This is a genomic window from Salmonella sp. SA14318 (assembly GCF_029866905.1).
GTDB classification, from domain to species: Bacteria; Pseudomonadota; Gammaproteobacteria; order Enterobacterales; family Enterobacteriaceae; genus Salmonella; species Salmonella enterica.
This window is the reverse complement of the sequence record NZ_CP123282.1, coordinates 346,028-403,698: the sequence shown is the minus strand read 5'-3', so window position 1 is coordinate 403,698 and position 57,671 is coordinate 346,028. Positions and strand designations below refer to the sequence as shown.

The window sequence follows — 57,671 nt, the reverse complement described above, 5'->3', positions numbered from 1 at the left end:
TCCACTTTACGCCCAGTTCCCGTAGACTCTTTTCGTTAATGGTGACGATATGCGCCGCCAGCTCCACCTGCGCCACCGGCAGATCCATTTGCGATACCCATTTTTCCAGCTCCGCCAGGGCCGCGCGGTTATCACGCAACAGCAGGCGGTTGGTGCGCTTATCTACCATGATGGTTCCCTTCGCGCTCAGGAGTTTCTCGCCCGCTTTCGCCAGTTCGGCGGCATCGGCGTATTGCAGGCTAATGCTGCGGTTTTCCAGCGGTAAATTAGCCTGAAGCCTTAACCGCTCGGCATCCTGCCGCGCACTGTGTTCTTTCTGCCAGGCCTGTGAATGAACATGGAGAATATTCCCCTCCTGACGCAGCACCAGCCCCGCGCTATTGACCACCGTCTGTAGCGCCTGTTTCCACGGCACATCCGTCAGATGTAGCGATAATGTCCCGCTGACGTCCGGCGACACCACCAGATTCTGCCGCTCCTGCTCGGCTAAAGTCTGCAAAACCTGCACCACAGGGACGTCGTCAACCACCAGCGTCACTTTCGCCGCTTTTCCCGCCTGCGCGGCGGGCATCAAGGCTATCAGTATTATGGCTATCCATCGCTTCATTGTCCGCTCCCTGACGTAGCCACCGCCACTGCGGCGGCGCACAATTTTTACCGGTCGTTAACGTTAAGGCTTCCGCCGTCAGGCGGACAATCGTCCAACCGTTTTCCAGCGTCTGCCCTTCTTCCACTCGCCGCCATTTTTGCTGGCTGTCTTTAAGAATGCCTGTCCATCGCTCGCCTTTACGCACCGCGCCCTGATACCGCCACTGCGAGAGTTCGGCTATCCGGCAGCGATCTTCCGGCGGGCGGAAGGGATCGCGCATTCCCGTCAACGTCAGCAAACAAAAACAGAGCAATACACCGCGGCTAACCTTCATTCGCCAGGCGCTCCAGTTGCAACGTCATCAATAATTCCGCCCCCTCTTTACGCAATGAAAACCGACTTACGCTCATCTCGCTTTCGGCCAACCGGACAAACAGCGACGGCACCGCATCCCAGGACGTTTTCAGCGCCATTTCTCCCCCCTGCGCCGATGGCTGCCAGTGCAGCAAACGCAGGGGAGGCGCCTGGAAATCTAACGGCGAAAAAGGACGCGGATTTTCCACGGTGCCCCCGAAAAGCGGTTCAGCCGCGACGCTCAGACGGCGCAGATGACGCCACTGTTGCCGGGCGGCCTCGCGCTGCTGGCTTAACCGCGTCTGTTGCGTATCCAGCGTTTTCCAGCCGGGATAGCCCACAGATAACGCGACCGTCAGCGTCAGGCACAGCACGCCTGCACACCAACAAAAAACCCGACCACGGCGCGACATCCCGTACCAGATATCAAAGAGCGCGTTCACGGGCGGCGCTCCTCGTTAACTGATAATGGAACTGCCAGCGCCCTTGCGCATCCTGCCGCGTGGCGCCCGTGCGGTTTAGCGGAAAACTGACATAGTGACGAAGCGATGTTTCAAGCGTGAGCAGGGCGTCAAACGTTCTCGCCAGCCCTTCCAGCTCTAGCGTCTCTTGCTGATAATTGAGGCTTGTCAGCCATGCCTGCTCTGGCAACAGGCTGGCAAGGTCAGTCAAGATAGATTGCCAGGCTTGCGTCAGTTCACGCTGCGCCTGACGTTGTAATCGCGCCTGTTGCTGTCGCTGACGCTGCTGCAACTGCGGTATGTTCGCCGCAAGTGCCGTCGTGCGTCCGTTTTCCGCCGTCAGTAGCAGTTCATTAATCCTCCCCTCCTGCCAAAAAACCAACCGGGCGATCGTCGCGAGGCTTGCTATCAGCAGCAGGGACGCGCCCCATACCACGCACCACAGCCGCAGACGCGCTACGTAATGTTGGCGCCGCCAGGGGAGCAAATTGACAGAATGCGCCATCAGCGTATCTCCCCTATGGCTAAACCCAGCGCAATCGCAAAGCGATAGCCGTCCGGCGGAACCGGCGGTTGGCGGACGGTTACAGCGCGCCAGGGGTCGAATTCGCCTTCGGCGCATAACGAAATATGTTCCGGCACGACGGATAACGTCGCGGCAAGGTCATGCAGCGTCGTCGCCTCTCGCGCCGATTTACGCCCCCACGCATAGCGCGTCGCCCACAGCCACTGGCTCTCATCGCGCCAGACCAGACATTGCCGCCCCGAAGGTATAAACGGCAGCAAGCGCTGTAACGCGCAGGCATCGGGCGTTACAGCAGCGATGCGCACATTGAGCGTTTGCGCCAGCGTTAACAGCGCTGAAATTTCTTTGCTTTGCACGGCGGTAACGTTGAACGCGGGGCTCAGCGCATCGTCCTGAAAGTCGAAACGCAATAAGTCCGGATCCATATCCAGCTCACGCGCCATCGTTTGTGAAAGCCATGCGACTTGCTCACGTTCCCGCAGACGCATCGGCGGATGTGGAAAAGCGCGTTGCAATGTCCGATTTGCGGGAAAAGAGAGATAAATACGGTGACGTAGCGGCAGCTCGCGGCTCCAGGGTCGCAGTACGTGAGCCAGCGATTGCGGGTCAGGAATCGTACCCTCTGCCGTGGAGGCGTTCATCAGCGGCAGTCGCCACCAACGTTGCAGGGACCAGCCCGATGCGCCGCGAATAACGGCGATGGCCAGCGCTTCATACTGCTGAATATGCAATCCTATTTGCCAGGTTTTAAAAGCCATAACGGTCGATCTCCTTATCACCCGTCGCGTTAACGGGTATATCAATGCGTCTGGCTTGCCTTTATACTACCGCGCGTTTGTTTATAAACTGCCCAAATGACACTAAATGGGAAATCTCCAGTGAAGTTCGTAAAGTATTTATTGATCCTTGCAGTATGTTGCATCCTGCTGGGAGCAGGCTCGATTTATGGCCTTTATCGCTATATTGAGCCGCAGCTACCTGACGTCGCGACATTGAAAGATGTGCGTTTGCAAATTCCGATGCAGGTTTACAGCGCGGATGGCGAACTTATCGCGCAATATGGCGAAAAACGTCGTATTCCCGTTACGCTCGATCAAATTCCGCCGGAAATGATCAACGCCTTTATCGCCACCGAAGATAGCCGCTTTTATGAGCATCACGGCATTGACCCGGTAGGTATTTTCCGTGCGGCCAGCGTCGCGCTCTTCTCCGGTCACGCATCGCAGGGAGCAAGTACCATTACCCAGCAACTGGCGCGAAACTTCTTCCTTAGCCCCGAACGCACGCTGATGCGCAAGATCAAGGAAGCGTTTCTGGCGATTCGTATTGAGCAGTTGCTGAATAAAAATGAGATCCTCGAACTCTATCTGAACAAGATCTATCTCGGCTACCGCGCCTATGGCGTTGGCGCGGCGGCACAGGTCTACTTTGGTAAGACGGTCGACCAGCTTAGCCTAAGCGAAATGGCGGTCATCGCCGGGCTACCTAAAGCACCTTCTACCTTTAACCCGCTCTACTCGATGGATCGGGCGGTGGCGCGCCGTAACGTAGTGCTTTCGCGAATGTTAAGCGAGGGATATATCACTCAGGCGCAGTACGATCAGGCCCGTAGCGAACCTATCGACGCAAATTATCACGCGCCGGAAATCGCCTTCTCCGCGCCTTATCTGTCGGAAATGGTGCGCCAGGAAATGTATAACCGTTATGGCGAAAGCGCTTACGAAGATGGTTATCGTATTTACACGACCATCACCCGCAAAGTGCAGCAGGCCGCGCAACAGGCGGTGCGTAATAACGTGCTGGACTATGACATGCGCCACGGTTATCGCGGCCCGGCGAATGTGCTATGGAAAGTGGGCGAAACGGCGTGGGACAGTAAAAAAATTACCGATACGTTGAAAGCGTTGCCGACCTACGGACCGCTGCTTCCCGCCGTGGTCACCAGCGCTAATCCGCAAGAGGCGACCGCTGCGCTTGCCGACGGTACGTCCGTTTCGCTACATATGGAAGGAATGCGTTGGGCGCGGCCTTACCGCTCGGATACACAGCAGGGGCCGACGCCGCGTAAAGTTACCGATGTCGTCCAGACAGGTCAGCAAATCTGGGTTCGTCAGGTGGATAACGACTGGTGGCTGGCGCAGGTACCGGAAGTGAACTCCGCGCTGGTTTCGCTTAACCCGCAAACAGGCGCGGTACTGGCGCTGGTCGGCGGTTTCGATTTTAATCAGAGTAAATTTAACCGCGCGACGCAAGCTTTGCGTCAGGTGGGGTCGAACATCAAACCGTTCCTCTACACCGCCGCAATGGATAAAGGGCTGACGCTCGCCAGTATGCTCAACGATGTGCCGATTTCCCGCTGGGACGCCGGGGCAGGTTCAGACTGGCGTCCGAAAAACTCCCCGCCGCAGTACGCCGGACCGATTCGTTTACGCCAGGGGCTGGGGCAGTCGAAAAACGTGGTGATGGTACGCGCCATGCGCGCCATGGGCGTCGACTATGCGGCGGAGTATCTGCAACGCTTCGGCTTCCCGGCGCAGAATATCGTGCATACCGAATCGCTGGCGCTGGGCTCCGCCTCCTTCACGCCGATGCAGGTTGCGCGCGGTTATGCGGTGATGGCGAACGGCGGTTTCCTGATCGATCCGTATTTCATCAGCAAGATTGAGAACGATCAGGGCGGCGTGATCTTCGAAGCGAAACCGAAAATCGCCTGCCCGGAGTGCGATATCCCGGTCATTTACGGCAATACGCAGAAATCCGACGTGCTGGAAAACACCAATGTGGAAGAGGTCGCGGTTTCGCAAGAGCAGCAAAACAGCGCCGTACCGATGCCTGAGCTGGAACAGGCAAACCAGGCGCTGGTCGCGCAAAACGGCACGCAGGAATACGCGCCGCATGTGATCAATACGCCGCTGGCGTTTCTGATTAAAAGCGCGCTGAACACCAATATCTTCGGCGAACCCGGCTGGATGGGTACCGGCTGGCGTGCGGCGCGTGACCTTAAACGTCGCGATATCGGCGGCAAAACCGGTACAACCAACAGCTCGAAAGACGCATGGTTCTCCGGCTATGGCCCTGGCGTCGTCACTTCCGTATGGATCGGCTTTGACGATCACCGCCGTGATTTAGGCCGCACTACCGCTTCCGGTGCGATCAAAGATCAAATCTCCGGCTATGAGGGCGGCGCGAAGAGCGCGCAACCTGCATGGGACGCCTATATGAAAGCCGTGCTGGAAGGCGTGCCGGAACAGCCGCTAACGCCGCCGCCGGGCATCGTCACGGTGAATATCGACCGCAGTACCGGACAACTGGCGAGCGGCGGTAACAGCCGTGAAGAGTATTTCATCGAAGGCACGCAGCCGACACAACAGGCGGTACACGAGGTGGGAACTACCATTATTGATAATGGTGAAACACACGAACTGTTCTGATCAAAAAAGGCGCTCCGGCGCCTTTTTTATTGTGTTTAGCGGATGACGGCGAACGGGGAGACAAACTTTCCGTTGGCTTGATCAACGCCGCGCCATCAGGCAATTCGGCCCTGCGCTTTCAACCACTCGCGTACCAGAAACAGCGCGCTGACGTTGCGGGCCTCGTTAAAATCGGGGTCTTCCAGCAGATCCATTAAATGCGCCAGCGGCCAGCGTACCTGCGGCAATGGCTCAGGCTCGTCGCCTTCCAGCGACTCCGGATAGAGATCTTCCGCCACCACGATATTCATTTTGCTGGAAAAATAAGAGGGCGCCATGCTGAGTTTTTTTAAGAAGGTCAGGTTATGCGCGCCAAACCCGACCTCTTCTTTGAGCTCCCGGTTCGCCGCTTCAAAAACGGTCTCGCCCGGATCGATCAATCCTTTCGAGAAGCCCAGCTCATAGGATTCGGTTCCCACCGCATACTCACGAATAAGAATCAGATGCTCATCAACGATCGGCACAATCATTACCGCCTCACGGGTTGATGGTCGCATACGTTCATACACGCGACGCACGCCGTTGCTGAACTCCAGATCCACGCTTTCTACGTTAAACAGTCGGGATTGTGCGACGGTTTCCACTTTCAGAATGGTGGGTTTTTGTAATGATTTGCTCATTGTGAGAATCTTTGCAGTGTAATCTGTGGTCATTGTGCGACATACCGCACGGTTTCGGCAATGCGAATTGCCGTTTATTTACATTTATGTAACGTAATAAAAATTAATTCTTATTTCAAATTAAAAGTCAATAGGTTGAAATAACTCCAGGAATTTGCTGATATTCCGTTTTTGGTGGTATTGCTATGATTTGCCTTCACTGGGATGCGCTTTACAATGCTCAAGTTCAACTCCACGCTTGCCGATAGCCAACCACAGAAAAATGTTTATTGGACAGGGTGCGACTGACCACGCCTGACAGACTTAGTAAGATGGGGAAAGCATGAGCACCATTCTGATTTTTATAGCTGCTTTGCTGGCCTGCTCTCTACTGGCAATATGGCGGTTCCGGGTAAAGTCCAGACGAGGGAGCTTACCGTGGATCAGCGCCTTTCAGGACGCGCAAACGCGTAAACTGTTGCCCGAAGAGCGCAGCGCGGTAGAAAACTATCTCGATAACCTTAGCCAGATCCAGCAAGTTCCGGGGCCGACAGGCGCCAGTGCTGCGCCCATCTCGCTGACGCTGAACGCGGAAAGCAACAGTGTCGTGATACTGACCCACTCCATCACCCGCTACGGCATTACCACTGACGATCCTAATAAATGGCGCTACTACCTCGACTCCGTCGAAGTCCATCTGCCGCCTTTCTGGGAACAGTACATCAATGATGAAAACAACGTTGAGCTGATCCTCACGGATACGCTGCCGCTGGTGATCTCTTTAAACGGCCATACGCTGCAAGAGTATATGCAGGAGTCGCGCGGCTACGCGCTACAGAATACTGCCTCTACGCAGGCGTCGATTCGCGGCGAAGAGAGCGAGCAGATTGAGCTGTTGAATATCCGTCAGGAGACCCACGAAGAATATGCGCTCAGCCGCCCGGCTGGCTTGCGCGAAGCGTTGTTAATCGTCGCCTCCTTTTTGTTATTCTTTTTCTGTCTGATAACGCCAGACGTTTTTGTACCGTGGATGATAGGCGGCGCTATCCTGCTGCTGGCAGCCGGACTTTGGGGGCTTTTTGCGCCGCCGTCGAAAAGCGCGCTGCGGGAAATTCACTGTCTGCGGGGAACGCCCCGCCGCTGGGGACTATTTGGGGAGAATAATCAGGAGCAGATTAACAATATTTCGCTGGGCATCATCGACCTTATTTACCCTGCCCACTGGCAACCCTACATTACGCAGGATCTTGGGCAACAAACGGATATTGATATTTACCTTGATCGCCATGTCGCCCGCCAGGGCCGGTTTTTATCCCTGCATGATGAAGTGAAAAACTTTCCGTTGCAGCACTGGTTACGCAGCACTGTTATTGCTATCGGTTCGCTGCTGGTGTTGTTTATGCTGCTGTTCTGGATCCCGCTGGATATGCCAATCAAGTTCACGCTATCGTGGATGAAAGGCGCGCAAACCATTGAAGCGACAACGGTAAAACAGCTTGAAAAAGCTGGCGTGCGGGTGGGCGATACGCTGCACCTGAGCGGTAAAGGAATGTGTAATATTCATTCCGGCGCGACCTGGAGCGGCCAGTCTAACTCACCGTTTATGCCGTTCGATTGCTCGCAAATCATCTGGAATGACGCGCCTGCGCTACCGCTGCCGGAATCAGACCTGGTGAATAAAGCGATGGCGCTAAGCCAGGCGGTAAATCGTCAGCTCCATCCAAAACCCGAAGACGACTCGCGCGTCAGCGCATCTTTACGCTCCGCGATCCAAAAATCGGGCATGGTATTATTAGATGACTTTGGCGATATTGTTCTGAAAACTGCTGATTTGTGCGCGGCGGAAGACGAGTGCGTGCGTCTGAAAAATGCGCTGGTTAATCTCGGTAACAGTAAGGACTGGAACGCGCTAGTGAAACGCGCGAACGCCGGCAAACTGGACGGCGTCAACGTGCTGCTACGCCCCGTAAGCGCAGAGTCGCTGGAAAATCTGGTCACGACCTCAACGGCGCCGTTTATTTCTCGCGAGACCGCGCGTGCCGCCCAGTCGCTGAATAGCCCCGCTCCCGGCGGATTCCTGATCGCCAGCGATGAAGGCAGCGAACTGGTTGATCAGGCCTGGCCGTCAACGCCGCTGTATGACTATCCCGCGCAGGAACAGTGGAGCGCCTTCCAGCGTCTGGCGCAAACGCTCATGCAGACGCCATTTAGCGCCGAGGGCATTGTCACCAGCGTGTATACCGATGCCAACGGCACGCAGCATATCAGCCTGCATCGTATCCCCGATAAATCCGGCTGGTGGCGTTACCTCGGTACCACGCTGCTGATGTTGGCAATGATAGTGAGCGCGGTCTACAACGGCATTCAGGCGTTCAGACGTTATCAACGCCACCGTACCCGTATGGCGGACATCCAGGAATACTATGAAAGCTGCCTCAATCCCAGGTTAACCGTCTCTCCGGAAAATCTCATCTGATAGCGCCGCCGTGCGACAGGGTATGCTACCCTGTCGCGCAAATTGCGTTACCCTGGAGTTCCCCATGCATATTGATATTGACTGGCAAAACGTGGATACCGTTTTGCTGGATATGGACGGCACGCTGCTCGATCTCGCGTTCGATAACTATTTCTGGCAAAAGCTGGTACCGGAAACCTACGGCGCGCAGCAGGGTATTTCGCCGCAGGACGCGCAGGAATATATTCGCCAGCAGTATCATGCCGTACAGCATACGCTAAACTGGTACTGTCTGGATTACTGGAGCGAGCGTCTGGGTCTGGATATTTGCGCCATGACGACGGCGCAAGGGCCGCGCGCCGTTTTGCGCGACGATACCGTACCGTTTCTGAATGCGTTAAAAGCCAGCGGAAAACGTCGGATTCTGCTCACCAATGCGCATCCACATAACCTGGCGGTGAAGCTGGAGCATACCGGTCTGGCCTCACACCTTGATTTATTACTTTCCACCCACACATTTGGTTATCCCAAAGAGGATCAGCGGTTATGGCGCGCTGTCACTGAGGAAACGGGAATAAGCGCAGAGAAAACGCTGTTTATCGATGACAGCGAACCGATTCTCGACGCCGCCGCCCGGTTTGGTATTCGCTACTGTCTTGGCGTGACGAATCCCGATTCCGGCCTGGCGGAAAAGCACTATACGCGCCATCCGTCCCTGAACGACTACCGCCGTCTGATCCCCTCGCTGATGTGAAGGAGACGCCATGAAAGAAAAGTCCTCCGTTGAGGTCAGACTGGATAAATGGCTGTGGGCCGCGCGTTTTTATAAAACCCGCGCGCTGGCCCGCGAGATGATTGAAGGCGGTAAGGTGCATTACAACGGCCAGCGCAGTAAGCCGAGCAAAATCGTCGAGCTGAACGCAACCCTTACCCTGCGTCAGGGAAATGACGAACGGACGGTGATCGTTAAAGCCATCACCGAACAGCGCCGTCCGGCCAGCGAAGCCGCCGCTCTGTATGAAGAGACGGCGGAAAGCGTGGAAAAACGCGAAAAAATGGCGCAGGCGCGCAAGCTTAACGCCCTGACCATGCCGCATCCGGACAGGCGACCGGACAAGAAAGAGCGCCGCGACCTGTTACGATTTAAACACGGCGACAGCGAATAACTGTCACCCGCAAGAGAGATGATTATGCCGCAACATGACCAATTACATCGTTATCTGTTTGAAAACTTTGCCGTTCGCGGCGAGCTGGTGACCGTTTCGGAAACCTTGCAACAGATCCTCGACAATCATAACTATCCGCAGCCGGTGAAAACCGTACTGGCCGAACTGCTGGTCGCCACTAGCCTGCTGACCGCAACGCTGAAGTTTGCCGGTGACATTACGGTACAGCTCCAGGGCGACGGGCCGTTAAGCCTGGCGGTGATCAATGGCAATAATCAGCAGCAGATGCGCGGCGTGGCTCGCGTTCAGGGCGACATCCCTGACAATGCGGATCTCAAAACGCTGGTTGGCAACGGCTATCTGGTGATCACCATTACGCCGGAAGAGGGTGAACGCTATCAGGGCGTGGTGGGTCTGGAAGGCGATACTCTGGCGGCGTGCCTGGAAGATTACTTCCTGCGCTCCGAGCAGTTGCCGACGCGCCTGTTTATCCGTACCGGCGATGTCGACGGTAAACCGGCGGCAGGTGGAATGTTGCTCCAGGTGATGCCGGCACAGAACGCGCAGGCGGAGGATTTCGACCATCTGGCTATGTTGACGGAAACCATTAAAAGCGAAGAGCTGCTGACGTTACCGGCAAATGATGTGCTGTGGCGTTTGTATCACGAAGAAGAAGTCACGCTCTACGATCCGCAAGATGTTGAATTCAAATGCACCTGTTCACGCGAACGTTGCGCGGGCGCGCTGAAAACATTGCCGGATGAAGAAGTGGACAGCATTCTGGCGGAAGAAGGCGAAATCGATATGCACTGCGATTACTGCGGCAATCATTACCTGTTCAATGCGATGGATATCGCGGAGATCCGTAACAACGCCTCTCCTGCCGATCCACAGGTTCATTAATCGCCTTTCAGTCGACAACATCATTGCCTGATGGCGCTGCGCTTATCTGGCCTACAGCATCCCGCTCCGTAGGCCGGATAAGGCATTTATGCCGCCATCCGGCAAAAAGCTTACTCGTTGTAGTAATCCACATCCAACCGCTGACCATCAACAATGATATCGCGCCAGGCTTTGGGGGCTGAGTCTAACCGATGCCCGGCAATCGCGTGCAACAGTTGCGTCTTAGAAAACCCGTCCGGCAATCGGGCGAACGCTTTCTGCGTCCATTTCCCCTCTTTTAAGCCGTAGACCTGGCTCTCGGCAACAATAAAGTTATACAGCACCTGCTCAGGCTGACCGTCGCCGTTAAGATCCTGACTCACCAGCACGCAGGCATCCGGTTCAAGGCAGGAATCGTCCGAATAACTCTGCTCTTTGACAAACGCCCAAAATGCGGCATCCGGCTTCTGGCTACCGGGCGCAATCATCACCACCCGCGCTAAATCGTCCGCCGTCGGAGAGACCTTATTTCTCTGCAAAAACGTCATCAGTTTACGATTGCGCTTTCTGTTCTGCGTAAACGCCTCGTCATCCCGCAACGATTTCAGCGCTTCCTGGCCAGGTTTGCCGCTGTGATCCAGCATATACAGGCTGATCTGATCCGCAGTAATTTTACCGCTATGGTAACGCGCCATATGGCTGTTGACGCTAATACGCCAGACATCAAGTACAGGCGAGGCCAGCAACAGCAATATCACCAGCGTCAACAAAGAGACGCTCAGTATCACCTTGCCTTGCCACTCACCAGGGTCGCGTCCGCGGCGTAACAGACCAATCAGATAACCGAAGGACCATACCAGCAAGACAGACGCCGTCAGCGCGCCATACAGACGATCCGGCGTCCAGCCGTATTGCTGAATGCGTACCCATAACGCCCAGCCCGCCAGCAGCATATATATCGGGGCAACGCACAGCGAGGCGCTAATCATGCCGCGTAGTACGCGCGGATAGGGTAATACGCGCTTTTGCGGTTCATTGACAATCGCCACGAGGAGCAGCAGCATCAGCGTCAGCGTGGATAGCAGCCCCGCAGCGGAAACACGCGCAGAAATCGCCTCCAGTCCGGTAAAGGGTAACGTCACAATAAACAGCAATGCCAGCAGCGACACCACCGGCAGTAAACCTGTCGCGATCAGCGTCAACAGCTTTTGCACCGCCGCCACAAGGCGCGACTGCGTGCGGGCGAGAATGACCGCCAGCGCCGTAATCAGGCCGATGGTCACATAAATAAAGGCTTCAGTTTCAAAGAAAAGGGTGCTGAAAAAGCGGATGCCCACCAGCCTGAATAGCGCGCTCCAGAGCAGAAGCACCAGCCAGAACAGTCCGTTGGCGACCAGGACGATAAACAATGTCAGTACGTTATGCCATAACCGCAGATAAAACTGGGGATAACGCGCCGAACCGGTTTGCGAATGTAACTGATATTGCATCCAGGGTAAGACCAGCATCGCCATCAACACAAGCCGGAGACCATACAGCCAGAGGAGCTCGGCCAGGCGCCATTTCTCCACCGTCTCAACCTGCCATTTCAGCCAGCCGCTCATTGCCAGCACGACCACAAAGGTCAGCCCCAGCCAGCCCCACAGCGCGCGCTGTTTAAAAGAGACCACGGTAAGCAATAGCATTGACGACAACGCTATCGTCGCAGGCATACCATAGAACAGCCAGTCGCTATTTTGTGGTACCAGCCAGGCCATCAGCAGGTAGCACAAGACGCCCTGCAGCAAACCGGTGAGCAACATACCCCAGCGAGTAGTACGTGAAAGCGCTACACTTTCCATGTCGTTATCCAGAATGATGAGAAAGCCGCATTATTGCATCATCTGTTCACCGCCAGGCGTCGTCATGCATAATTCAGAAAAAAACGCAGAGAGGTGAATCGATATTGTTAATGTTGGTGTTACGTAACTTTCTTACATGAATGCGATTACAGTCACATTATGTCGGTCAAAAACACTTCCTTTTAACGTTTTCAGAACATTTTCCACAACAAAAGTAGGTTTCCTGCCATAATAACCGCCGCTGCGTGACAGGAGTCACAGTGTTTTTCGTCAATCGTGATTTTGTCCAGATACGTAAATCTATGAGCCTTGTCGCGGTTAACCAACCTCAAAAAACCTTACTATTTTCGGTAATATATATTGGCTAAGGAGCAGTGATATGCGCGTTAACAATTTAACCCCGCAAGATCTCAAGGCTTATGGTATCAACGACGTCCAGGATATCGTTTACAATCCCAGCTACGACACCCTTTATCAGGAAGAACTTAATCCTGGTCTGGAAGGCTATGAGCGTGGCGTGTTAACTAACCTGGGCGCTGTTGCCGTTGATACCGGTATTTTTACCGGTCGTTCGCCTAAGGATAAGTACATTGTTCGCGACGACACCACGCGTGATACGCTGTGGTGGTCCGATAAGGGTAAAGGTAAAAACGATAATAAGCCGCTTTCCCAGGAAACCTGGCAACACCTGAAAGGTCTGGTGACGCATCAGCTTTCCGGTAAACGCTTATTCATTGTTGATGCGTTCTGCGGCGCAAATGCCGATACGCGTCTTTCCGTGCGCTTTATTACGGAAGTCGCCTGGCAGGCCCACTTCGTTAAAAATATGTTCATTCGCCCAACGGACGAAGAGCTGGTAGGCTTCAAACCTGACTTTATTGTCATGAACGGCGCGAAGTGCACCAACCCGCAGTGGAAAGAGCAAGGGCTGAACTCGGAAAACTTCGTGGCGTTCAACCTGACTGAACGTATTCAGCTTATTGGCGGCACCTGGTACGGCGGCGAAATGAAAAAAGGGATGTTCTCGGTAATGAACTACCTGCTGCCGCTCAAAGGTATCGCCTCAATGCACTGTTCCGCCAACGTGGGTGAAAAAGGCGATGTCGCGGTCTTCTTCGGCCTTTCCGGTACCGGAAAAACCACTCTGTCCACCGACCCGAAACGTCGTCTGATTGGCGATGATGAGCACGGTTGGGATGACGACGGCGTGTTCAACTTTGAAGGCGGCTGCTACGCCAAAACCATCAAACTGTCGAAAGAAGCGGAGCCAGAAATTTATCATGCGATTCGCCGTGATGCGCTGCTGGAAAACGTCACCGTGCGCGAAGACGGCACCGTTGATTTCGACGATGGTTCCAAAACCGAAAACACCCGCGTCTCTTACCCGATCTATCATATCGATAACATCGTTAAGCCCGTATCCAAAGCAGGTCACGCCACCAAGGTTATCTTCCTGACGGCGGATGCTTTCGGCGTGTTGCCGCCGGTTTCCCGTTTAACCGCTAACCAGACGCAGTACCACTTCCTGTCGGGTTTCACCGCTAAACTGGCCGGCACCGAACGCGGCGTCACCGAACCGACCCCCACCTTCTCCGCCTGCTTCGGCGCCGCGTTCCTGACGCTGCACCCGACGCAGTATGCTGAGGTGCTGGTGAAACGTATGCAGGCAGCAGGCGCGCAGGCTTATCTGGTTAACACAGGCTGGAATGGCACCGGTAAACGTATCTCCATCAAAGATACGCGCGCGATTATCGACGCCATTCTGAACGGTTCTCTTGATAACGCGGAAACCTTCCGTCTGCCGCTGTTCGATCTGGCGATCCCGACTGAACTGCCAGGCGTGGATACCCACATTCTCGACCCGCGTAACACCTACGCGTCGCCGGAACAATGGCAGGAAAAAGCCACCGCGCTGGCGAAACTGTTCATTGAGAACTTCGAGAAGTATACGGATACCCCGGCAGGCGAAGCGCTGGTTAGCGCCGGACCGAAGCTGTAAGGAACAGGCCGGATGGCGGCTTTGAACGGCGTCATCCGGCGTTGAGAAGAAAGGGAGGGTAATACCTCCCTTTCTTATGCCTCTTTTGTCGTCCCCTGGACGCGAGCCACAGGAACCGGTAGCCAGGCGCGAATTGACAATCCGCCACGCTCGCTGATGCCAATCTCCAGCATCCCGTTATGGTTATCGATAATGCGCTGCACAATCGCCAGCCCCAGCCCTGTGCCGCTGGTGCTACGGGCGCTGTCGCCACGCACAAAAGGCTGGAACAGATGTTTACGCTGCTCCGGCTTAATGCCCGGCCCGTCATCTTCTACCTGGAACCAGGCGCGATGCGACTCGGTGCCGCTGCTGACCTTAATCCAGCCGTTGCCATAGCGGGCAGCATTGACCACCATATTCGCCACCGCGCGCTTAATCGAGAGCGGGTGCATTTTCACCTGGATACTGCCTGCCTGAAGCGCAGTGTTAATCTCACGCTCATAGCCGCTTTCCGCCGCAATCACCTCGCCCAGCACGGAATTGAGATCCGCCATCTCCATTGGCATTTCCTGACCGGTACGCAGATAGTCAATAAACTGTTCGATAATGGCGTTACACTCTTCGATGTCTTTATTGATCGACTCCGCGAGATAACCGTCTTCCTCGCCCATCATCTCCGTCGCCAGACGAATACGGGTCAGCGGCGTGCGCAAGTCGTGGCTGACGCCCGCCATCAATAGCGTACGGTCATCGGCCAATTGTTTCACGCCGGCTGCCATATGGTTAAACGCCCGGGTCACAGAGCGCACCTCAGAGGCGCCATATTCACGCAGCGGCGGCGGAATAATTCCCTTCCCTACCTGCAGGGCGGCATGTTCAAGATCCACTAACGGTCGATTCTGTATACGAATAAACAGCCACGCGCCGCCTATCGCCAGGAGCATGATCGCCAGCGTGTAACGGAAAAGCGGAGAAAAATCGCCCTGATGAATCTCGGTCAGCGGCACGCGCACCCAGATATTGGGCGACAGCCAGGTTTTGAGCCACACGACGGGCGAGCTTTTGTTGACCTCAACGCGCACTTCCGTCGGGCCGCCTAATTGCTGCGCCATCTGGTGGCTTAAGAATTCGTAGTGTTGCGCCCAACGCAGCCCGGCCTCTTCGGCGGCTTCGTTGGTGTAGAGAGAGATCCCCAGCTCACGATAGATTTCCCGGCGAAACGCAGGCGGCACGACTAACTGCGTGCCGTCCTCCAGTTGCAGCTTATCGGTCATCAGCATACGGACTTCGTAAGCCAGAACCTTATTAAACTGCTGGAGGCTCGGCAAAATCGCGAAGTTCAGCACCACCAGGTAGGTCGTCACCAGGCTGACGAACAGCAAGGTGACGATGAGCAACAGCGTGCGGGCAAATGAACTTCGCGGCGAGAAGCGCATTCGCCTCATGCTTTAGAACCGTCCGGTACGAAGACGTAGCCCAGGCCCCATACGGTCTGAATATAACGCGGATGTGCCGGATCTTCTTCCACCATACGGCGCAGGCGGGAGATCTGGACGTCGATGGAGCGTTCCATCGCGGAATACTCGCGGCCACGGGCCAGATTCATCAGCTTGTCGCGAGAGAGCGGCTCGCGCGGATGGCTGACTAACGCTTTCAGTACCGCAAACTCCCCGCTGGTCAGCGGCATCGGTTCATCTTCACGGAACATCTCGCGCGTACCGAGGTTCAGTTTAAACTTACCGAACGCGATAACGGCCTCTTCCTGCGACGGCGCGCCGGGCAGTTCGTTTGCCTGACGACGTAGCACGGCGCGAATACGCGCCAACAGCTCGCGCGGGTTAAACGGTTTAGGAATGTAGTCATCGGCGCCGATTTCCAGCCCGACGATACGGTCAACCTCTTCACCCTTCGCCGTGACCATAATGATCGGCATTGGATTACTTTGACTACGCAGGCGACGACAAATCGACAGACCATCTTCACCTGGCAGCATTAAATCCAGTACCATGAGATGGAAAGATTCACGGGTCAGCAGACGATCCATCTGCTCGGCGTTAGCGACGCTTCGAACCTGGAAGCCCTGCTCGGTCAGATAACGTTCCAGTAGCGCCCGCAGACGCATATCGTCATCAACCACCAGAATCTTATAATTCTCTTGCATTGTCTGTACTCCCAAAGGTTCGCAACAAATGTAAGTGTGTATTCTTAAAAAAGCTCACGTGAGTCACCAGCAAATTCTGGTATGAATTTCAGGCTAAATTGTTACAAAGCATATTTAACAGCAGCTTAAATATACAATTAATCGGCAACCCCATTATTTATTCTGTCGGGACGATCACGTTATACCCCGTGTGCGCAATATCGACAGCAAAGGTAAATCAACGAGATGAAAACGCCCCTGATCACCCGCGAAGGGTACGAAACACTCAAACAAGAGCTCAATTATCTCTGGCGTGAAGAGCGCCCGGAGGTCACCAAAAAAGTGACCTGGGCTGCGAGTCTGGGCGACCGCAGCGAGAATGCCGACTATCAGTATAATAAAAAGCGCCTGCGTGAGATCGACAGACGCGTCAGATATCTGACCAAATGCATGGAAAATCTCAAAATCGTGGATTATTCCCCGCAGCAGGAGGGCAAAGTCTTCTTCGGCGCCTGGGTGGAAATCGAAAATGATGACGGCGATACGCTGAAGTTCCGCATTGTCGGCTACGATGAAATTTTCGGACGTAAGGATTACATCTCTATCGACTCGCCGATGGCGCGGGCGCTACTGAAAAAAGAAGTGGGCGATCTGGCGGTGGTCAACACCCCTGTCGGCGAAGCAAACTGGTACGTCAATGCGATCGAATACGTCAAATAAGACAAGAAGAATCCTAAGCCCCCGCTGATGGCTGGCATTTTTGCCAGCCAATCCGTATAACTATCCCCTGATTTTTATCCTGAAGACGAAGCTAACCCATGATGAATGATTCTTTCTGCCGCATTATTGCGGGTGAAATCCAGGCAAATGCCGGGCAGGTTGAAGCTGCCGTTCGCCTGCTTGACGAAGGGAACACCGTGCCGTTTATCGCACGTTATCGTAAAGAAATCACCGGCGGTCTGGATGACACGCAGTTGCGTAACCTGGAAACGCGTCTGGGCTATCTGCGTGAGCTGGAAGACAGGCGTCAGGCCATCCTCAAGTCCATTTCCGAACAAGGCAAACTGACCGATGAGCTGGCTGGCGCCATCAACGCTACGTTAAGTAAGACCGAGCTCGAAGACCTCTACCTGCCCTATAAACCTAAACGCCGCACCCGTGGACAAATCGCCATTGAAGCCGGCCTTGAGCCGCTGGCCGATCTGCTCTGGAACGAGCCGTCCCACGATCCTGACGTGGAAGCGGCAAAGTACATTGATGGCGACAAAGGCGTGGCGGACAGGAAAGCCGCGCTCGACGGCGCACGCTACATTCTGATGGAGCGCTTTGCCGAAGACGCCGCATTGCTGGCGAAAGTGCGTGATTACCTGTGGAAGAACGCCCATCTGGTCGCCACCGTCGTGAGCGGCAAAGAGGAAGAAGGGGCAAAATTCCGCGACTATTTCGACCATCATGAGCCCATTGCTAACGTCCCGTCTCACCGTGCGCTGGCCATGTTCCGTGGTCGTAACGAAGGCATTCTGCAACTTTCGCTCAATGCCGACCCACAGTTTGATGAGCCGCCGAAAGAGAGTTACTGCGAGCAGATCATCATGGACCATCTCGGCCTGCGGCTAAATAACGCCCCGGCGGATAGCTGGCGCAAAGGCGTAGTGAGCTGGACGTGGCGTATCAAAGTCTTAATGCACCTCGAAACCGAACTGATGGGCACCGTGCGCGAACGTGCGGAAGATGAAGCGATTAACGTGTTTGCCCGTAACCTGCACGACCTGCTGATGGCAGCCCCCGCAGGCCTGCGCGCCACGATGGGCCTTGATCCTGGCCTGCGTACCGGCGTAAAAGTCGCTGTCGTTGACGGCACCGGCAAGCTGGTGGCGACGGATACCATTTATCCGCATACCGGTCAGGCGGCCAAAGCGGCTACCGTGATCGCCGCGCTGTGCGAAAAATACCACGTCGAACTGGTCGCGATTGGCAACGGTACGGCCTCGCGTGAAACCGAACGCTTCTATCTCGACGTACAGAAACAGTTCCCGAACGTGACGGCGCAGAAAGTGATCGTCAGCGAAGCGGGGGCGTCCGTGTATTCCGCTTCTGAGCTGGCGGCGCAGGAGTTTCCGGATCTCGACGTCTCCCTGCGTGGCGCGGTCTCTATCGCGCGTCGTCTGCAGGATCCGCTGGCGGAACTGGTGAAAATCGATCCGAAATCGATCGGCGTCGGCCAATATCAACACGATGTCAGCCAGACCCAATTGGCCCGTAAACTGGATGCGGTGGTCGAAGACTGCGTAAACGCCGTCGGCGTCGATTTGAATACCGCCTCCGTACCGCTGCTGACCCGCGTCGCGGGCTTAACGCGCATGATGGCGCAAAACATCGTCGCCTGGCGCGATGAGAACGGTCAGTTTCAGAACCGCCAGCAACTGTTGAAGGTGAGCCGTCTGGGGCCGAAAGCGTTTGAGCAGTGCGCGGGCTTCCTGCGTATTAACCACGGCGATAACCCGCTGGATGCCTCCACCGTCCACCCGGAAGCCTATCCGGTTGTCGAACGCATTCTGGCCGCGACGCAGCAAGCGCTAAAAGATCTGATGGGCAACAGCAACGAATTGCGTCACCTCAAGGCCGCTGATTTTACCGACGATAAATTCGGCGTGCCGACCGTGAGCGATATCATCAAAGAGCTGGAAAAACCGGGCCGCGACCCGCGTCCTGAATTTAAAACCGCGCAATTCGCCGATGGCGTCGAAACCATGAACGACCTGCTACCGGGGATGATTCTGGAAGGGGCGGTCACTAACGTCACTAACTTCGGCGCGTTTGTCGATATCGGCGTTCATCAGGATGGCCTGGTCCACATCTCTTCCCTGTCGACTAAGTTCGTCGACGATCCACACACCGTGGTAAAAGCGGGCGACATCGTGAAGGTGAAAGTGCTGGAAGTGGATCTGCAACGTAAGCGTATTGCGCTGACGATGCGTCTGGACGAACAGCCCGGCGAAACCGCCGCTCGCCGCGGCGGCGGCGCCGATCGCGCTCAGGGCAACCGCCCTGCATCTAAAGCGGCGAAACCGCGCGGTCGTGACGCCCAGCCAGCCGGTAACAGCGCCATGATGGACGCGCTGGCAGCCGCAATGGGAAAAAAACGCTAATCGGGTAATACGCAGGCCGGGTTACTTCTTATCCGACCTGCGATTTTGCAATACGTCCAACCCTTTCTTTTTTAATTAACAATTAAATCTTACCCATTAGAATCTGTTAATTAATTTCCTTCTGCTATCCGCACTATTAATTATCACTTTATTAACAGATGAAACCTTAATTAAACATTAAAAACGGTGAATATTTGCACATTAGGGGTATTTGCAAAAAGACAAATAAATGTTGAGCCATATCAACATCGGCGCAAATTATCGCTTATTTGTACATTCCGTCACATTTTAATCGTTGAAGATAGAAACCATTCTCATTATCATTGTGTTGTTGATTATTTACTCTTTCCTTCGTTGGCTAAACATCGGGTCTCCTGCCGCCCCCCTGAGCGCCGCATGAGGTATACATCCAGTTAGTAAGAAACAAGTAGGTCGTATGCAATTCACTCCTGACACTGCGTGGAAAATCACCGGCTTTGCGCGTGAAATCAGCCCGGCGTATCGTCAAAAACTGCTTTCGCTCGGCATGTTGCCCGGCTCTTCATTTAATGTTGTCCGCGTCGCGCCCTTAGGCGATCCGATCCATATCGAAACACGACGCGTGAGTCTGGTTTTGCGTAAAAAGGATTTGGCGTTAATAGAAGTGGAAGCGGTTTCCTGTTAATACAGTGAGTCTATAAAAATGAAAAAATTAACCATTGGTTTAATTGGTAATCCTAATTCCGGCAAGACCACCTTATTTAACCAACTCACCGGCGCGCGTCAGCGCGTGGGGAACTGGGCGGGCGTCACCGTCGAGCGTAAAGAGGGCCAGTTCGCGACAACTGACCACCAGGTCACGCTGGTAGATTTACCCGGCACCTATTCTCTGACGACCATCTCGTCACAAACCTCTCTCGACGAACAGATCGCCTGCCACTACATCCTGAGCGGCGACGCCGACCTGTTGATAAACGTTGTGGACGCCTCCAATCTGGAGCGCAACCTCTATTTGACGCTGCAACTGCTGGAGCTGGGTATTCCCTGTATTGTCGCGCTCAACATGCTGGATATCGCCGAAAAACAGCAGGTTCGTATTGATGTCGACGCTCTGTCCACGCGTCTGGGTTGCCCTGTCGTACCGCTGGTATCGACTCGCGGCCGCGGTATCGAGGCGCTGAAACTGGCCATTGACCGTCACAACGCTAACGACAACGTCGAACTGGTGCATTATGCCCAGCCGCTGCTGCGCGAAGCGGGTTTCCTGGCCGACGCGATGGCCCAGGAGATGCCTTTACAACAGCGCCGCTGGCTGGGTCTGCAAATGCTGGAGGGCGATATCTACAGCCGGGCTTACGCAGGCGAGGCGGCGCAAAACCTGGACACCTCCCTTGCCCGTCTGAAGGACGAAATGGACGACCCGGCGCTGCATATCGCCGACGCCCGTTATCAGTGTATCGCCGCTATTTGCGACGTGGTCAGCAATACCCTGACAGCCGAACCCAGCCGCTTCACCAGGGCGGTCGATAAAATTATCCTGAACCGCTTCCTCGGCTTACCGATTTTTTTGTTCGTGATGTACCTGATGTTCCTGCTCGCCATTAACATCGGCGGCGCGTTGCAACCCCTGTTTGATGCCGGTTCCGTCGCCATCTTTATTCATGGCATTCAATGGATTGGCTACACGTTGCACTTCCCGGATTGGTTAACCATCTTCCTGGCGCAAGGTCTTGGCGGCGGGATCAATACCGTCCTGCCGCTGGTGCCGCAAATCGGGATGATGTATCTGTTCCTCTCCTTCCTTGAAGACTCCGGTTATATGGCACGCGCGGCCTTCGTCATGGATCGCCTGATGCAGGCGCTGGGACTACCGGGTAAATCCTTCGTGCCGCTGATTGTCGGCTTCGGCTGTAACGTACCTTCCGTGATGGGCGCCCGCACGCTTGACGCTCCGCGCGAACGCCTGATGACCATCATGATGGCGCCGTTTATGTCCTGTGGCGCGCGCCTGGCGATTTTCGCCGTCTTTGCCGCCGCCTTCTTCGGGCAAAACGGCGCGCTGGCGGTCTTCTCGCTGTACGTGCTGGGTATTGTCATGGCGGTATTAACCGGCCTGATGCTGAAGCATACCATTATGCGCGGCGAAGCCTCTCCGTTTGTGATGGAGCTGCCGGTTTACCACGTCCCGCATATCAAGAGCCTGATCATCCAGACCTGGCAACGCCTGAAAGGTTTTGTACTACGCGCCGGTAAAGTCATTATCATCGTGAGTATTTTCCTGAGCGCGTTTAACAGTTTCTCGCTGAGCGGCAAAATCGTCGATAACATTAATGACTCCGCCCTCGCCTCTGTAAGCCGGGTCATCACGCCAGTCTTTAAACCGATCGGCGTCCATGAGGATAACTGGCAAGCTACCGTGGGTCTGTTTACGGGCGCCATGGCGAAAGAGGTTGTCGTCGGTACGCTGAACACGCTCTACACCGCCGAAAATATTCAGGACGAAGCGTTTAATCCTGCCGACTTTCACCTCGGCGATGAACTGCTGGGCGCGGTTGACGATACCTGGCAAAGCCTGAAAGACACCTTTAGCCTGAGCGTACTGGCTAACCCGATCGAAGCGAGTAAAGGCGACGGCGAAATGGCGACCGGCGCGATGGGCGTGATGGATCAAAAATTCGGCAGCGCCGCGGCGGCGTACAGTTACCTGATTTTTGTCCTGCTTTACGTACCGTGTATCTCGGTAATGGGCGCTATCGCCCGCGAGTCCAGCCGCGGCTGGATGGGCTTCTCCATCCTGTGGGGACTGAATATCGCCTATTCGCTCGCCACGCTGTTCTACCAGGTTACCAGCTTCAGTCAACACCCGACATACAGCCTGATCTGTATTCTGGCGGTAATCATCTTTAACGTTGTGGTATTAAGTCTGCTACGCCGCGCCCGCAGCCGTGTAGACATTGAACTGCTGGCAACCCGCAAAAACGTCAGTTCCTGTTGTTCGGGCACTGCGGGCAATTGTCACTAAGGGATGTAAAAAATGGCTTCATTGATACAGGTTCGCGATCTACTGGCGCTGCGGGGGCGTATGGAGGCAACGCAGATCAGCCATACGCTGCACGCTCCGCAGCCCATGATCGACGCCATGCTGAATCAACTGGAGATCATGGGTAAAGCGGTACGTATCCCGGAAGAAGCGGACGGCTGCCTTTCAGGCAGCTGTAAAAGTTGTCCGGAAGGTAAAGCCTGCCTGCGCGAATGGTGGGCCTTGCGTTAACCTTCGCCGGGTAGCGACGTAACGCGTCTTATCCGGCCTTTATCCCGCGTTATGTTGCCCGGTACGCGTCACGCTGCCGGGCAATTTTGCGTCATGCCTTCCACAAAGATGAAAGCGTTACCGCCGTGCGCATTTATCTCCCCACGCACCTCGCAAGCGCACTAATCCTCTACTGCAATCAGCCCGGTCTGCGCGTAGCGTCACGCCATTGAACTTCACCGATGACGGATCGATATGGCGACCTCAACAACATCCACGCCGCATGACGCGGTATTCAAACAGTTTCTATGCCACCCCGATACTGCACGGGATTTTTTGGAAATCCATCTCCCGTCGACATTACGTCAAATCTGTAATCTGAATACGTTACGGCTGGAGTCCGGTAGCTTTATTGAAGAGGATTTACGCCCCCATTATTCCGATATTCTTTGGTCGCTGGAAACAAGTGAAGGTGAAGGTTACATTTACGTGGTTATTGAACATCAGAGTACGCCGGACGCGCATATGGCATTTCGGCTGATGCGTTACGCAATGGCTGCAATGCAACGGCACCTGGAGGCCGGGCATAAGACGTTGCCGTTAGTGGTGCCAATGCTGTTTTATCACGGAAACCGCAGCCCGTATCCGTTCTCATTATGCTGGCTGGATGAATTTGCCGACCCGGTGATGGCGCGTAAGCTATACGCCACCGCCTTTCCTCTAGTCGATATTACGGTCGTGCCGGATGACGAGATTATGCGGCACCGACGGGTCGCGCTGCTGGAACTCATACAAAAACACATCCGCCAGCGTGATCTGATGGGGCTTGTCGAACAGCTGGTCGCCCTGCTGGTTAAGGGATACGCTAATGACACCCAGCTTCAAAGTTTGTTTAATTACATGATGCACACTGGCGACGCCGCGCGCTTCAATACGTTTATCCGCCAGGTGGCTATGCGTATCCCACAGCATAAGGAGAAGATCATGACTATCGCAGAAAGATTACGTCAGGAAGGACATCGTAACGGGTTACAGCAAGGGTTACAGCAAGGCAAACAGGAAGGCCAACGGCTCGCCGCATTGCGCATTGCCCGCTCCATGCTAAACGATGGTTTCGATCGCGATACTGTGCTTAGGGTTACCGGGCTAGCGCCTGCCGATCTGGCGTCTGAAAACCATTAATCTGGCAGAATGGTCCGGACCCGGCAACGCCCTGGTTACAGCGATGATTTTAGCGTCATCAGCGCCTGGCAAAACGCCGCCGGATGCGAGATAAACGGCGCATGGGCCGCCTTCGCCATTATCTGTGATGTACTGTGCGGCCATAACGTATCGAGCAAAGGCACGATTTTACGCGGCACCAGACCGTCCAGATAACCATACAAACGCAAAAACGGCATGTTCACATTTTTAAGCGCTTCTCGTAGATCGACCGTTTTTAAGATTTCCAGTCCGCCATTGAGCACCTCTACATCCGGCATAGGCTGCGCCAGCACTACGCTTTTTAAGGTGCGGGCATCCTGACGCGCCGTCTCCGTCCCTAACGTTTGCAGCGCCAGAAAACGCTCCACCGTGCGCTGAAAATCGTCGCTAAGCTGCTGCTGGAATCCGCCGAGGATTTCCGGTTTTATTCCCGGCCACCCCTCACGCGCGCTAAAGCATGGCGAAGAGGCGACTGTCACCAGCGCCTGAACGCGTTCAGGGTGGGTGAGCGCCATCTGACTCGCCACCAGGCCACCCAGGCTCCAGCCAAGCCAGATAGCCTGGTCCGGCGCGTTTTTCGCTACCTGCGCCGTCATCTCTTCAAGCGTCATGGCGCCAAACCCCGAGCTGCGACCATAGCCCGGCAAGTCGACCAGATGCAGCGTAAAATGCGAGCCGAGTTCCTCGCGAATGCAGTGCCATACCTCCGCGTTCAATCCCCATCCGTGCAGCAGCACAAGATGACAATTTCCCTCGCCGTAGGTCTGCCACCAGATGTCATTCATCAGTTACTGTTCTCTTTTGTCTAACAAGGATGCACCTATGCTAACAGTACCGGGATTATGCTGGCTATGCCGAATGCCGCTGGCGTTAAGCCACTGGGGGATTTGTTCCGTATGCGCGCGCGCCGTCCGCCAGCGCGTCAGTCTGTGTCCGCAATGCGGATTACCTGCCGCGCATCCTTCGCTCCCCTGCGGTCGCTGCCTGCAAAAACCGCCGCCCTGGCAGCGTCTGGTGAGCGTCAGTGACTATACGCCGCCCTTGAGTTTACTGGTGCATCAGCTTAAATTTACCCGCCGCAGCGAAATTGCCGCCGCACTGGCGCGTCTACTGTTGCAGGAAGTCCTCATGGCGCGCCGCAGCACTGGCTTGCAGCTTCCCGACAGAATCGTCAGCGTTCCGCTCTGGTCGCGCCGACACTGGCGGCGGGGATTTAACCAAAGCGATCTGTTATGCCAACCGTTAGCGCGTTGGCTTGGCTGCGCGTGGGACAGCCAGACCATCACGCGGGTACGGGCGACCGCAACACAACACCATCTCAGCGCCAGATTACGTAAACGCAATTTGAAAAACGCGTTTCGCCTTGAATTGCCGGTACAGGGTCTCCATATGGTTATTGTGGATGATGTCGTCACTACCGGAAGTACCGTCGCGGAAATCGCGCAACTGCTTTTGCGCAACGGCGCAGCGACTGTCCAGGTATGGTGCCTGTGTCGAACCTTGTAGAGCCTCGATGATGGGCGTATTATAACCAACTAAAATAGTCAACTATTAGGCCATTACTATGATCCGTATTTCCGATGCTGCACAAGCGCACTTTGCCAAACTGCTGGCAAATCAGGAAGAAGGGACGCAAATCCGCGTATTTGTCATTAATCCCGGCACTCCTAACGCAGAGTGCGGCGTTTCTTATTGTCCGCCCGACGCCGTAGAAGCCACCGATACTGCACTGAAATTTGACCTGTTGACCGCTTATGTCGACGAGCTGAGCGCGCCCTATCTGGAAGACGCGGAAATTGATTTCGTGACCGACCAGCTAGGTTCTCAACTCACATTGAAAGCGCCAAACGCGAAGATGCGCAAAGTGGCCGATGACGCGCCGCTGATGGAGCGCGTGGAATATGCTCTGCAATCGCAGATTAATCCGCAGTTGGCGGGCCACGGCGGTCGCGTCTCACTGATGGAAATTACCGATGAAGGCTATGCAATTCTGCAGTTTGGCGGCGGTTGTAACGGTTGCTCGATGGTTGACGTCACGCTGAAAGAAGGGATCGAGAAACAGTTGCTGAATGAATTCCCGGAACTGAAAGGGGTTCGCGATCTGACCGAACACCAGCGCGGCGAGCACTCCTACTACTAATATTTTCCCCGTATCCATGCCCGATGGCGCTTGCGCCTGTCGGGCCTTGTCTGCCCCACCGTAGGCCGAATAAGGCGTATACGCCGCCATCCGGCGCTATCAGCCACATCTCAGAACAATGGTCCTTCTTCTTTCGCCGATAACATGACCTGTGTCTCATAATTTAAATTTTGCCTGCCAGGGTCATTTTCAACACCCATATGTTACCCGTATCATTCTTATGGGCACCTAACATCCATATAACATCTGACTACGCTCATTCGTTTCAACGGTAATCAGTATTGGTGCTATTGCGACTCTGTTCCCGTCGGGAACAACAGGAATTTGTCGTCGAAACAATGACGTTACCCATAACAAAGTAAAGGCCAGGTAAATCATGCCATTAGTCATCGTTGCTATCGGTGTTATCTTGTTACTTCTTCTGATGATCCGCTTCAAAATGAACGGATTTATCGCCCTTGTCCTGGTAGCGCTCGCTGTCGGGTTGATGCAGGGAATGCCGCTGGATAAAGTCATCGGCTCCATCAAAGCCGGTGTCGGCGGTACGCTTGGCAGTCTGGCCCTGATTATGGGGTTCGGCGCCATGCTGGGCAAAATGCTTGCCGACTGCGGCGGCGCTCAACGTATCGCCACTACCCTGATCGCGAAATTTGGTAAAAAGCATATTCAGTGGGCCGTAGTGTTAACCGGCTTTACCGTCGGCTTCGCTCTGTTCTATGAAGTGGGCTTCGTTCTGATGCTGCCGCTGGTATTCACCATTGCCGCAGCGGCGAATATCCCGTTACTGTACGTCGGCGTGCCGATGGCCGCGGCGCTCTCCGTCACACATGGTTTCCTGCCGCCGCACCCGGGCCCAACCGCGATCGCCACGATTTTCCATGCCGATATGGGTAAGACGCTGCTGTTTGGTACGATTCTGGCGATCCCGACCGTGATCCTTGCCGGACCGGTTTACGCCCGTTTTCTGAAAGGTATCGATAAGCCGATCCCGGAAGGCCTGTACAGCGCGAAAACCTTTACGGAAGAAGAGATGCCGGGCTTTGGCGTCAGCGTCTGGACGTCGCTGGTTCCGGTGATTCTGATGGCGATGCGTGCGGTTGCCGAGATGATTCTGCCAAAAGGCCACGCTTTCCTGCCTGTTGCCGAGTTCCTGGGCGACCCGGTAATGGCTACGTTAATTGCCGTACTGATTGCGATGTTCACCTTTGGCCTGAACCGCGGGCGTTCCATGGATCAGATTAACGATACGCTGGTCTCTTCCATCAAAATTATCGCCATGATGCTGCTGATCATCGGCGGCGGCGGCGCTTTCAAGCAGGTGCTGGTCGATAGCGGCGTGGATAAATACATCGCTTCAATGATGCATGAAACCAATGTCTCTCCGCTGTTGATGGCGTGGTCTATCGCGGCGGTGCTGCGTATCGCGCTGGGCTCCGCGACTGTCGCGGCGATTACCGCAGGCGGCATTGCGGCGCCGCTGATCGCCACTACCGGCGTTAGCCCTGAACTGATGGTTATCGCAGTCGGTTCCGGGAGCGTGATTTTCTCTCACGTCAACGACCCGGGCTTCTGGCTGTTCAAAGAGTATTTCAATTTGACTATCGGCGAGACCATTAAATCCTGGTCGATGCTGGAAACGATCATCTCCGTCTGCGGCCTGATCGGCTGTCTGCTACTGGGTATGGTGGTTTAAGCGAGACGGATTGTAGGCCGGATAAGGCAGCAATGTGCGCCAGGATTGCCTGATGGCGCTGCGCTTATCAGGCCTACGTGCTCTCACCATCATAAAGCCGGGGAAATCCCCGGCTTTATTACTTCTTCTTCGCGGCCGCTTTTCGGCGCTTATCCAAGTCCTTAATCAGCTTGTTTACACCCTCATCGGCAAACATCTGCTCCAGCGTGGCGGTGAGCTTCCGCCGCCAGTTTTTATACTGATCGCTGGTGCCCGGTACGTTAACCGGATCGGCCATATCCAGCCAGTCCTCCGGCTGAAGCCCCAACAGACCGCTGTTACTGTCGGCGATGTAGCGCTGAAGCCCGCGATTTAGCGTTGGCGTCATAGACATTAACGATGCCTTATGCCCGGCGCGTTTTGGTAGACAGCCATATTTATGCAGCGCGTCCAATAGCCCCTGTTTCGCCCGCTCGCGATCCTCATACAGCCCGCGCAGAATCACTTCATCCGGATAAAGCCCCAGAGCTTTACCCAACGTCAGGTCACCGCATTCCCAATAGCCGCGCAGCGTGGGGAGATCGTGCGTCGAGGCGACAGCCATCGATTGTTGCGGATACGCGCCTGGCGCGCGGAAGTTTTTCTCAAGGTCATTTTCAAACCACAGCACTTTATAAGAATAGACCCCGCTATCGCGCAGCTTGCCGACAATCTCAACTGGCACCGTCCCCAGATCTTCGCCTATCACCATACAACGGTGACGTTGGCTCTCCAGCGCCAGAATAGCCAACAGATCGTCAACCGGATACTGAACATATGCCCCGCGATCCGCTGTTTCGCCATACGGTATCCACCACAGACGCAGCAACGACATGACATGGTCAATGCGCAACGCGCCGCAGTTTTGCATATTGGCGCGCAGCAGGTCGATAAAGGGCTCATACGCCCGGGCGACAATGATATGCGGGTCCATTGGCGGCAGCCCCCAGTTCTGACCGAGCGGGCCGAGGATATCCGGCGGCGCGCCGACAGATGCTTTCAGGCAGTACAGCTCCCGATCGCACCAGGTTTCCGCGCCGCCTTCCGCTACGCCAACCGCCAGATCGCGGTACAGACCAATCGGTAGTTTAAAACTCTGGCTGGTATCCCAGCAGGCGGCGAATTGGCGCCAGGCCAGCCACTGAAGCCAGAGGTAAAACTCCACCTCTTCGCGGTGCGCTTCACAGAATTGTTTTACAGCGGAAGACTCTACCGACTGGTACGCCTCCGGCCAGGCTGGCCAGCCCCAGCGCTGCTCATCCTCTTTCACCTGATACGCATGCAGCGCGTCGAATGCCGCCTGCCAGTAAAGGCTCTCGCCTTCGTGGGCGATAAAGTGACGAAACTCCGCCATTTGCGCATCGTCGCGAGCGGCAAACCGCGTCCACGCCATCCGCAGCGCCGTAATTTTCAGCGCGGTAACGGTAGCGTAATCCACCCATTGCGCATCGCGTGCCTGTCGCAGCTTTTGCTGTGTGGCGGGCATTTGCCACCATGCCTGCGCCTCTTCGCTCAGGCGGAAATCTTCGACGGCGTTGACGTCGATATATATCACGTTCAGCCAGCGACGAGACGAGGGGCTGTAGGGACTGGCGCTCTCCGGATTCGCCGGATAAAGCGCGTGGATCGGGTTCAGGCCGATAAACGCGCCGCCGCGTGTCGCCACGTCGACCAGCATCGACTTCAAATCGCCGAAATCGCCAATACCCCAGTTTTTTTCTGAACGCAGAGTATAAAGCTGGACGCAGGCCCCCCACAGTTTTTTCCCTTCCAGCAGCGCCTGCGGCTCATAGCATCGCGGCGGGGCGACGATAATCCGGCAGTGCGTACGCTGTTCATCCTGGGTCAACGTCAGGGTGTGGTAGCCCTCCGGCAATGTAGCCGGAAGGTTAAGTTTTTTACCGCCCGTCACGCGCCCTTTGTAATGCACGCCCTCTTCCGTAGTCAGCAGCCAGGCAAACTCACCGCGCCCCTCTACCGGCAACGCCATTTTTTTACCCGCGGTATAAACCTTCACATTCGGCACGACCGCCTGTGGTCCTGTTGTCGTGCCGTGCATCGCCGCCAGCAAACGTCTCTTGGTTTCAGCGCCAATAGACTGCGGTTTGCCATGAGCATTGATGTAACTGGGGCTGATCCCCGCCGCCAGCGCGGCACTATCGAGACGTTTATTTTCCATCGCGCTCCCTTAGCGTTTTGCCTGCCAGATACGGGCCTGATAATCGCGAATAGAGCGATCGGAACTGAACATACCGCAGCGCGCGGTATTGAGGATCGCGGCGCGCGTCCACGCTTCCTGGTCGCGATACAGCGCATCCACCTGCTTTTGCGCCTCGACATAAGCGGCGAAGTCCGCCATGACCAGGTACGGATCGCCCCCCTGTTTGCCGAGGCTATGCAGCATCTGGTCAAAGGCATGTTTATCGCCATCGCTGTATTGACCGCTTTCCAGCTCTTTTAGCACCGCATCCAGCACTTTGTCTTTTTTACGCCATTTCACCGGATCGTAGCCTTTGGCTTTGAGCGCCTTGACCTCTTCCACAGTATGGCCAAAGATAAAGATATTCTCTTCACCCACCTTCTCAGCGATTTCAACGTTAGCGCCGTCCAGCGTTCCCACAGTCAACGCCCCGTTCAGCGCCAGTTTCATGTTACCGGTGCCGGACGCCTCTTTCCCGGCAGTAGAAATTTGCTCGGAAATATCCGCCGCCGGAATGAGCATTTCCGCCGCCGAGACGCAGTAATCCGGCAGGAAAACCACCTTCAGCTTATCACCCACCGCCGGGTCGTTATTAATGGCTTCCGCAACCTTATTGATAGCAAAAATGATGTTCTTCGCCAGGTAATAGCCCGGCGCCGCCTTCGCGCCAAACAGGAATACGCGCGGTACGCGGTCGGCCTGCGGGTTTTCGCGGATCTCTTTGTACAGCGCCAGAATATGCAACAGATTCAGATGCTGACGCTTGTACTCGTGCAGACGTTTGATTTGAATATCAAAAATCGCATGGCTCGAAATCTCAATCCCAGTACGGGCCTGGATAAATTTCACCAGCCGTTCTTTGTTCGCCCGTTTGATGTCGCGATATTGCTGACGGAATTTGGCGTCGTCAGCGTATTTTTCGAGGTTGATCAACTGGTCGAGATCGTTAGCCCACTCTTTTTTCAGCGTTTTATCCAGCAACGCCGCAAGCTGCGGATTGCACTGTTTAATCCAGCGACGCGGTGTAATGCCGTTGGTGACATTGTGGAATTTGTTCGGCCAAAGCTGGTGATATTCCGGGAACAGATCTTTCACCACCAGATCGGAGTGCAGCGCCGCCACGCCGTTGACCGCAAAGCCGCTGACCACGCACATATTGGCCATGCGTACCTGACGGTCGTGCACCACCGCCAGTTTTGCCCATACCTGCTTATCGCCAGGCCAGGTCTTATCGACCAGCGTCTTAAAGCGATCGTTAATCTGCTTGATAATCTGCATATGACGCGGCAACAGCGCTTTGATTAACCTCTCGTCCCAGCACTCCAGCGCTTCCGGCATCAGGGTGTGGTTGGTGTAGGCGAAGGTTTTGCTGGTGATAGCCCAGGCGTCATCCCAGCTCAGTTGGTGCTCGTCAATCAGCACGCGCAGCAGTTCCGGAATGGCGATGGTCGGGTGAGTATCGTTCAACTGAATGACCTCGTAATCCGCCAGCTCATGCAGTTTGCGTCCGGCCAGATGGTGGCGACGCAGAATATCCGCTACCGAGCAGGCGCACTGGAAGTATTGCTGCATCAGGCGCAGTTTTTTGCCCGCCGTGTGGTTATCGTTGGGATAAAGCACCTTCGTCAGTTTTTCCGCATCGATACCCTGCTGTTCCGCCCGCAGGAAAGCGCCGTCGTTGAATTTGGTCAGATCAAACGGATGCGCGTGGGTCGCCTGCCACAAACGCAGCGGTTGCGCGACGCCGTTACGATAGCCTAACACCGGCAGATCCCAGGCTTGGCCTGTAATCACAAAACCTGGCTCCCAGCGCCCTTCTTTGGTAACTTTACCGCCGATCCCAACCTGGACGTCCAGCGCCTCGTTGTGGCGGAACCACGGATAGCTGCCGCGATGCCAGTCATCCGGCGCTTCCATCTGCTTGCCTTCAACAAATGACTGACGGAACAGCCCATACTGGTAGTTCAGACCATAGCCCGTAGCGGACTGCCCGACGGTGGCCATCGAATCGAGGAAGCAGGCGGCCAGACGTCCCAGACCACCGTTGCCGAGCGCCGGATCGACTTCCTCTTCCAGCAGATCGGTCAGATTAATATCGTGCGCTTTCAGCACATCGCTAACGTCCTGGTACCATCCCAGATTTAACAGGTTATTTCCCGTCAGGCGGCCAATCAAAAATTCCATCGAAATGTAGTTCACATGACGCTGGCCTTTCGTCGGCTGCGCTACCGGTTGCGCGCTCAGTAATTCCGCCAGCGCGCCGCTAACGGCCTGCCACCACTGACGAGGCGTCATGTCGGACGCCGACAGTAAACCGAAACGCTGCCACTGACGCGTCAGGGCGGCCTGGAATTGATCTTTATTGAAGGTTGGCTGTGACATAGGAAATCCGTCCTCGGGTAATAAAACAACGTTATCGCTAGTTTGCCAGGCTCGATGTTGACCTTCCTCCTCCCGGCACTGATTAGGGAGGGAGGAGGAGCGGGGATGAGCATAAAAGTGTGATCGCCGCCACTTACCCCTGTATAAACGCGCCGATTCCTGTCAACGCCCCCCAGTGTTACGCATAATCAAATGAATAAACAGAAATAACAGTAAATCGCGAAGGGGTATTTTCGAAAGATTATATGAACGCCGAAATAGTTTCTTACCTGAAATATTCAGCGGCGGGAGATTCACTAACTAAACATAATTAATTAAACGCCTGGTATCGCCATTGTGTTAAATCCGGATGATGTCCAGGACATTATTTACAATAACGGAAATATGACCTCAGCCCAGCTCTGACGCTCGTTTCAACCGCACCGAATACTTTTTTAATACCGTTATTTAGAATTGTGACAGAGTGCAAATTCAGACACATAAAAAGTCTGCTTAGCTTGCATTAAAATGCTTTCTGGCCGACCTTATATCTATTAATTACGAAGCGCAAAAAAAATCGCAGTTCCCCCCATTTCCCACAGTGAAGTGATTGTTATGTTGATTCCGTCTAAATTAAGTCGTCCGGTTCGTCTCGACCATACCGTGGTTCGTGAGCGGCTGTTGGCTAAACTTTCCGGCGCGAACAATTTCAGGCTCGCCCTGGTAACCAGTCCTGCTGGCTATGGGAAAACCACGCTTGTCTCACAGTGGGCGGCGGGCAAAAATGAATTAGGCTGGTACTCTCTCGACGAAGGCGATAACCAGCAAGAGCGATTCGCCAGTTACTTAATTGCCGCTATCCAACAGGCCACCGGCGGACACTGCTCTACCAGCGAAGCGATGGCGCAAAAACGTCAGTACGCCAGCCTGACGTCCCTCTTCGCACAGCTCTTTATTGAACTGGCGCAGTGGCATCGCCCGCTTTATCTGGTGATTGACGACTACCATTTGATTACCAATCCGGTGATTCACGACGCGATGCGCTTTTTCTTACGGCATCAGCCGGAAAATTTCACCCTGGTGGTGTTATCGCGTAATTTGCCGCAACTGGGCATCGCTAACCTGCGCGTGCGCGATCAGCTGTTGGAAATCGGCAGCCAGCAGTTGGCTTTTAACCATCAGGAAGCAAAGCAATTTTTTGACCGTCGTCTTTCGTCGCCCATTGAAGCCGCTGAGAGCAGCCGCATGTGCGATGATGTGGCCGGTTGGGCCACTGCGCTACAGTTGATCGCCCTCTCCGCGCGCCAGAACCATACCTCTGCGCATCACTCCGCCCGCCGTCTTGCCGGGATTAATGCCAGCCACCTTTCTGATTATCTGGTGGACGAAGTACTGGATAACGTGGATGTCAGCACCCGACATTTTTTACTTAAAAGCGCGATCTTACGCTCAATGAATGACGCGTTGATCGTGCGCGTGACCGGCGAAGAAAACGGCCAGATGCGGCTGGAGGAGATTGAGCGCCAGGGGTTATTCCTGCAACGCATGGACGACACGGGCGAGTGGTTTAGCTATCACCCGTTGTTTGGTAGCTTTCTGCGCCAGCGTTGCCAGTGGGAACTGGCGGCGGAACTGCCGGAGATCCACCGTGCGGCCGCGGAAAGCTGGATGGAACAAGGTTTTCCCAGCGAAGCTATTCATCATGCGCTGGCGGCGGGTGACGCGCAAATGCTGCGCGATATCCTGCTTAACCATGCGTGGGGGCTGTTTAATCACAGTGAACTGGCGCTGCTGGAAGAGTCATTAAAAGCGCTGCCGTGGGAAAGCCTGCTGGAAAATCCGCGACTGGTGTTGTTACAGGCCTGGCTGATGCAAAGCCAACACCGCTACAGCGAAGTGAATACGCTGCTGGCGCGCGCTGAGCAAGAGATCAAAGGGGTCATGGACGGCACGCTGCATGCTGAATTTAACGCGCTGCGCGCCCAGGTCGCCATCAACGACGGCAATCCGGAAGAGGCAGAGCGGCTGGCGAAACTGGCGCTGGATGAGCTTCCTCTCGCCTGGTTTTATAGCCGCATTGTCGCGACCTCCGTTCACGGCGAAGTGCTGCACTGTAAAGGCGATCTTAGCCAGTCTTTATCGCTGATGCAGCAAACCGAACAAATGGCACGCCATCATGACGTCTGGCATTACGCGCTGTGGAGCTTAATTCAACAAAGCGAAATTCAGTTCGCCCAGGGATTCCTGCAGGCCGCATGGGAAACGCAGGAGAGAGCCTTCCAGTTGATCAAAGAGCAACATCTGGAACAACTGCCGATGCATGAGTTTCTGGTACGTATCCGCGCGCAATTGCTGTGGGCGTGGGCGCGCCTTGACGAAGCGGAGGCCTCGGCGCGCAGCGGTATCGCTGTGCTGTCCACCTTCCAGCCGCAACAACAGTTGCAGTGCCTGACGTTACTGGTGCAGTGCTCGCTGGCGCGCGGCGATCTGGATAATGCCCGTAGTCAGCTTAACCGACTGGAAAATTTATTAGGCAATGGTCGTTATCACTGCGACTGGATCTCTAACGCCGATAAGGTGCGTGTCATTTACTGGCAGTTAACCGGCGACAAAAAATCCGCCGCCAACTGGTTACGTCATACGCCCAAACCGGCGTTTGCCAATAACCATTTTCTGCAAGGGCAATGGCGGAATATCGCCCGCGCGCAGATCTTGCTGGGCGAATTCGAGCCTGCGGAAATCGTGCTGGAAGAGTTAAATGAGAATGCCCGTAGCCTGCGCTTAATGAGCGATTTAAACCGCAATCTGCTGTTACTCAATCAGCTTTACTGGCAATCCGGGCGGAAAAACGACGCCCAGCGCGTATTGCTTGATGCCTTACAGCTCGCCAACCGGACCGGATTTATCAGCCATTTTGTGATTGAAGGCGAAGCCATGGCGCAACAATTGCGTCAGCTGATTCAACTCAATACGCTGCCGGAGATGGAGCAGCATCGCGCGCAGCGCATCCTGCGAGAGATTAACCAACATCACCGGCATAAATTCGCCCATTTTGACGAAGGCTTCGTCGAGCGCCTGCTTAACCATCCGGATGTCCCGGAGCTTATTCGCACCAGCCCGCTCACCCAGCGTGAATGGCAGGTGTTAGGGCTTATCTATTCAGGCTATAGCAACGAACAAATTGCCGGCGAACTGGCGGTGGCCGCAACCACCATTAAGACGCATATCCGCAACCTCTACCAGAAACTCGGCGTCGCGCACCGTCAGGACGCGGTACAGCACGCGCAGCAGTTGCTGAAGATGATGGGGTACGGGGTTTAACGTGTGCCTGATAACGCTTCGCTTATCAGGCCTGCAGAGTCATTTTAAATCATATTGATATTGCTGGTTTTGTAGGCCGGGAGCATAAACGTAAATCCAGACGTTGAGTTGGCTTCAGGCCCGATGGCCGTCGCTCAGCCGCAGGTTAAATGGCGCCCATCCATCCGGCGGGTCCCATTCGCCACTGCCATAAATAATACCCTCCCGGATATCGTGAATAATGACGCCATCAATACCACACAGTTCCGATCGCCAGATAATGCCGGAACTCACGTTGATAAGAAACGTATACTGAAAGGTTGTGACCAGGAAATTCTCGCTCAGCGAGGCCTTATGATCCCAAACATCGGGTATTGAATAAATATGGCCAGCATAATCATCAAGAAACAGGCTCTTAACCTGATGTGAATCCGTATCAAATAAGTGAACGTGCTGACCGTATAATATCGCAATAGTCTTATCATTATTCATGATGCCGCTGAAGCACTGCTCAACGATCCAGCGCCCCTCTTCCAGCGCGACAAAAAGACACAGCACGATAACCGGCTCGCCGTCCTGACTCACCAGCACTCTTCGCCGCATCGTTGAAGGGCCGGAAAAGGGATTAACATCCCTCTCCGGGATGGCGTCAGCAACGCGTTGTTCAGCATCAAGGAAATCAGCGTGGTATGTCATGATCCGCTATCATTTTTACTTACCATAACCTGCACCATCCCCCTCGCCTCCTCCAGGTTGAACGTTACCGGCAAAAACCGTTCCACCACCGCAATATTGGTAAGCAAGTGAGCGGAAGCCCGCGCCACGGTAAACGCGCCTTCGCCCGCCAGCGCCAGCGGTAAAATCAGCTGGTCGGCCAGATGCTCTCCCACCGCCGCCGGGCTTGCGAGATAGCGCCGCGCTTCATGCGCAACCTGGTTAGCTACCGCTTCCGCGCTGGTGCCTTTTACGCCGAACGCGGCGAACAGTTCGGTTAACTGTTCGCTTTGGATCATCAGCGACAGCGCGTTGCCCGGCCCGCAGCCGCCTTCCAGAGCAACGACGTTTTTCTCCGCCTGCGGGAAGTGGGCTTCCAGCGTTGCGACTTCACGTTCGCCAACGTGGTAAGGCACCGAGGCCAGCAAAGCTTCGGCGGTGATACGCCGCGTCTCGCCGCGCGATATCAGCGTCAGACCGCGTAAAGACGCCGCCGGTTCGACGACCGTTGCCGCCGCGCCGCCGCCTGCCGGATAAAAGCCGTGTTTTATCAGCGTGGTGCGCTGGTTGATACCCATCCTCGCCAACAGAGGCTCCCAGACGCGGCAAATAAAATCGGCGCTGGGCGCGGCCTGATTATGCGTCCCGCCGTGAACCTCCACGCGGGATGAACCGTCGGCAAACCACAGCGCGGGCAGGACGGTTTGCAGCACCAGCATACAACTGCCCGCGCTGCCAATCGCGAAACGGTACTCGCCGCCGCGAATCGGCCCCGGCGTAAAACGCAACTGTTGCGAGCCCAGCTCGTCGCCGTTCACCTGCGCGCCGCAGATTTCCGTTGCCGCCCGCACCGCCGTTAAATGCTGGCGTAGCAGCCCCGGTTTAGCGCGCCCGGCGCGGATGCCGCTCATTTCAAACGGCTGGCCGGTTATCATTGATAAACTCAGCGCCGAGCGCAAAATCTGCCCACCGCCCTCTCCCTGTGCGCCATCCAGCGCGATGATCCTTGCCATTTTCTATCCTTTAACGCACACCACCTGCCGCAGGGTGTACATGATTTCCACCAGGTCAGACTGCGCCGCCATCACCGCATCAATGTCTTTATACGCCATTGGGATCTCGTCGATCACATCCGCATCTTTACGGCATTCGACATGCGCGGTGGCGCGAATCTGATCGTCAACGCTAAACAGTTTCTTCGCTTTCGTTCGGCTCATCACACGCCCGGCGCCGTGGCTGCACGAACAGAACGACTCTTCGTTACCCAGCCCGCGCACGATAAAGCTTTTCGCCCCCATCGAACCGGGAATGATACCGAACTCACCGCGCCGCGCCGAAACCGCCCCTTTACGCGTCACATAGATCTCTTCGCCAAAGTGCTGCTCTTTTTGCACATAGTTATGGTGGCAGTTGATTTCGTCCATATCGAGGGCGATCGGTTTTTCCACGCAGCGCTGGAGCGCCGCCAGCGCGTTTTCCATCATCGCCTCGCGGTTCAGGCTGGCGAATTGCTGCGCCCAGTGTACCGCTTTCAGGTAATCATCAAAATATTCGCTTCCTTCATTAAAATACGCCAGATCGCGGGACGGCAGCGTTTCTAACTGCTCCTGCATTTCTTGCTGCGCCAGGCCGATAAAATAGGTGCCGATGGCGTTACCGATCCCGCGCGAACCGGAGTGCAGCATGATCCATACCCGATCGGTTTCATCCAGACAGATCTCAATAAAGTGGTTACCGGTTCCCAATGTTCCCAGGTGCTTATAGCTATTGGTATTCAAAAAGCGCGGATATTTTTGCGTTAACCACTGATATCCCGCTTCCAGCTGCGCCCATTTTACATCAACGTTGGCGGGCGGGTTTCCCCATGCGCCCACATCGCGACGCCCGCGTCCGGTGGTACGCCCGTGAGGCACAGCGGTCTCTATGGCGCTACGCAGTTCCGCCAGATTTTCCGGCAGATCGGCCGCCGTTAAGCTGGTACGCAGCGCGTTCATTCCACAACCGATATCCACGCCCACCGCCGCCGGAATAATCGCCCCTTTCGTCGGGATCACGCTACCGATGGTCGATCCTTTCCCCAAATGCACATCCGGCATAACGGCAATGTGTTTGAAAATAAACGGCATTTTCGCCGTATTGATCAGCTGCTGACGGGCATCGTCTTCTACCGGTACGCCTTTGGTCCACATTTTTACCGGTGCGTTCTGGGTGGTCATCAATTCGTAATTCATCATTTTTTCTCATTTTAATCATTAGGGTGGCGACAAGTGGTGAAGAATCTTAACTCCGGTTAAACCGGAGGCGCAGGGATTGAACCTGCTAGCGGCATTACCTCCGCGTTACCTGTAGATCCTCCGGCATTCGCCAAAATAGGGTGGCACGACAAGTTAAGGTGAATCACCCGCTCTACCGTTGAGCTACAGGGCTAAGCCCCGGCAGGGTTCGAACCTGCGTCTGGCCATACAAGGTGTAGATCCACCAGCATTCGTGCCTTCAGCGTTGCGCGACAAATTCATAGCCGGGATGATACGCATCGGGAAAGATGTAATCCCGGCCAGCATTCGCGCCGCGCTGAATACTCTTTACAGCGTCACGGCTTCAATCTCTTCCAGCCAGTGCGCGCTGCCATAGCGACCGTTAACAAAGTTATCTATCACCGTAAACACCTCGTCGCTGAAGCCGCCGACGTTCAAAATATCGCTTCGTTCCGCCGCCTGGGTGGTGCCGTAAGGCAGCAGATCGATACACACCAGGCGCGCCTGCGGGTTGCGCTTTTTCAGTTCTATCCAGCATTCCATGGTGGCCGTTGAGCCATAACGCGACTCATCAACCCACGATTCGTTATCCGACACCATAATCACCAGATCCACTCGCGCCCGCTCGTTCAACAACCTACGCAGCGGCGCGGAGCAGTTGGTGCCGCCGCCGCCAACCGCCGCCAGCTTTTGCGCGTTGTGCATAACCGACTGGCGCGCATCAAGCCGCACGTCGACCACATCGCATTCAAACGGCAGCACGCGGGCCTGCGGATGATTACGCAGCACAGCGGCGGCGATCAGCCCGGCAACGTCCACGCAGCGGATCTTACTGGTCGCCCCCTTGCGATAGCCGGTTATCGATGACTTCATCGACCCCGACACGTCCGGGCAGACCACCACGTTGCCGCGAAACGGCGGAATGTTCTCCAGCGCGTACTCCATCGCCTGCGCTAAAGCCTCACGAATAACCTGCGGCACGCTGCATTGCAGATTGCTCCACGCCGACAGCAACTGATAAGGATAAACCCAGGACTGGCGCACCTGCGCCCTGTCCGCCAGTCGCTGCGCCACGCTGGCGGCAAGCGTTACATTCTCAAACACGCCATGACGCGCCAGCGTATTCAAATTCATCCGTAACGTTTGCCAACTCATCCGCTGCGCCAGTTGCGCCCACTGTTCGCGACTCAGCGGCGCGTTGGTCAGCAGTAAAAACGGCACATCGGGTAAGGCCGCGCCCATGTCGCCTTCACGAAACGCCAGCAGCGCGCGCGTTTTTTCCGGCAGTTGCGCCTTATCGCACGGCTTACCAATCAGCCAGGCGAAGAAGGCTTCCTGCCACGCCGCCTGCGGCCGTGGGTGCACCATTTTGACGATATCCGCCAGCGACGGCGCATTGCCCACCGAGGCCTGCAATAAACGCTCTTCGCTGGCGTTCTGCAACCAACGCTGCACCAGCTTCTTTGGCCGCGTCCCCAGCGAGCGCCGCCCGGTCACGCCGCTGCGCAAAATTTGCACAAAGTTACGCAGCATCCGGCCATTATTGATCACCCGCGCAAATACTACCGGCAGCAGCGCCGAACCACGCGCCGCCAGAATGGCGGTCAACAGCGCGGGCATATCCTTCATCATCCCGCGTTCGCGGCCATAAATCGCCAGTTGCGCTAAAAACAGATCGTCGAGATCTTTCGCCGTCGCCAGAACATCATTTAGCTGCGCCTGACCGCTGGCATAAAAAGTCTCGTTCATGCAGCCGGTCATCACCATTTGCGCCAGTTTATGGCGCGGGGTGAAGGCAAAGGCCGCTGCGCCTTGCTGATTGCTGGCGTTGGCCAGCGGCGCGTCCCTTAACAGCGAACGGAACAAAAGTGGATTAGCCATTTGTTTTCCCATTTCCGTTATTCTCCATGCCAGAGTTATTGCAACCAGCGTGCCAGAAAATAAATTATTTTATAATTTATTGATTTTTAAAAAATTTATTTCTTTAGCGTTCAGGTGAAAGAAAAATGCCTGCACGGCAGCCATTAAAAAGCGATAAAATTATCTCGTCTTTTAGAAGGAAATCTAAGATGCGAAAAACGGTGGCCTTTGGTTTTGTCGGTACGGTGCTCGACTATGCAGGACGCGGCAGTCAGCGTTGGGAAAAATGGCGCCCTACTTTGTGTCTGTGTCAGCAGGAGACGCTGGTCGTTCACCGCCTGGAACTGCTGTACGATGCCCGCTCTCGCTCGCTGTTTGAAGGATTAAAGAAGGATATCGCCAGCGTCTCGCCGGAAACGGAAATCGTCGGCGTAGAAATCGCGATCCGCAACCCGTGGGACTTCGAAGAGGTTTACGCCTGCCTGCACGATTTCGCCCGCAGCCATACCTTTCATCCCGAAGATGAAGACTATCTGATTCATATCACCACCGGCACCCACGTCGCGCAGATCTGCTGGTTCCTGCTGGCGGAGGCGCGCTATCTACCGGCGCGATTAGCGCAGACCTCGCCGCCGCGCAAAAAAGATAAACCGCATAGCACGGGCGACGTGACGATTATTGACCTCGACCTCAGCCGCTACAATGACATCGCCACCCGCTTCGCCCAGGAGCGGGAGGAGACGCTCAACTTCCTGAAGTCCGGCATTGCAACCCGCAACCCGTGTTTCAACCGGATGATTGAGCAAATTGAGCGCGTCGCGATACGCTCCCGTTCGCCAATCCTGCTCAACGGCCCGACCGGCGCGGGCAAGTCGTTTCTCGCCCGTCGCGTCTATGAACTAAAACTGGCCCGCCACCAGTTCAGCGGCCCGTTTGTCGAAGTGAACTGCGCCACCCTGCGCGGCGACACGGCGATGTCGGCGCTGTTCGGCCACGTTAAGGGGGCGTTTACCGGCGCGAGAGAGGAACGTGCGGGACTGCTGCGCAGCGCCGACGGCGGCATGTTGTTTCTTGACGAAGTGGGAGAACTGGGCGCGGATGAACAGGCCATGTTGCTGAAAGCCATTGAAGAAAAACGCTTTTACCCTTTCGGCAGCGACCAGCAGGTCAGCAGCGATTTCCAGTTGATTGCCGGCACGGTGCGCGACCTGCGCCAGCGGGTGGCGGAGGGGACATTCCGCGAAGACCTGTACGCGCGCATTAATCTCTGGACCTTCGAACTACCGGGCCTGCGTCAGCGCCAGGAAGATATTGAGCCAAACCTTGACTACGAACTGGAACGCCACGCGGCGCTAACCGGCGACAGCGTGCGTTTTAATACCGAAGCGCGCCGCGCCTGGCTGAGCTTCGCCACCTCGCCGCAGGCCGCCTGGCGTGGTAACTTCCGCGAACTCTCCGCCAGCGTCACCCGCATGGCGACGCTGGCGGACAACGGGCGAATCACGGTCGAAACGGTAGACGATGAAATCGCGCGTTTGCGCTATAGCTGGAATGACCATCGCCCCTCCGCGCTCGACGGACTGCCGGGCATTGACGCAACGGCGCTGGATCTGTTTGACCGTATGCAACTGGAAAACGTCGTTGCCGTCTGCCGCCAGGCGAAAACCCTTTCCGACGCCGGGCGGCAGCTATTCAACGTTTCCCGCCAGGGGAAAGCCACGGTGAATGACGCTGACCGGCTGCGTAAATACCTGGCGCGTTTTGGTCTGACGTGGGACGTTTTACAGAATTAACACAGCTCCAGTTGGATATGGTTCTCCGTCAACACCTGCATCACGCCCGGCGGCGGCAGGGTATCGGTGTAGACCGCATCGACCATACTAATGCTGCCCATGTTTACCATCGCGTTACGGCCAAATTTAGAGTGATCCACCACCAGCATCACGTGGCGCGAATTTTCGATAATCGCGCGCTTGGTGCGTACCTCATGGTAGTCAAATTCCAGCAACGAGCCGTCGCTATCAATACCGCTAATACCGAGAATGCCGAAATCGAGACGGAACTGGGCGATAAAGTCCTGCGTCGCTTCGCCAATAATGCCGCCGTCGCGGCTGCGGAGTTCGCCGCCGGCGAGGATAATACGAAAATCCTCTTTCGCCATTAGCGTGTTCGCTACGTTCAAATTGTTGGTCACGATCCGCAAATTACTGTGCCCTAACAGGGCGTGCGCTACGGCTTCCGGCGTCGTGCCGATATCAATAAACAGCGTTGAACCATTGGGGATCTGGGCCGCGACTTTGCGAGCGATGCGCTCTTTTTCTTCCGTTTGCGTCGCCTTACGATCGTGCCACGGCGTGTTCACCGAGCTGGAGGGCAACGCCGCGCCGCCGTGGTGGCGCAAAATCATATTCTGTTCCGCCAGATCGTTAAGATCCCGACGAATGGTTTGCGGGCTGACAGAAAAATGCTCCACCAGCTCTTCCGTACTGACGTACCCCTGTTTTTTCACCAGTTCAATGATCGCGTCATGCCGTTGTGTTTGTTTCATGAATAATCTCTGAAAGTAACCAACTTTGCGCCGGATAGCGGCATTCGCCCTACCCGGCCTGGAAAAATATCTCGACCACAGGCCGGATACGCCTCACGTTCGTTTTCGCGCATTCAGCGTATCAACAAAGGCCATCGCTAAACCGACGATAAGCCCGGCGATGTGCGCGCCGTTCGCCATAGACATGCCAAACCAGTCAAACCAACCAGCGACTATCCACAATAATGCAAAAATAATTAAGCCGCGCTGGAGGTAAATTCCGCTTTGCGGATCGCGCTCTCCGCGCAGCCACACGTACCCCATCAGCGCATAGACGACGCCAGACAGTCCGCCAAACCACGGGCCGCTAAATTTCTGCTGTACATAGCCGCTTAGCAGCGCGCTTATCACCGTAATGACGATTAATTTACCGCTGCCCAGGCGCTTCTCTACCGCCCCGCCGAGATACCACCACCACAGCAGGTTAAAAAGAATATGCATCAGTGAGAAGTGCATAAAGATATGGGTGAAGTAGCGCCAGACTTCAAATTTTAAAACCGGATCGAACGGCCACGCCAGCCATACCATCACCGTCTGATCGCCGATGAGACTCATCGCGATATAGACCAGCACGCAGGCGAGCATCACGATCCAGGTAACAGGGCCGGCTCGTTCACGCAGCGTGGCGAGAAAGGGAAAACGGCGATAGCGTAGCCCGCTGTTAGTCTGCCCGGACTGCCAGCTAGCCGCCAGATAACGCGGATCGCCGGGATTTTCTATAAACCGCGCCAGCTCGACCCGCACACGTTCGGCCTGCGATTCATCCGCCAACCAGATATCGCTTTGATTATGTTGCTGAATAGTAAGAATGACGCCCTGGGTGGCCATGTAATCAACAAATGCCTGCGCCACGCGAGGATTCGCAAAGGAAGTAATCATCAACATTATTGCTGTCGCTTAGTCCATACAAAAGAAGACAGTATATATACCCTTCTCGTCGGAGGCTGCATCTTTATGGGATTACGCGCCATTCGCGACATCGGCAGGGAAACGGCGATGCCAGGCCTCAAACCCGCCGTCAATGCTGTAAACCGCATCATAGCCTTGCTGGAGCAGATACTGCGCGGCGCCTTTACTACTGTTGCCGTGATAGCACATTACCATCACGGCGGTATCGAAACCATGCTCACGCATAAACGCGCCCAGCGTATCGTTAGTCAAGTGAAACGCCTGCGGCGCATGACCCATGGCATAACTTTGCGGATCGCGAATATCGACCAGCACCGCCGCGCCCTGGTGCAGTTTCTGATACGCCTCTTCTACAGTGATACATTCAAATTGTTCCATGAATCGCTCTTTCATTATTGCCGGTGAAGCCAATTAAGGCATTTTATCGCCCAGTGTACGTTGACGGAGTAGCTTAACGCCATAATGTTATACATATCACTCTAAAATGTTTTTTCGATGTTACCAATAGCGCGTTTCTTTGCTATTATGTTCGATAACGAACATTTTTGAACTTTAACGAAAGTGCAAGAGGGCAGCATGGAAACCAAAGATCTGATCGTGATAGGCGGGGGCATTAACGGTGCAGGCATCGCGGCTGATGCCGCCGGACGCGGTTTGTCCGTACTCATGCTGGAAGCGCAGGATTTGGCCTGCGCAACCTCTTCCGCCAGTTCGAAACTTATCCACGGCGGCTTACGCTACCTTGAGCACTACGAGTTCCGCCTGGTCAGCGAAGCGCTGGCAGAACGTGAGGTGTTGTTGAAAATGGCGCCGCACATCGCCTTCCCGATGCGTTTTCGTCTGCCGCACCGCCCGCATTTACGTCCAGCCTGGATGATCCGCATCGGTCTGTTTATGTACGATCACCTCGGCAAACGTACCAGCTTACCCGGTTCCACCGGTGTGCGGTTTGGCGCAGATTCGGTGCTCAAACCTGAAATCGTGCGCGGATTCGAATACTCCGACTGCTGGGTAGACGATGCGCGTCTGGTGCTGGCTAACGCACAGATGGTGGTGCGTAAAGGCGGCGAAGTCCTTACCCGTACTCGCGCAACCGCCGCTCGTCGGGAAAATGGCCTGTGGATTGTCGAAGCGGAAGATATCGACACCGGTAAAAAATATGTCTGGCAGGCGCGCGGACTGGTTAACGCCACCGGACCGTGGGTCAAACAGTTCTTCGACGAAGGGATGCACCTGCCGTCGCCGTATGGCATCCGCCTGATCAAAGGCAGCCATATCGTCGTGCCACGCGTCCATAATCAGAAGCAGGCGTATATTCTGCAAAACGAAGATAAGCGTATCGTCTTTGTCATTCCGTGGATGGAAAAGTTTTCGATCATTGGCACGACCGATGTCGAATATAAAGGCGATCCGAAAGCGGTAAAAATTGAAGAGAGCGAAATTAATTACCTGTTGAAGGTCTATAACGCGCACTTCCAGAAACAACTGGGGCGCGATGACATCGTCTGGACGTACTCCGGCGTCCGTCCGCTGTGCGATGATGAGTCCGACTCACCGCAGGCGATCACTCGCGATTATACCCTTGATATCCATGATGAAAACGGCAAAGCGCCGCTGCTTTCCGTGTTTGGCGGTAAGCTCACGACCTACCGTAAGCTGGCCGAACACGCGATGGAAAAACTGGCGTCTTATTATCCAGGCATCGGGCCGGCATGGACCAAAACGTGCGTACTGCCCGGCGGCGACATCGACGGCAGCCGCGAAGATTACGCGGCGAAGCTGCGTCGTCGTTACCCATTCCTGACGGAATCGCTGGCGCGCCACTATTCGCGCACTTATGGCAGCAACACGGAGTGGATTCTCGGCGAAGCCACGTCACTGCTTGATTTAGGCGAAGATTTCGGTCATGAGTTTTACGAAGCGGAACTCAAGTACCTGGTGGATCACGAATGGGTGCGCCGTACTGAAGATGCTATCTGGCGTCGCACCAAAGAAGGCATGTGGCTGACCGCCGAGCAGCAGTCCCGCATCACCCAGTGGCTGGCGGCGTATGTTGAGAAACACCAACTTTCACTGGCGTCGTAATAAAATCCGGGGCGGTTTATACCGCCCTTTTCGCCACATACCGCATTCACTCGCCGGGTTTTGTACAGCCGGGCATATGATTAGTGATACGGTAGCGATCGACACTTATTTTGGTAATAAAGAAGGGTTTTGCCCGCGCTTCGCTATTCCAGAGAGTTTTCCCCGTTTTACACCAGCTTTTATGAGAAATGTTGGCATAATGAACCACGCTCTCCTCCCCCAGCACGCTTTCAAAATGCGCGCGTTTATCACCGTCGGCCACGCTAAAGTCAGCATAAAAAAGATTGCTGTCCAGGTTAAACGTCATCTCTATTTCACTGGCGGACGATGGAAAGAACACAGGTAGCCAGGTCCAGATACCGGATTGCTCCGGTATGGCGGCATAATCAGGAAAATAGCTTACCTGGCGATCATCGCAGGCGGTCAGCACAGCGACGATGATTAATGCCGCACCACACCGAAGAACCTGATTAATCAGCTCAGCAACAATATCTTTATGCCACGAAGGGGATTCACGCCGTGCAATACGAATATCAGCGCCGCTGGCCGGGTCTACGCCTACCCGTTCCACATATAATTTAACATCTTCCATTTAGTCCCTTTATTTCGCGGCCGGATACAGCGGCACATATCCCACATCCTGCACCAACTGCTGCCCCTGCGGGCTTAGAAACCAGTCCACCAGCTTTTGTGTTTCCGCTGTGGGGTGTTCACGGGTAACCATATAAACATCAACCGTGTACGGGTAACTACCGTTACGAATATTTTCAACCGTCGGCGCAACATCGTTTATCGCCAGTAATTTAATCTCTTTATTGCTGTGCATCTGCGTAGCGTAATAACGAAAGGTATAGCCAATGGCGTTGTGCGTATTGCGATACTCAGCCACGATATCCACCATTTCCCCCATCGCGGTTGCCACTGATGTTGTTTGCGCTGGCATCAGCTTCGTTTCTTTCATTACCTTCGCCAGCATCGCCGTTTGGCTGCCAGAGTTTTCCGGTCGCTGCCAGGGCTTAATGTCGATTGCCTCTCCGCCCACCTCATTCCAGTGGGTGATTCTTCCGCTAAAAATGCCGCGAATTTGTACATCACTCAACGATGACACGGGATTGTTTTGGTTGACGATAAACACAAACGCTTCACGTGCAAAGGGGGTGTAAACCAGTTTTACGCCACTGGCCTCGGCCAATTGCTTTTGAGCAGTGGAAGGCTGGGCGACAAAAATAAGATCGGCATTACCGTTAAGGATATTTTGATAGGCTTCAATGGTTCCCTGGTTTTCAAGGTAGTCTTCAGGGCAGATATCATCCGGAAAGCGCGTAAGCGCATAAAAAGCCGAGGCGTATAACGGCAAGCCAGCCGTTGCGCCATCGAGCCGCGGCCAATTTTGAGTTAGCAGAAGTGTCGGTTCATCGCGCAGCCCGGTTAGCTTGTTGCCCCATGTGTGCGCCTGATAATCGCGGAAATAAAGATATTCACTGCTCTCGGGAGCGGGATACTTCACGGCATAAAGATGTGACTGGTATACGGCACAGCTCCCGAAAAACAGCAGGCAAATCACCAGCAGATTACGACAAGTGTAGCCCGCACCGCCGCGTAGCACTCCCCAACGCGCACCGCCATACCCTAATGCAAAACAGAGCTGCGAGCCAACCGGGATGAGCAACACTGCCCATACCCAGCCGTTGAAAAAGGATATTACGCTGGGTACTAACCAAAGCGTTTGCGCCACCTGGGCGATGGGTTTACGCCCTATCGCGCGAATATTAAGATCGGTGAGAAACATCAGGATGACCCACCCCATCAGCACCACCAGAGCGGGCATAAGCAGGCAGCAATCACGCCATTCTGGATTTACCTCTGATGCATTTCCCTTTCCCCATATCCGGCCACAGAGAAAAATTAACCCTGCGCCCAGAAGCGCTACCGGGATAATGGTCGCCTCCTCAATAGATTGCGCGACGGGGATACTATTTTCAAGAACGCTAATGCACGCCCACGTTCCCCCCACGATAATCGTAATAATGTTCACCAGCAGCGGCACGCCGATAAACGCCATCATGATTGACAAAAAAAGCCACTTAGCATTTTTCATTTTTCTATCCGCTAATCCCTGCGATAGCGGAAGTATAAACCCGGTAGTCCTGAGCACCCCCCATGCATTTTTCTGAAATCGCGACGTTAAAACATTCACGATAGCGGCAGACAGAAGTTGAAAGTTCCGGCTGCCGTTTTTTATTTACAGGCTCACATTAACCTGCAAGATCGATCTTTTTCCGCGCCTGCCCAACAGCATCGGCGGCCCGCAATGCCGCCTGAACGGCCTCCGGCGTAATGGTAAACGGCTCGTTGTGTATCGTTTCCCCAGTTTGACAAGACGCCCTGGCAACGGCCAGCAGTTCATCATCGCTAACGCCAGCCAGACCAATATCCGCCAGCGTGGTGGGCAAGCCTATATCTTCACAAAATTGATAAACCTCCTCGATAAGCTCAGGCGCTCTATCGGTGAGCATAAGCATTGCCAGCGTGCCAAACGCAACCTTTTCCCCATGCCAGTATTTGTGCGTGGCGGGCAGTACCGTCAGACCGTTATGAATGGCGTGCGCCGCCGCCAGCCCACCGCTTTCAAAACCGAGCCCGGATAATAGTGTATTCGCTTCGATAACATGTTCGAGCGCCGGAGTAACCTGATGTTGTTCACAGGCAAGCTTCGCCAGGCGCCCATAGCGCATTAAGGTGGTGTAGCAAAAGCGCGCCAGCTCAAATGCGGTCATCGGTCCTGGCCTGGTGGTCATATTGCCGGCCCCTTTGATGCGGCAATCTTCCGCTTCAAACCAGGTTGCCAGCGCATCGCCTATCCCGGCAACCAAAAAGCGTACCGGCGCGGCAGCAATAATACTGCTGTCCACCAGCACAAGCGTCGGGTTACGTGGAATCATCAGGTAGCGTTTGAATTGCCCTTCTGGCGTATAGATAACAACCAGTGAACTGCACGGCGCATCCGTTGAGGCCAGAGTAGGAACCACGGCAATAGGCAGCCGCAGGCTGGCGCCGGTTGCTTTTGCCGTATCCAGGGTTTTCCCGCCCCCCATACCGACAATCACATCGGCGCCAATTTCCTGCGCGCGTGTGGAGATGCGAGCAATTTCCTCATCACTGCACTCGCTACTGAACACTTCGATATCAAATTCAATCACCCCGTGCAGTGCTGTCGCAACTGTATCCCGGTAGGTGTTGTGAACAACAGGATCCTGCAAAATCAGCGCCTTATGACCGAGTGCGGCCAATTCCTGCGGGAGATGCGTTGTCAACGCTCCTTTACCCTGAACATATCGTGACGGAAAGATCGCGGTAGTAACCATTGTTTCTCCTTAAAAAGCATTAAAGTTCAATATACAGAACACAAATTCCACATAAAGAATTTAATGCTGTTTACTCTGAACGCACAATGACCAGGTGAGAGCATCATCTTATCCTGTGAGGCAGCGCACAATTTTGGCTATGTATTAGACCGATGAGCAGTTTCCAGTGGGTTATCCGCTCTTTCTCACCTTATCTCCGTTCATTTTTGAAGCAAATCACAAAATATAACCTTCCTTAGAGTATGGAATTGACGCTGTATGAATACGTCGGCATAGTGTCAATATACAGAACAGTAGTTCCATATACAGAACACATTTTTGATACTAAAGGGATGCAATGATGAGCATTGAAATAGAGAAACCGACCACACGAGGGCGCTGGCTGCATATTATTCCAGCCACGATCCTCGTTTATATCGTGGCCTATATGGACAGGACCAATATCGCCATTGGGATCGCAGGCGGCATGGATGAAGATTTAGGCATGACGGCTTCTTTTGCCGGTCTGGTCGCCGGGATCTTCTTTATTGGTTATATCTTCCTGCAAATTCCCGGCGGTCAGATAGCCGAGCGGCTAAGCGCCAAAAAGTTAATTGCCTGGACAATCGTCGCCTGGGGTGGCTTTGCCCTGCTGACCGGTTTTGTTCAGACACCGACGCAGTTGTTGATTATCCGCTTTGTGCTCGGCGTGGCGGAAGGTGCTGTGTATCCCGCCATTCTGGCGCTGATTGGCCACTGGTTCCCAAATGAGGAGCGCGCCAGGGCTATCGCCTATTTCCAGATGAACCTGGCCGTCGCTTCTATTATTACCGGGCCGCTTTCCGGCTGGCTTATTGAAACCTACGGCTGGCGAGAGATGTTTATCATCGAAGGCTTGCTCTCTCTGGGACTGCTCTTTGTCTGGCTACCTTTGGTTTCCGATCACCCGCATCAGGCAAAGTGGCTGGATCCGAAAGAGCGCGCCTGGATCGAACAAAAATTGCTGGCCGATCGCGCGTTGAGTATTGGCGGAGAGCAAAGCAGCATTCGCGGCGTATTAAAAAGCATCAACCTGTGGAAGCTTGTCGGTATCTATTTCTTCGTACAGGTCGGCTTCTATGGCTTCGCGCTATGGATGCCAAATCTGATTAAACACCTGACCGGCAGCGGCATGACCATCGTTGGGGTACTCACCGCGGCGCCTTACGTTCTGTGCATTATCGGTCAGTATTACATCGCCAAATGGTGTGATAAGACGATGAATCGCCGCCTTTACACGGCTATTCCTCTGCTGGGTTTCGCGGTCTGCCTCGCCCTCTCCTTATTACTGAAAGATAACGTCTGGCTCGCCTACGGCATGATGGTTATTTGCGGGTTCTTCCTGCAAGCCTATGCCGGTCCATTCTGGACGCTGCCGCCATTACTCTTCGCCCCCAACGTTCTGGGCGGCGTACGCGGCACGATCAACGCCCTGGGCAACATCGGCGGCTTTATCGGTCCGTACCTCGTCGGGCTGTTAACGGTGACGTTCTCGCAAACAGCAGGAATGACCGTACTGGTTGCCGCCCTGCTTATCGCCGTTGGACTGCTTTTCAGCTTACCTTCTGTTACCGCTCGTCCTGCAGGTAGCAGTAACACACCTAACACCTCGACGCCGGGTGCGTCACTTAAACAGGAAGGAATCGCCAAATGAGCCAAAAATGTCAGCATGCTCGCGACCTGTGGTCGCAGCTCGACGCCCTGCGTCTTGGAATGAATTACAGCAAAGAAGATGTCAATAAACTGCAGATCCTGGTGGATGATTGCTATGGCGAAAGTCATCCGGGCAGTTTCCATCTTAACCAACTGGGCGATGAAGCCGTGCTGGGTGTTCATGAAAGCGGCGGGCGCGCGGTCCGTCACCATGTGACGGATATCTGCGACGGCTGGGGTCAGGGCCACGATGGGATGAACTACATCCTGGCATCTCGAGAAGCTATTGCCAACATGGTCGAAATTCATGCCTCAGTGGTGCCTTATGATGCCGGTATTCTGATCTCAAGCTGCGATAAATCTATCCCGGCGCATCTGATTGCCGCCGCACGCCTGAACCTGCCGCTGCTGCATATTCCTGGCGGTTCTATGCGTCCGGCACCGAATATGAGTACTTCTGACCTCGGCGGGATCACTGCTAAGTTGAAGAAAGGCGAAATCGGCATTCAGCAAGTGGAAGCCATGCAGCAATGCGGTTGCCCCACCGCCGGAGCCTGCCAGTTTATGGGAACGGCCAGTACCATGCAGTGCATGTCAGAGGCCTTGGGGCTGGCCCTGCCAGGCAGCGCTTTGCTGCCATCGACCCTGGCGGAAATTCGCCGCGTTGCCAGAACTGCAGGCCACCAGGCGCTATATCTGGCGGAGAAAAATATCACCACCCATAAGATCCTGACTCCTGCGGCGTTTGAAAATGCTATCAAAGTCCATGCTGCTATTGGTGGCAGCACCAATGCGATGATCCACCTTCCGGCCATCGCTCATGAACTTGGATGGGAGCTGAAGCCCGAACTGTTTGATCGGATCAATAACGAAATCCCTTATCTGACCAATATTCAGCCCAGCGGTGAATACGTTACCGAAATGATGTGGTTCGCTGGCGGCGTGCCAATGGTGCAATGGTATCTGCGCGATTATCTGGATCTTGATGTTCTTACCGTGACTGGCCGTACGCTCGGCGACAACCTGGAAATGCTCCATCAATCCGGCTTCTTTACCCGCAACCACGGTTACCTCAACAATTACAAAGTCAGCCCGGAGGAGGTGATCCATAAACCAGAAAATGCCACCAAAAAAGGGTCGATTGCGGTACTGAAAGGCAACATCGCGCCTGAAGGAGCGGTCATTAAATACGCGGCCTGTGCGCCGGATATGCACCACCATACCGGTCCTGCTCGGGTCTTTAACTCCGAAGAAGACGCTCAGCAGGCCATTATCCATAACCATATCGAACCCGGAGACGTCATTTTCATTCGCTACGAAGGCGCAAAAGGCTCTGGCGCACCGGAAATGCTGATGACCACCGATGCCATCGTGTATGACAAACGCCTCGACGGAAAAGTCGCATTGATTACCGACGGTCGTTTCTCTGGAGCGACCAGCGGGCCATGTGTCGGACACGTCTCGCCAGAAGCCGCTGATGGCGGGCCGATTGCCCTGGTGGAAGATGGTGATTTAATCGAAATGGATGTGAAAGGCCGCAAGCTCAATATTGTAGGGATCGACGGGATGCCTAAAACAGAAGAGGAAATACGCCGCTGTCTTGAAGAGCGTCGAGCAAGCTGGAAGAAACCTGATTATTCAAACCGTCGCGGCGTCTTTAAACAGTTCACCGCTAATGCAACATCATTAATGGCCGGAGCCTGGCTTAAATAATATCCCTGGCGGGCTACGGCTCGCCTGTTTTAAGGATCAATACATGACTCAGATTACGAAATTTCACGGCGTATTTCCGCCAGTTCCGACCATTGTTAATGCGCAGGGAGAGTTAGATAAAGTCGGCATGGCAACCTTGCTGGATCATCTTATTGCAAGCAAGGTCAATGGCGTATTACTGCTGGGCAGCGGGGGGGAATTTTGCCATATGACCAATGCGCTGCGTCTGGAAACCGCAGAGTTTTGCGTCCGTCATATTAACCGCCGTATTCCAGTACTATTAGGTATTAGCAGCACCAGCACGCAGGAAGTGATTGAGTATGGTCAGCATGCCGACCGACTCGAAGTCGATGCCGTGCTGGTACTCAATCCCTACTATGCCAGATTGACCGATGAGTATATTTATCATCATTTCAAAACCGTGGCTAATAACATAAAAAGCCCGGTCATTCTCTACAACTTCCCAGCATTGACGGGACAGGACCTTAGCGTTGATTTAATTACCCGGCTGGCGCAGGATCACCCCAATATTATCGGCATTAAGGATACCGTTGATAATATCAGCCATATTCGTGAAATCATCAATAATGTCAGGCCAGTGCGTCCGGACTTCGTTATTTTCTCCGGCTATGATGAATATATGATGGATACGCTTATCTTAGGCGGCAACGGCGGGATCCCAGCGACAGCGAACTTTGCGCCGCAGCTAACCTGCGGGATCTACCGCGCGTGGTGTGAAAAAGAGTATGAGACAATGTTCGGATTACAGCGCAGGCTGTCCGCGCTTTCCACTATTTACAGCCTGGATTCACCTTTCTTCGGGATAATCAAAAAGGCAATTCAGCTTAGCGGAGTCGATATTTCAACTCATGTAATGCCCCCCGTTTTGCCGGCAAATGAAGAACATATTTCGAATTTGAAGCAGATCTTACAGCGTGCGGGACTTTAAGCGATGACGAAAGCGGGCTTCTTGCCCGCTATGTCTTTTTATTTCAGCACATCAGACGCGTCAGGCTACGGCTGGCATCCATCATCAGCGTAGCAAGCGACTCGCGTTTATCATCGGGGATCTGGAACGTAACGCCGGATACGCTCAGGGCGGCGATCACTTTCCCCTGCGTATTGAATACCGGCACCGCAATGCAGCGCACGCCAAGGGAGTCTTCTTCGTTATCATAACCCCAGCCGCGACGGCGAATTCCTGCTAACTCCTGCTTAAGGATATTCACATCCGTGATCGTCGTATCCGTAAAACGCGTTAATATCTGATCTGGAGGCAGCAACTCCTCCAGCTCTTCCCCGCTAAGCCATGCAATCAGCACCTTCCCCAGCCCTGAGCTATGTAATGAGAGGCGCTTGCCCTCCCAGCTTCGAATCACAATAGCCTGTGGGCTTTCGACTTTCAGAAGGTAAATAGGGGCATCGCCCTCCAGAACGCCAAGATGGCAGGTCAGGCCGGTGTTATCGCGAATCTCTTCAAGAATCGGTAACGCGATTTTTTTAATATCGTACTGTTCCGCCGCTTTATTACCTAATTCATACAGGCGTAGCCCCAGATAATACTTGTCTTTTTCCTGGCGTAATAACCCATGCTCCACCATGCCGTTGAGCAAAGATGAGGTACTGCTTTTCGCAATCCCTGAATTTTGATGGATCTGGGTAAACGTTGCGCCATCGCACTCCAGAAGGTAAGCAAATACGCGCATAATTTTATCGAGAGCCGGAATAGATGTCGTAATCTTTTTCATATTATTATCAATTAATTATGGATTTTTCTGCTAATACTATACACCAGTACTCAACCCTTTTTCCATGACAGAGACCAAGTGCCGCTAACAGATTCAGCAGACGAATATCGGCATACCCCCCGAATATACCACGATAAAAAACGGGGCCGTTTGGCCCCGTTCTCAAGCGTTAAACCGCTACAACCGCACCGGATCAATATGCCAGATATTTTCGGCATACTCTTTGATGGTTCTGTCCGATGAGAAGTAGCCCATATTGGCAATGTTGAGCATCGCTTTCGTCGTCCATTCTTCCGGGCGACGATACAACTCATCCACCTTATCCTGGCAGTCCACGTAGCTGCGGTAGTCCGCCAGCACCTGATAGTGATCGCCAAAGTTAATCAGCGAATCTACCAGATCGCGGTAACGGCCTGGCTCTTCCGGATTAAAGACGCCGCTACCAATCTGCGTCAGTACCTGATGTAGCTCTTCATCTTTTTCATAATAGTCGCGAGGCTTATAACCCTGCCTGCGCAACGCTTCCACCTCTTCTGCAGTATTACCGAAGATAAAGATATTCTCCTCGCCGACATGCTCCTGCATCTCTACGTTCGCGCCATCCAGCGTACCAATGGTGAGCGCGCCGTTCAGGGCAAATTTCATATTACTGGTGCCGGAAGCTTCTGTCCCTGCCAGCGAAATCTGCTCAGACAGGTCGGCAGCGGGAATGATCACCTGCGCCAGGCTGACGCTGTAGTTCGGGATAAACACCACTTTCAGCTTGTCGCCAATCTGCGGATCGTTGTTAATCACTTTCGCCACGTCGTTGATCAGATGAATAATGTGTTTTGCCATGTAATAGGCGGAAGCCGCCTTACCGGCAAAAATATTCACCCGCGGCACCCAGTCGGCCTCCGGATTTTCTTTAATGCGGTTATAGCGGGTAATGACATGCAGCACGTTCATCAGCTGACGTTTGTACTCGTGAATACGCTTGATCTGCACGTCAAACAGCGCCTTCGGGTTAACCACCACATTAAGCTGCTGCGCTATCACTACCGCCAGCCGTTTTTTATTTTCCAGCTTCGCCTGACGCACCGCATGATTGACCAGCGGATAATCACAATGCTGCTTCAGCTCGCTGAGCTGACTAAGATCGGTACGCCAGGTACGACCAATATTCTCATCCAGCACGTCAGAAAGCGGCGGGTTTGCCAGCGCCAGCCAGCGGCGCGGCGTAACGCCGTTCGTGACGTTACAAAAACGGGTCGGGAAAATCTTCGCAAAATCCGCGAACAACGACTGCACCATCAGGTTGGAATGGAGTTCAGAAACGCCGTTGACTTTATGGCTGACTACCACCGCCAGCCAGGCCATCCGTACCCGGCGACCGTTCGACTCATCAATAATCGACGCGCGTCCAAGCAGGCTGGTATCGTTGGGATATTGCTCCTGCAACGTTTTAAGGAAATAGTCGTTAATCTCGAAGATAATCTGCAGGTGACGGGGCAGAATTTTCCCCAGCATATCGACGGGCCAGGTTTCCAGCGCCTCGCTCATCAACGTATGGTTGGTGTAAGAGAAGACCTGACAGCACACCTCAAACGCGTCGTCCCAGCTAAATTTATGTTCATCAATCAGCAGGCGCATCAGCTCCGGAATTGACAGCACCGGATGCGTATCATTGAGGTGAATGGCGATTTTATCCGCCAGATTCTCATAGGTTTTATGCAGTTGATAATGACGGTGCAGGATATCCTGCACTGTCGCCGAGACCAGGAAATACTCCTGGCGCAGGCGTAGCTCTCGTCCGGAATAGGTGGAATCGTCCGGATAGAGCACCCGTGAAACGTTCTCAGAGTGGTTTTTATCTTCCACCGCCGCAAAGTAGTCGCCCTGGTTGAATTTACCGAGGTTGATTTCACTACTGGCCTGCGCATTCCACAGCCGCAGTGTGTTAGTGGCGTCGGTGTCGTAACCGGGGATGATCTGATCATACGCGACGGCCAGAATCTCTTCCGTCTCAATCCAGCGCGCTTTTTTACCTTCCTGCTGAATGCGCCCGCCAAAAAGCACCTTATAGCGCGTATTGTGGCGCTTGAACTCCCACGGGTTGCCATATTCCAGCCAGTAATCCGGAGATTCTTTTTGTCGCCCGTCGACAATATTCTGCTTAAACATGCCGTAATCGTAGCGAATGCCATACCCGCGACCCGGTAATCCTAGCGTCGCCAGCGAGTCCAGGAAGCAAGCCGCCAGCCGTCCTAAGCCGCCGTTGCCAAGCCCTGGGTCATTCTCTTCATCGATCAGCTCTTCGAGATCTAAGCCCATGGCCTCCAGCGCGCCTTTAACGTCATCATAAATGCCCAGCGAGAGCAGCGCGTTAGAGAGGGTACGACCAATCAAAAACTCCATCGACAGGTAATAAACCTGCCGGGTTTCCTGCGATAATTGAGCTCGATTAGAACGCAGCCAGCGCTCCACCAGACGATCGCGCACCGCGAACAACGTGGCGTTCAGCCATTCATGTTTATTGGCAATGACCGGGTCTTTACCAATCGTAAACATCAGCTTATAGGCAATAGAATGCTTAAGCGCCTCAACGCTGAGTGTGGGCGATGCATAAGTAAACGGAGCATTCATATAAATGATTCCTGGATGACTATTTCAAGCGATAGTACAGCTCGCGGTATGATTTCGCGGCAACTTGCCAGCTAAAATCCATCGCCATCGCCTGCCGTTGTACAAACCGCCAAAGCGAAGGCCGTGACCACAACACAAAAGCACGCCGAATCGCGCGTAGCAACGACCAGGCGTTACTGTCTTCGAAGACAAAACCGCTGGCGATACCGTCCGCCAGATTTTCCAGCGAACTGTCGGAGACCGTATCGGCCAACCCCCCGGTACGCCGCACCAGAGGCAGCGTGCCATACTTTAAGCCATATAACTGCGTTAAGCCGCACGGTTCGAAACGACTGGGCACCAGAATAACGTCCGCGCCGCCCATAATGCGATGCGAGAAAGC

General features: G+C 54.6%; 46 protein-coding genes (2 of these 46 running past the window's edge). 21 read left to right on the top strand and 25 right to left on the bottom strand.

Annotation, left to right across the window (positions count from 1 at the left end; all coding sequences use genetic code 11):
* The 5 genes in view from hofQ to QEN32_RS01800 are tightly spaced (each overlapping or abutting the next) and all read right to left on the bottom strand, a layout consistent with a single transcriptional unit that may run on beyond the window.
* On the bottom strand, positions 1 to 607 hold the start of the coding sequence (gene hofQ, locus QEN32_RS01820) for a DNA uptake porin HofQ (RefSeq protein ID WP_000832803.1). It extends 632 nt beyond the left edge of the window; the window shows 607 of its 1,239 coding nt (coding positions 1-607); its start codon is at positions 605 to 607; its stop codon lies off the left edge, out of view.
* Positions 522 to 923, bottom strand: coding sequence for a HofP DNA utilization family protein (locus QEN32_RS01815; RefSeq protein WP_000868832.1), 402 nt, complete (start codon positions 921 to 923; stop codon positions 522 to 524). The genes hofQ and QEN32_RS01815 overlap by 86 nt, the downstream gene beginning before the upstream one ends.
* Complete coding sequence (locus QEN32_RS01810) at positions 913 to 1,386, bottom strand: hypothetical protein (protein ID WP_023181711.1); 474 nt, start codon at positions 1,384 to 1,386, stop codon at positions 913 to 915. Before QEN32_RS01810 ends, QEN32_RS01815 begins: the two co-directional genes overlap by 11 nt.
* Positions 1,370 to 1,909, bottom strand: a complete 540-nt coding sequence (locus QEN32_RS01805) for a PilN domain-containing protein (protein WP_023232581.1) — start codon at positions 1,907 to 1,909, stop codon at positions 1,370 to 1,372. The genes QEN32_RS01810 and QEN32_RS01805 overlap by 17 nt, the downstream gene beginning before the upstream one ends.
* Positions 1,909 to 2,688, bottom strand: a complete 780-nt coding sequence (locus tag QEN32_RS01800) for a DNA utilization protein HofM (protein WP_252304322.1) — start codon at positions 2,686 to 2,688, stop codon at positions 1,909 to 1,911. Before QEN32_RS01800 ends, QEN32_RS01805 begins: the two co-directional genes overlap by 1 nt.
* Before the next feature lie 120 nt (positions 2,689 to 2,808).
* Here QEN32_RS01800 and mrcA point away from each other — a divergent pair, with 120 nt between their 5' ends.
* Positions 2,809 to 5,361 (top strand): peptidoglycan glycosyltransferase/peptidoglycan DD-transpeptidase MrcA, encoded by a 2,553-nt coding sequence (gene mrcA / locus QEN32_RS01795; RefSeq protein WP_000673819.1) that lies wholly within the window; start codon positions 2,809 to 2,811, stop codon positions 5,359 to 5,361.
* A gap of 95 nt (positions 5,362 to 5,456) precedes the next feature.
* Here mrcA and nudE read toward each other — a convergent pair whose 3' ends face one another.
* Complete coding sequence (gene nudE / locus QEN32_RS01790) at positions 5,457 to 6,020, bottom strand: ADP compounds hydrolase NudE (RefSeq protein ID WP_000045725.1); 564 nt, start codon at positions 6,018 to 6,020, stop codon at positions 5,457 to 5,459.
* Positions 6,021 to 6,342: 322 nt separating this feature from the next.
* Here nudE and igaA point away from each other — a divergent pair, with 322 nt between their 5' ends.
* The 4 genes from igaA to hslO all read left to right on the top strand — a co-directional run bounded on the left by igaA (position 6,343) and on the right by hslO (position 10,523).
* The gene (gene igaA / locus QEN32_RS01785) at positions 6,343 to 8,475 is read left to right on the top strand and encodes an intracellular growth attenuator protein IgaA (protein ID WP_000104092.1); all 2,133 of its coding nucleotides are present in this window, start codon (positions 6,343 to 6,345) and stop codon (positions 8,473 to 8,475) included.
* A gap of 64 nt (positions 8,476 to 8,539) precedes the next feature.
* Positions 8,540 to 9,208: a GMP/IMP nucleotidase gene (gene yrfG, locus QEN32_RS01780; RefSeq protein ID WP_001520508.1), complete on the top strand. Its 669-nt coding sequence runs from the start codon at positions 8,540 to 8,542 to the stop codon at positions 9,206 to 9,208.
* A 10-nt stretch (positions 9,209 to 9,218) separates the two neighbouring features.
* Positions 9,219 to 9,620, top strand: a complete 402-nt coding sequence (gene hslR, locus QEN32_RS01775; protein WP_000660719.1) for a ribosome-associated heat shock protein Hsp15 — start codon at positions 9,219 to 9,221, stop codon at positions 9,618 to 9,620.
* Positions 9,621 to 9,644: 24 nt separating this feature from the next.
* Positions 9,645 to 10,523 carry an Hsp33 family molecular chaperone HslO gene (gene hslO / locus QEN32_RS01770; RefSeq protein ID WP_001748865.1) on the top strand — a complete coding sequence of 293 codons (879 nt, stop codon included), beginning with the start codon at positions 9,645 to 9,647 and terminating at the stop codon, positions 10,521 to 10,523.
* A gap of 110 nt (positions 10,524 to 10,633) precedes the next feature.
* Here hslO and QEN32_RS01765 read toward each other — a convergent pair whose 3' ends face one another.
* Positions 10,634 to 12,343, bottom strand: a complete 1,710-nt coding sequence (locus QEN32_RS01765) for a DUF4153 domain-containing protein (RefSeq protein ID WP_000446459.1) — start codon at positions 12,341 to 12,343, stop codon at positions 10,634 to 10,636.
* 379 nt (positions 12,344 to 12,722) lie between these two features.
* On the opposite strand from QEN32_RS01765, the gene pckA reads away from it, so the two are divergent.
* Positions 12,723 to 14,342, top strand: a complete 1,620-nt coding sequence (pckA, locus tag QEN32_RS01760) for a phosphoenolpyruvate carboxykinase (ATP) (protein WP_001265689.1) — start codon at positions 12,723 to 12,725, stop codon at positions 14,340 to 14,342.
* A gap of 74 nt (positions 14,343 to 14,416) precedes the next feature.
* On the opposite strand, the gene envZ is transcribed toward pckA, so the two are convergent.
* Together envZ and ompR are read right to left on the bottom strand one after the other, a co-directional pair.
* A complete protein-coding gene (envZ, locus tag QEN32_RS01755; protein ID WP_265322216.1) occupies positions 14,417 to 15,769 on the bottom strand; it encodes a two-component system sensor histidine kinase EnvZ in 1,353 nt (450 codons plus the stop codon).
* On the bottom strand, positions 15,766 to 16,485 hold the full coding sequence (gene ompR / locus QEN32_RS01750; protein WP_001157751.1) for a two-component system response regulator OmpR: 720 nt from the start codon (positions 16,483 to 16,485) through the stop codon (positions 15,766 to 15,768). Before ompR ends, envZ begins: the two co-directional genes overlap by 4 nt.
* Positions 16,486 to 16,710: 225 nt before the next feature.
* Here ompR and greB point away from each other — a divergent pair, with 225 nt between their 5' ends.
* From greB to QEN32_RS01720, 6 genes are all read left to right on the top strand, one after another.
* The gene (gene greB, locus QEN32_RS01745; protein WP_000856695.1) at positions 16,711 to 17,184 is read left to right on the top strand and encodes a transcription elongation factor GreB; all 474 of its coding nucleotides are present in this window, start codon (positions 16,711 to 16,713) and stop codon (positions 17,182 to 17,184) included.
* Positions 17,185 to 17,282: 98 nt separating this feature from the next.
* A complete protein-coding gene (locus QEN32_RS01740; protein WP_265322215.1) occupies positions 17,283 to 19,613 on the top strand; it encodes a Tex family protein in 2,331 nt (776 codons plus the stop codon).
* A 436-nt stretch (positions 19,614 to 20,049) separates the two neighbouring features.
* Positions 20,050 to 20,277 (top strand): ferrous iron transporter A, encoded by a 228-nt coding sequence (gene feoA / locus QEN32_RS01735; RefSeq protein ID WP_001160955.1) that lies wholly within the window; start codon positions 20,050 to 20,052, stop codon positions 20,275 to 20,277.
* Between the two features lie 18 nt (positions 20,278 to 20,295).
* Positions 20,296 to 22,614, top strand: coding sequence for a Fe(2+) transporter permease subunit FeoB (gene feoB / locus QEN32_RS01730; protein WP_023216665.1), 2,319 nt, complete (start codon positions 20,296 to 20,298; stop codon positions 22,612 to 22,614).
* Positions 22,615 to 22,626: 12 nt separating this feature from the next.
* Positions 22,627 to 22,863 (top strand): [Fe-S]-dependent transcriptional repressor FeoC, encoded by a 237-nt coding sequence (gene feoC / locus QEN32_RS01725; RefSeq protein WP_000157587.1) that lies wholly within the window; start codon positions 22,627 to 22,629, stop codon positions 22,861 to 22,863.
* Between the two features lie 234 nt (positions 22,864 to 23,097).
* The gene (locus tag QEN32_RS01720; RefSeq protein ID WP_265322214.1) at positions 23,098 to 24,024 is read left to right on the top strand and encodes an Rpn family recombination-promoting nuclease/putative transposase; all 927 of its coding nucleotides are present in this window, start codon (positions 23,098 to 23,100) and stop codon (positions 24,022 to 24,024) included.
* Positions 24,025 to 24,059: 35 nt separating this feature from the next.
* Here QEN32_RS01720 and bioH read toward each other — a convergent pair whose 3' ends face one another.
* On the bottom strand, positions 24,060 to 24,830 hold the full coding sequence (gene bioH, locus QEN32_RS01715) for a pimeloyl-ACP methyl ester esterase BioH (protein WP_000998146.1): 771 nt from the start codon (positions 24,828 to 24,830) through the stop codon (positions 24,060 to 24,062).
* A 37-nt stretch (positions 24,831 to 24,867) separates the two neighbouring features.
* Between bioH and gntX the strand changes: the two genes are divergently transcribed.
* The 3 genes from gntX (at position 24,868) to gntT (ending at position 27,878) form a co-directional block, all read left to right on the top strand.
* Positions 24,868 to 25,551 (top strand): DNA utilization protein GntX, encoded by a 684-nt coding sequence (gene gntX / locus QEN32_RS01710; protein WP_000958733.1) that lies wholly within the window; start codon positions 24,868 to 24,870, stop codon positions 25,549 to 25,551.
* A gap of 58 nt (positions 25,552 to 25,609) precedes the next feature.
* Positions 25,610 to 26,185, top strand: a complete 576-nt coding sequence (nfuA, locus tag QEN32_RS01705; protein ID WP_000619387.1) for a Fe-S biogenesis protein NfuA — start codon at positions 25,610 to 25,612, stop codon at positions 26,183 to 26,185.
* Positions 26,186 to 26,561: 376 nt separating this feature from the next.
* Positions 26,562 to 27,878, top strand: a complete 1,317-nt coding sequence (gene gntT, locus QEN32_RS01700; protein WP_001131741.1) for a gluconate transporter — start codon at positions 26,562 to 26,564, stop codon at positions 27,876 to 27,878.
* Positions 27,879 to 27,996: 118 nt separating this feature from the next.
* Here gntT and malQ read toward each other — a convergent pair whose 3' ends face one another.
* Entirely contained in the window at positions 27,997 to 30,075 is a 2,079-nt protein-coding gene (malQ, locus tag QEN32_RS01695; RefSeq protein ID WP_265322213.1) for a 4-alpha-glucanotransferase, read from the bottom strand.
* Positions 30,076 to 30,084: 9 nt separating this feature from the next.
* Entirely contained in the window at positions 30,085 to 32,478 is a 2,394-nt protein-coding gene (gene malP, locus QEN32_RS01690) for a maltodextrin phosphorylase (RefSeq protein ID WP_023181718.1), read from the bottom strand.
* A gap of 594 nt (positions 32,479 to 33,072) precedes the next feature.
* On the opposite strand from malP, the gene malT reads away from it, so the two are divergent.
* Positions 33,073 to 35,778, top strand: coding sequence for an HTH-type transcriptional regulator MalT (gene malT / locus QEN32_RS01685; RefSeq protein ID WP_000907030.1), 2,706 nt, complete (start codon positions 33,073 to 33,075; stop codon positions 35,776 to 35,778).
* A 114-nt stretch (positions 35,779 to 35,892) separates the two neighbouring features.
* On the opposite strand, the gene QEN32_RS01680 is transcribed toward malT, so the two are convergent.
* The 4 genes from QEN32_RS01680 to QEN32_RS01665 form a co-directional block, all read right to left on the bottom strand.
* Complete coding sequence (locus tag QEN32_RS01680; protein ID WP_242105635.1) at positions 35,893 to 36,453, bottom strand: hypothetical protein; 561 nt, start codon at positions 36,451 to 36,453, stop codon at positions 35,893 to 35,895.
* Positions 36,450 to 37,484, bottom strand: coding sequence for an RNA 3'-terminal phosphate cyclase (gene rtcA, locus QEN32_RS01675; RefSeq protein WP_242105634.1), 1,035 nt, complete (start codon positions 37,482 to 37,484; stop codon positions 36,450 to 36,452). Before rtcA ends, QEN32_RS01680 begins: the two co-directional genes overlap by 4 nt.
* Before the next feature lie 3 nt (positions 37,485 to 37,487).
* Positions 37,488 to 38,702: an RNA-splicing ligase RtcB gene (rtcB, locus tag QEN32_RS01670; protein WP_265322227.1), complete on the bottom strand. Its 1,215-nt coding sequence runs from the start codon at positions 38,700 to 38,702 to the stop codon at positions 37,488 to 37,490.
* 351 nt (positions 38,703 to 39,053) lie between these two features.
* A complete protein-coding gene (locus tag QEN32_RS01665) occupies positions 39,054 to 40,607 on the bottom strand; it encodes a TROVE domain-containing protein (protein WP_242105633.1) in 1,554 nt (517 codons plus the stop codon).
* A 188-nt stretch (positions 40,608 to 40,795) separates the two neighbouring features.
* Between QEN32_RS01665 and rtcR the strand changes: the two genes are divergently transcribed.
* The gene (gene rtcR / locus QEN32_RS01660; RefSeq protein ID WP_242105631.1) at positions 40,796 to 42,379 is read left to right on the top strand and encodes an RNA repair transcriptional activator RtcR; all 1,584 of its coding nucleotides are present in this window, start codon (positions 40,796 to 40,798) and stop codon (positions 42,377 to 42,379) included.
* Here the strand turns inward: rtcR and QEN32_RS01655 are convergent.
* From QEN32_RS01655 to glpE, 3 genes are all read right to left on the bottom strand, one after another.
* Positions 42,376 to 43,134, bottom strand: a complete 759-nt coding sequence (locus tag QEN32_RS01655) for a DeoR/GlpR family transcriptional regulator (protein ID WP_000815085.1) — start codon at positions 43,132 to 43,134, stop codon at positions 42,376 to 42,378. The genes rtcR and QEN32_RS01655 overlap by 4 nt on opposite strands.
* A gap of 93 nt (positions 43,135 to 43,227) precedes the next feature.
* The gene (gene glpG, locus QEN32_RS01650) at positions 43,228 to 44,058 is read right to left on the bottom strand and encodes a rhomboid family intramembrane serine protease GlpG (RefSeq protein ID WP_000928702.1); all 831 of its coding nucleotides are present in this window, start codon (positions 44,056 to 44,058) and stop codon (positions 43,228 to 43,230) included.
* 75 nt (positions 44,059 to 44,133) lie between these two features.
* Positions 44,134 to 44,460 carry a thiosulfate sulfurtransferase GlpE gene (glpE, locus tag QEN32_RS01645; protein WP_000434523.1) on the bottom strand — a complete coding sequence of 109 codons (327 nt, stop codon included), beginning with the start codon at positions 44,458 to 44,460 and terminating at the stop codon, positions 44,134 to 44,136.
* 198 nt (positions 44,461 to 44,658) lie between these two features.
* Here glpE and glpD point away from each other — a divergent pair, with 198 nt between their 5' ends.
* A complete protein-coding gene (glpD, locus tag QEN32_RS01640; RefSeq protein ID WP_242105629.1) occupies positions 44,659 to 46,167 on the top strand; it encodes a glycerol-3-phosphate dehydrogenase in 1,509 nt (502 codons plus the stop codon).
* 46 nt (positions 46,168 to 46,213) lie between these two features.
* Here glpD and QEN32_RS01635 read toward each other — a convergent pair whose 3' ends face one another.
* From QEN32_RS01635 to QEN32_RS01625, 3 genes are all read right to left on the bottom strand, one after another.
* Complete coding sequence (locus QEN32_RS01635; RefSeq protein ID WP_265322212.1) at positions 46,214 to 46,759, bottom strand: hypothetical protein; 546 nt, start codon at positions 46,757 to 46,759, stop codon at positions 46,214 to 46,216.
* A 9-nt stretch (positions 46,760 to 46,768) separates the two neighbouring features.
* Entirely contained in the window at positions 46,769 to 48,265 is a 1,497-nt protein-coding gene (locus QEN32_RS01630; protein WP_023205371.1) for a PstS family phosphate ABC transporter substrate-binding protein, read from the bottom strand.
* Between the two features lie 157 nt (positions 48,266 to 48,422).
* On the bottom strand, positions 48,423 to 49,532 hold the full coding sequence (locus tag QEN32_RS01625; protein WP_265322211.1) for a glycerol dehydrogenase: 1,110 nt from the start codon (positions 49,530 to 49,532) through the stop codon (positions 48,423 to 48,425).
* Positions 49,533 to 49,869: 337 nt separating this feature from the next.
* On the opposite strand from QEN32_RS01625, the gene QEN32_RS01620 reads away from it, so the two are divergent.
* From QEN32_RS01620 to QEN32_RS01610, 3 genes are read left to right on the top strand one after another with little or no spacing between them, the layout of a single operon-like run.
* Entirely contained in the window at positions 49,870 to 51,204 is a 1,335-nt protein-coding gene (locus QEN32_RS01620; RefSeq protein WP_001518078.1) for an MFS transporter, read from the top strand.
* Entirely contained in the window at positions 51,201 to 52,916 is a 1,716-nt protein-coding gene (locus tag QEN32_RS01615; protein ID WP_265322210.1) for a dihydroxy-acid dehydratase, read from the top strand. Before QEN32_RS01620 ends, QEN32_RS01615 begins: the two co-directional genes overlap by 4 nt.
* 43 nt (positions 52,917 to 52,959) lie before the next feature.
* Positions 52,960 to 53,865, top strand: coding sequence for a dihydrodipicolinate synthase family protein (locus QEN32_RS01610; RefSeq protein ID WP_000192193.1), 906 nt, complete (start codon positions 52,960 to 52,962; stop codon positions 53,863 to 53,865).
* A gap of 43 nt (positions 53,866 to 53,908) precedes the next feature.
* Here QEN32_RS01610 and QEN32_RS01605 read toward each other — a convergent pair whose 3' ends face one another.
* The 3 genes from QEN32_RS01605 to glgA all read right to left on the bottom strand — a co-directional run.
* The gene (locus QEN32_RS01605) at positions 53,909 to 54,664 is read right to left on the bottom strand and encodes an IclR family transcriptional regulator (RefSeq protein WP_000724553.1); all 756 of its coding nucleotides are present in this window, start codon (positions 54,662 to 54,664) and stop codon (positions 53,909 to 53,911) included.
* A 177-nt stretch (positions 54,665 to 54,841) separates the two neighbouring features.
* On the bottom strand, positions 54,842 to 57,289 hold the full coding sequence (gene glgP, locus QEN32_RS01600) for a glycogen phosphorylase (RefSeq protein ID WP_000993424.1): 2,448 nt from the start codon (positions 57,287 to 57,289) through the stop codon (positions 54,842 to 54,844).
* A gap of 19 nt (positions 57,290 to 57,308) precedes the next feature.
* Positions 57,309 to 57,671 carry the 3' portion of a glycogen synthase GlgA gene (gene glgA / locus QEN32_RS01595; RefSeq protein ID WP_001197669.1) on the bottom strand. The gene runs 1,071 nt beyond the window's last position, so the window shows 363 of its 1,434 coding nt (coding positions 1,072-1,434); its start codon lies off the right edge, out of view — the gene reads right to left on this strand; it ends in the stop codon at positions 57,309 to 57,311.

Coding starts and splice junctions, on each gene's coding strand:
- QEN32_RS01630 (WP_023205371.1), bottom strand. CDS start 48,265: ATGAAAAATGCTAAGTGGCTTTTTTTGTCAATCATGATGGCGTTTATC.
- QEN32_RS01800 (WP_252304322.1), bottom strand. CDS start 2,688: ATGGCTTTTAAAACCTGGCAAATAGGATTGCATATTCAGCAGTATGAA.
- igaA (WP_000104092.1), top strand. CDS start 6,343: ATGAGCACCATTCTGATTTTTATAGCTGCTTTGCTGGCCTGCTCTCTA.
- QEN32_RS01720 (WP_265322214.1), top strand. CDS start 23,098: ATGGCGACCTCAACAACATCCACGCCGCATGACGCGGTATTCAAACAG.
- malQ (WP_265322213.1), bottom strand. CDS start 30,075: ATGGAAAATAAACGTCTCGATAGTGCCGCGCTGGCGGCGGGGATCAGC.
- feoA (WP_001160955.1), top strand. CDS start 20,050: ATGCAATTCACTCCTGACACTGCGTGGAAAATCACCGGCTTTGCGCGT.
- QEN32_RS01740 (WP_265322215.1), top strand. CDS start 17,283: ATGATGAATGATTCTTTCTGCCGCATTATTGCGGGTGAAATCCAGGCA.
- envZ (WP_265322216.1), bottom strand. CDS start 15,769: ATGAGGCGAATGCGCTTCTCGCCGCGAAGTTCATTTGCCCGCACGCTG.
- QEN32_RS01610 (WP_000192193.1), top strand. CDS start 52,960: ATGACTCAGATTACGAAATTTCACGGCGTATTTCCGCCAGTTCCGACC.
- QEN32_RS01680 (WP_242105635.1), bottom strand. CDS start 36,453: ATGACATACCACGCTGATTTCCTTGATGCTGAACAACGCGTTGCTGAC.
- glpD (WP_242105629.1), top strand. CDS start 44,659: ATGGAAACCAAAGATCTGATCGTGATAGGCGGGGGCATTAACGGTGCA.
- QEN32_RS01815 (WP_000868832.1), bottom strand. CDS start 923: ATGAAGGTTAGCCGCGGTGTATTGCTCTGTTTTTGTTTGCTGACGTTG.
- pckA (WP_001265689.1), top strand. CDS start 12,723: ATGCGCGTTAACAATTTAACCCCGCAAGATCTCAAGGCTTATGGTATC.
- QEN32_RS01625 (WP_265322211.1), bottom strand. CDS start 49,532: ATGGTTACTACCGCGATCTTTCCGTCACGATATGTTCAGGGTAAAGGA.
- feoC (WP_000157587.1), top strand. CDS start 22,627: ATGGCTTCATTGATACAGGTTCGCGATCTACTGGCGCTGCGGGGGCGT.
- nudE (WP_000045725.1), bottom strand. CDS start 6,020: ATGAGCAAATCATTACAAAAACCCACCATTCTGAAAGTGGAAACCGTC.
- rtcB (WP_265322227.1), bottom strand. CDS start 38,702: ATGAATTACGAATTGATGACCACCCAGAACGCACCGGTAAAAATGTGG.
- rtcA (WP_242105634.1), bottom strand. CDS start 37,484: ATGGCAAGGATCATCGCGCTGGATGGCGCACAGGGAGAGGGCGGTGGG.
- nfuA (WP_000619387.1), top strand. CDS start 25,610: ATGATCCGTATTTCCGATGCTGCACAAGCGCACTTTGCCAAACTGCTG.
- malT (WP_000907030.1), top strand. CDS start 33,073: ATGTTGATTCCGTCTAAATTAAGTCGTCCGGTTCGTCTCGACCATACC.
- glgP (WP_000993424.1), bottom strand. CDS start 57,289: ATGAATGCTCCGTTTACTTATGCATCGCCCACACTCAGCGTTGAGGCG.
- ompR (WP_001157751.1), bottom strand. CDS start 16,485: ATGCAAGAGAATTATAAGATTCTGGTGGTTGATGACGATATGCGTCTG.
- QEN32_RS01615 (WP_265322210.1), top strand. CDS start 51,201: ATGAGCCAAAAATGTCAGCATGCTCGCGACCTGTGGTCGCAGCTCGAC.
- QEN32_RS01635 (WP_265322212.1), bottom strand. CDS start 46,759: ATGGAAGATGTTAAATTATATGTGGAACGGGTAGGCGTAGACCCGGCC.
- QEN32_RS01655 (WP_000815085.1), bottom strand. CDS start 43,134: ATGAAACAAACACAACGGCATGACGCGATCATTGAACTGGTGAAAAAA.
- glpG (WP_000928702.1), bottom strand. CDS start 44,058: ATGTTGATGATTACTTCCTTTGCGAATCCTCGCGTGGCGCAGGCATTT.
- gntT (WP_001131741.1), top strand. CDS start 26,562: ATGCCATTAGTCATCGTTGCTATCGGTGTTATCTTGTTACTTCTTCTG.
- QEN32_RS01605 (WP_000724553.1), bottom strand. CDS start 54,664: ATGAAAAAGATTACGACATCTATTCCGGCTCTCGATAAAATTATGCGC.
- malP (WP_023181718.1), bottom strand. CDS start 32,478: ATGTCACAGCCAACCTTCAATAAAGATCAATTCCAGGCCGCCCTGACG.
- QEN32_RS01805 (WP_023232581.1), bottom strand. CDS start 1,909: ATGGCGCATTCTGTCAATTTGCTCCCCTGGCGGCGCCAACATTACGTA.
- greB (WP_000856695.1), top strand. CDS start 16,711: ATGAAAACGCCCCTGATCACCCGCGAAGGGTACGAAACACTCAAACAA.
- yrfG (WP_001520508.1), top strand. CDS start 8,540: ATGCATATTGATATTGACTGGCAAAACGTGGATACCGTTTTGCTGGAT.
- feoB (WP_023216665.1), top strand. CDS start 20,296: ATGAAAAAATTAACCATTGGTTTAATTGGTAATCCTAATTCCGGCAAG.
- QEN32_RS01665 (WP_242105633.1), bottom strand. CDS start 40,607: ATGGCTAATCCACTTTTGTTCCGTTCGCTGTTAAGGGACGCGCCGCTG.
- bioH (WP_000998146.1), bottom strand. CDS start 24,830: ATGAATGACATCTGGTGGCAGACCTACGGCGAGGGAAATTGTCATCTT.
- gntX (WP_000958733.1), top strand. CDS start 24,868: ATGCTAACAGTACCGGGATTATGCTGGCTATGCCGAATGCCGCTGGCG.
- glpE (WP_000434523.1), bottom strand. CDS start 44,460: ATGGAACAATTTGAATGTATCACTGTAGAAGAGGCGTATCAGAAACTG.
- QEN32_RS01765 (WP_000446459.1), bottom strand. CDS start 12,343: ATGGAAAGTGTAGCGCTTTCACGTACTACTCGCTGGGGTATGTTGCTC.
- hslO (WP_001748865.1), top strand. CDS start 9,645: ATGCCGCAACATGACCAATTACATCGTTATCTGTTTGAAAACTTTGCC.
- rtcR (WP_242105631.1), top strand. CDS start 40,796: ATGCGAAAAACGGTGGCCTTTGGTTTTGTCGGTACGGTGCTCGACTAT.
- hslR (WP_000660719.1), top strand. CDS start 9,219: ATGAAAGAAAAGTCCTCCGTTGAGGTCAGACTGGATAAATGGCTGTGG.
- QEN32_RS01620 (WP_001518078.1), top strand. CDS start 49,870: ATGATGAGCATTGAAATAGAGAAACCGACCACACGAGGGCGCTGGCTG.